This is a genomic window from Streptomyces roseus (assembly GCF_001044425.1).
Taxonomy (GTDB): domain Bacteria; phylum Actinomycetota; class Actinomycetes; order Streptomycetales; family Streptomycetaceae; genus Streptomyces; species Streptomyces roseus.
Genome location: NZ_LFML01000068.1, coordinates 53,756 through 111,426, shown reverse-complemented (window position 1 = coordinate 111,426; position 57,671 = coordinate 53,756). Strand labels below are relative to the sequence as shown.

At 72.5% G+C, this 57,671-nt stretch carries 41 protein-coding genes and 1 pseudogene; 8 read left to right on the top strand and 34 right to left on the bottom strand.

What is annotated here, in order from left to right:
• Window positions 1–120: 120 nt before the first annotated feature.
• The gene (locus tag ACS04_RS17615; protein ID WP_048477580.1) at window positions 121–1,131 is read right to left on the bottom strand and encodes a LacI family DNA-binding transcriptional regulator; all 1,011 of its coding nucleotides are present in this window, start codon (window positions 1,129–1,131) and stop codon (window positions 121–123) included.
• Between the two features lie 112 nt (window positions 1,132–1,243).
• Complete coding sequence (locus ACS04_RS17610) at window positions 1,244–5,548, bottom strand: galactose-binding domain-containing protein (protein ID WP_078864897.1); 4,305 nt, start codon at window positions 5,546–5,548, stop codon at window positions 1,244–1,246.
• Window positions 5,549–5,763: 215 nt separating this feature from the next.
• Between ACS04_RS17610 and ACS04_RS17605 the strand changes: the two genes are divergently transcribed.
• Both ACS04_RS17605 and ACS04_RS17600 read left to right on the top strand, forming a co-directional pair.
• Window positions 5,764–7,380 (top strand): sensor histidine kinase, encoded by a 1,617-nt coding sequence (locus ACS04_RS17605; protein WP_048477725.1) that lies wholly within the window; start codon window positions 5,764–5,766, stop codon window positions 7,378–7,380.
• The gene (locus ACS04_RS17600; protein WP_048477579.1) at window positions 7,377–8,102 is read left to right on the top strand and encodes a DUF7342 family protein; all 726 of its coding nucleotides are present in this window, start codon (window positions 7,377–7,379) and stop codon (window positions 8,100–8,102) included. Before ACS04_RS17605 ends, ACS04_RS17600 begins: the two co-directional genes overlap by 4 nt.
• Before the next feature lie 33 nt (window positions 8,103–8,135).
• Here the strand turns inward: ACS04_RS17600 and ACS04_RS17595 are convergent, their stop codons facing one another.
• The 3 genes from ACS04_RS17595 to ACS04_RS17585 form a co-directional block, all read right to left on the bottom strand.
• Window positions 8,136–9,728, bottom strand: coding sequence for a solute symporter family protein (locus ACS04_RS17595; protein WP_048477578.1), 1,593 nt, complete (start codon window positions 9,726–9,728; stop codon window positions 8,136–8,138).
• A complete protein-coding gene (locus ACS04_RS17590) occupies window positions 9,725–10,228 on the bottom strand; it encodes a DUF485 domain-containing protein (protein WP_048477577.1) in 504 nt (167 codons plus the stop codon). The genes ACS04_RS17595 and ACS04_RS17590 overlap by 4 nt, the downstream gene beginning before the upstream one ends.
• Window positions 10,229–10,378: 150 nt before the next feature.
• On the bottom strand, window positions 10,379–12,499 hold the full coding sequence (locus ACS04_RS17585; protein WP_048477576.1) for a DNA gyrase/topoisomerase IV subunit B: 2,121 nt from the start codon (window positions 12,497–12,499) through the stop codon (window positions 10,379–10,381).
• A 446-nt stretch (window positions 12,500–12,945) separates the two neighbouring features.
• Between ACS04_RS17585 and ACS04_RS17580 the strand changes: the two genes are divergently transcribed.
• The gene (locus tag ACS04_RS17580; protein ID WP_030154305.1) at window positions 12,946–13,179 is read left to right on the top strand and encodes a DUF7455 domain-containing protein; all 234 of its coding nucleotides are present in this window, start codon (window positions 12,946–12,948) and stop codon (window positions 13,177–13,179) included.
• Window positions 13,180–13,485: 306 nt separating this feature from the next.
• Here ACS04_RS17580 and ACS04_RS17575 read toward each other — a convergent pair.
• From ACS04_RS17575 to ACS04_RS17540, 8 genes and pseudogenes are all read right to left on the bottom strand, one after another.
• Window positions 13,486–14,310 (bottom strand): annotated as a pseudogene (locus ACS04_RS17575) (serine protease); the annotation flags it as partial.
• A 127-nt stretch (window positions 14,311–14,437) separates the two neighbouring features.
• Entirely contained in the window at window positions 14,438–16,012 is a 1,575-nt protein-coding gene (locus ACS04_RS17570; protein WP_048477575.1) for an RNA polymerase sigma factor, read from the bottom strand.
• 274 nt (window positions 16,013–16,286) lie between these two features.
• Entirely contained in the window at window positions 16,287–17,153 is an 867-nt protein-coding gene (locus ACS04_RS17565; protein WP_048477574.1) for a FadR/GntR family transcriptional regulator, read from the bottom strand.
• 226 nt (window positions 17,154–17,379) lie between these two features.
• Window positions 17,380–19,218, bottom strand: a complete 1,839-nt coding sequence (locus ACS04_RS17560) for an ATP-binding cassette domain-containing protein (RefSeq protein ID WP_048477573.1) — start codon at window positions 19,216–19,218, stop codon at window positions 17,380–17,382.
• A gap of 116 nt (window positions 19,219–19,334) precedes the next feature.
• Window positions 19,335–20,081, bottom strand: coding sequence for an NUDIX hydrolase (locus ACS04_RS17555; RefSeq protein ID WP_048477572.1), 747 nt, complete (start codon window positions 20,079–20,081; stop codon window positions 19,335–19,337).
• A gap of 69 nt (window positions 20,082–20,150) precedes the next feature.
• Window positions 20,151–22,118: a glycogen debranching N-terminal domain-containing protein gene (locus tag ACS04_RS17550; protein WP_048477571.1), complete on the bottom strand. Its 1,968-nt coding sequence runs from the start codon at window positions 22,116–22,118 to the stop codon at window positions 20,151–20,153.
• A 257-nt stretch (window positions 22,119–22,375) separates the two neighbouring features.
• Window positions 22,376–23,635: a DUF4192 domain-containing protein gene (locus ACS04_RS17545; protein ID WP_053080808.1), complete on the bottom strand. Its 1,260-nt coding sequence runs from the start codon at window positions 23,633–23,635 to the stop codon at window positions 22,376–22,378.
• Between the two features lie 163 nt (window positions 23,636–23,798).
• Window positions 23,799–25,958, bottom strand: a complete 2,160-nt coding sequence (locus ACS04_RS17540) for a RecQ family ATP-dependent DNA helicase (RefSeq protein ID WP_048477570.1) — start codon at window positions 25,956–25,958, stop codon at window positions 23,799–23,801.
• Window positions 25,959–26,326: 368 nt separating this feature from the next.
• On the opposite strand from ACS04_RS17540, the gene ACS04_RS17535 reads away from it, so the two are divergent.
• Window positions 26,327–26,959: a hypothetical protein gene (locus ACS04_RS17535; protein WP_048477569.1), complete on the top strand. Its 633-nt coding sequence runs from the start codon at window positions 26,327–26,329 to the stop codon at window positions 26,957–26,959.
• A 178-nt stretch (window positions 26,960–27,137) separates the two neighbouring features.
• On the opposite strand, the gene ACS04_RS17530 is transcribed toward ACS04_RS17535, so the two are convergent.
• The 10 genes from ACS04_RS17530 to nrdR form a co-directional block, all read right to left on the bottom strand.
• Entirely contained in the window at window positions 27,138–27,791 is a 654-nt protein-coding gene (locus tag ACS04_RS17530) for a hypothetical protein (RefSeq protein ID WP_048477722.1), read from the bottom strand.
• A 59-nt stretch (window positions 27,792–27,850) separates the two neighbouring features.
• The gene (locus tag ACS04_RS17525) at window positions 27,851–28,561 is read right to left on the bottom strand and encodes a ribonuclease HII (protein ID WP_048477568.1); all 711 of its coding nucleotides are present in this window, start codon (window positions 28,559–28,561) and stop codon (window positions 27,851–27,853) included.
• A 69-nt stretch (window positions 28,562–28,630) separates the two neighbouring features.
• Window positions 28,631–28,777 (bottom strand): hypothetical protein, encoded by a 147-nt coding sequence (locus tag ACS04_RS17520; RefSeq protein ID WP_158977316.1) that lies wholly within the window; start codon window positions 28,775–28,777, stop codon window positions 28,631–28,633.
• Window positions 28,778–29,159: 382 nt separating this feature from the next.
• Window positions 29,160–30,932, bottom strand: a complete 1,773-nt coding sequence (locus tag ACS04_RS17515) for a DUF4153 domain-containing protein (protein ID WP_048477567.1) — start codon at window positions 30,930–30,932, stop codon at window positions 29,160–29,162.
• Window positions 30,933–31,118: 186 nt separating this feature from the next.
• The gene (locus tag ACS04_RS17510; protein WP_048477566.1) at window positions 31,119–32,036 is read right to left on the bottom strand and encodes an ADP-ribosylglycohydrolase family protein; all 918 of its coding nucleotides are present in this window, start codon (window positions 32,034–32,036) and stop codon (window positions 31,119–31,121) included.
• 11 nt (window positions 32,037–32,047) lie between these two features.
• Entirely contained in the window at window positions 32,048–32,707 is a 660-nt protein-coding gene (locus ACS04_RS17505; RefSeq protein WP_048477565.1) for a histidine phosphatase family protein, read from the bottom strand.
• Between the two features lie 72 nt (window positions 32,708–32,779).
• On the bottom strand, window positions 32,780–33,385 hold the full coding sequence (locus ACS04_RS17500) for a YdbC family protein (protein ID WP_030859610.1): 606 nt from the start codon (window positions 33,383–33,385) through the stop codon (window positions 32,780–32,782).
• A gap of 32 nt (window positions 33,386–33,417) precedes the next feature.
• Complete coding sequence (locus ACS04_RS17495; RefSeq protein WP_048477563.1) at window positions 33,418–34,269, bottom strand: arylamine N-acetyltransferase family protein; 852 nt, start codon at window positions 34,267–34,269, stop codon at window positions 33,418–33,420.
• Between the two features lie 227 nt (window positions 34,270–34,496).
• Entirely contained in the window at window positions 34,497–37,385 is a 2,889-nt protein-coding gene (locus ACS04_RS17490; RefSeq protein ID WP_048477562.1) for a vitamin B12-dependent ribonucleotide reductase, read from the bottom strand.
• 132 nt (window positions 37,386–37,517) lie between these two features.
• The gene (gene nrdR / locus ACS04_RS17485; protein WP_048477561.1) at window positions 37,518–38,030 is read right to left on the bottom strand and encodes a transcriptional regulator NrdR; all 513 of its coding nucleotides are present in this window, start codon (window positions 38,028–38,030) and stop codon (window positions 37,518–37,520) included.
• Between the two features lie 473 nt (window positions 38,031–38,503).
• Between nrdR and lexA the strand changes: the two genes are divergently transcribed.
• Window positions 38,504–39,295: a transcriptional repressor LexA gene (gene lexA / locus ACS04_RS17480; RefSeq protein WP_048477560.1), complete on the top strand. Its 792-nt coding sequence runs from the start codon at window positions 38,504–38,506 to the stop codon at window positions 39,293–39,295.
• 99 nt (window positions 39,296–39,394) lie between these two features.
• Here the strand turns inward: lexA and ACS04_RS17475 are convergent, their stop codons facing one another.
• The 5 genes from ACS04_RS17475 to ACS04_RS17455 form a co-directional block, all read right to left on the bottom strand.
• The gene (locus ACS04_RS17475) at window positions 39,395–41,365 is read right to left on the bottom strand and encodes an ATP-dependent DNA helicase (RefSeq protein WP_048477559.1); all 1,971 of its coding nucleotides are present in this window, start codon (window positions 41,363–41,365) and stop codon (window positions 39,395–39,397) included.
• A 52-nt stretch (window positions 41,366–41,417) separates the two neighbouring features.
• On the bottom strand, window positions 41,418–43,298 hold the full coding sequence (locus ACS04_RS17470) for an IucA/IucC family protein (RefSeq protein ID WP_048477558.1): 1,881 nt from the start codon (window positions 43,296–43,298) through the stop codon (window positions 41,418–41,420).
• A gap of 81 nt (window positions 43,299–43,379) precedes the next feature.
• A complete protein-coding gene (locus ACS04_RS17465; protein WP_048477557.1) occupies window positions 43,380–44,081 on the bottom strand; it encodes a GNAT family N-acetyltransferase in 702 nt (233 codons plus the stop codon).
• A 6-nt stretch (window positions 44,082–44,087) separates the two neighbouring features.
• Window positions 44,088–45,965 (bottom strand): IucA/IucC family protein, encoded by a 1,878-nt coding sequence (locus tag ACS04_RS17460; protein ID WP_048477556.1) that lies wholly within the window; start codon window positions 45,963–45,965, stop codon window positions 44,088–44,090.
• 17 nt (window positions 45,966–45,982) lie between these two features.
• The gene (locus ACS04_RS17455; protein ID WP_398022921.1) at window positions 45,983–47,347 is read right to left on the bottom strand and encodes a diaminobutyrate--2-oxoglutarate transaminase family protein; all 1,365 of its coding nucleotides are present in this window, start codon (window positions 47,345–47,347) and stop codon (window positions 45,983–45,985) included.
• 373 nt (window positions 47,348–47,720) lie between these two features.
• Here ACS04_RS17455 and ACS04_RS17450 point away from each other — a divergent pair, with 373 nt between their 5' ends.
• Window positions 47,721–48,896, top strand: a complete 1,176-nt coding sequence (locus ACS04_RS17450) for a hypothetical protein (RefSeq protein WP_048477555.1) — start codon at window positions 47,721–47,723, stop codon at window positions 48,894–48,896.
• A gap of 72 nt (window positions 48,897–48,968) precedes the next feature.
• Here the strand turns inward: ACS04_RS17450 and hflX are convergent, their stop codons facing one another.
• The 6 genes from hflX to miaA form a co-directional block, all read right to left on the bottom strand.
• Window positions 48,969–50,474, bottom strand: coding sequence for a GTPase HflX (hflX, locus tag ACS04_RS17445; RefSeq protein WP_048477554.1), 1,506 nt, complete (start codon window positions 50,472–50,474; stop codon window positions 48,969–48,971).
• 169 nt (window positions 50,475–50,643) lie between these two features.
• On the bottom strand, window positions 50,644–52,089 hold the full coding sequence (locus ACS04_RS17440; protein ID WP_048477553.1) for a M1 family metallopeptidase: 1,446 nt from the start codon (window positions 52,087–52,089) through the stop codon (window positions 50,644–50,646).
• Between the two features lie 152 nt (window positions 52,090–52,241).
• Window positions 52,242–54,335 carry a RelA/SpoT family protein gene (locus ACS04_RS17435; protein WP_048477552.1) on the bottom strand — a complete coding sequence of 698 codons (2,094 nt, stop codon included), beginning with the start codon at window positions 54,333–54,335 and terminating at the stop codon, window positions 52,242–52,244.
• 140 nt (window positions 54,336–54,475) lie between these two features.
• Window positions 54,476–55,351, bottom strand: coding sequence for a diaminopimelate epimerase (gene dapF / locus ACS04_RS17430; protein ID WP_048477551.1), 876 nt, complete (start codon window positions 55,349–55,351; stop codon window positions 54,476–54,478).
• Window positions 55,352–55,417: 66 nt separating this feature from the next.
• Window positions 55,418–55,939, bottom strand: coding sequence for a hypothetical protein (locus ACS04_RS17425; RefSeq protein WP_048477550.1), 522 nt, complete (start codon window positions 55,937–55,939; stop codon window positions 55,418–55,420).
• Between the two features lie 125 nt (window positions 55,940–56,064).
• Complete coding sequence (miaA, locus tag ACS04_RS17420) at window positions 56,065–57,003, bottom strand: tRNA (adenosine(37)-N6)-dimethylallyltransferase MiaA (RefSeq protein ID WP_048477549.1); 939 nt, start codon at window positions 57,001–57,003, stop codon at window positions 56,065–56,067.
• Window positions 57,004–57,166: 163 nt separating this feature from the next.
• On the opposite strand from miaA, the gene ACS04_RS17415 reads away from it, so the two are divergent.
• Window positions 57,167–57,403, top strand: a complete 237-nt coding sequence (locus tag ACS04_RS17415) for a hypothetical protein (protein ID WP_048477719.1) — start codon at window positions 57,167–57,169, stop codon at window positions 57,401–57,403.
• Window positions 57,404–57,426: 23 nt separating this feature from the next.
• Window positions 57,427–57,671: antitoxin (locus tag ACS04_RS17410; RefSeq protein WP_048477548.1), on the top strand; the 245-nt coding region annotated here is incomplete at its 3' end.

Sequence of the window (57,671 nt, the reverse complement as noted above, 5' to 3'; positions counted from 1 at the left end):
TCTCGCGCAGATTTCGAAAGAGATTGACATTGCGTTGCCGGACCCGGAACGCGAAAAGGGCTCCGGAGCGTCCTGGTGACGTTCCGGAGCCCTGCCCCGTGCGTGCGGAGCCGGTACGGGCTACGCGCGCGGGGCCTGCGCGGTGGAGCCGCGGACCACCAGCTCGGGCTCGAAGAGCAGCTCTCCGGGCTGTACGGCCGCACCCTGGATCTGCGCGGTCAGCAGCTCGACGGCGGCCCGGCCCATGGCCTCGATGGGCTGGCGGACGGTGGTCAGCGGGGGCTCCGTGCAGTTCATGAACGCCGAGTCGTCGTAGCCGACCACGGAGACGTTCCCGGGCACGCCGAGCCCCCGGCGGCGGGCCGCCCGGACGGCTCCGAGGGCGAGCGGGTCGCTGGCGCAGATGATGCCGGTGACCCCGCGGTCGAGCAGCCGGGAGGCGGCCGCATGGCCCCCCTCCAGCGAGAACAGGGCCCGCTCCACGTGGGCCGGGGGCAGCTCGGCGCCGGCCGCGGCGGCGACCGCCTGGGCGGCCGTCAGCTTGCGCAGGGAGGGGATGTGGTCGGGCGGGCCCAGCACCAGCCCGATGCGCTCGTGCCCCAGGGAGGCCAGGTGGCGCCAGGCCTGCTCCACGGCGACGGCGTCGTCGCAGGCCACGCAGGGGAAGCCGAGGTCCTCTATGGAGGCGTTGATGAGCACCACGGGGACCTTGCGGTCGGACAGCAGCCGGTAGTGCCCGTGCGCGGCGTCGGCCTGGGCGAAGAGACCGCCTGCGAAGACGACGCCGGAGACCTGCTGCTGGAGGAGGAGTTCGACGTAGTCGGCCTCGGAGACCCCGCCGGTGGTCTGCGTGCAGAGCACCGGGGTCAGCCCCTGCTGCGCGAGCGCTCCGCCGATGACCTCGGCGAACGCGGGGAAGATCGGATTCTGCAGCTCCGGCAGCACCAGGCCGACCAGTCGGGCGCGCTCACCGCGCAGCTGCGTGGGCCGCTCGTACCCTAGGACGTCGAGGGCGGTGAGCACGGACTGGCGGGTGGCCTCCGAGACGCCCGGCTTGCCGTTGAGCACCCGGCTGACCGTTGCCTCGCTGACTCCCACCTTCTTCGCCACTTGAGCAAGTCGTCGCGTCATGCGCGCAAGACTAGCGCAAGAAATGCAAGTCGCTTGCGGAGCGGTGGGGCGGCCCCGAGGTCACCCCCGAGCCGCCCCACCACCCGCCATCACTCCTTCGCGCCCTCCGGGGCTACGGCTGTTGGTTGATCCTGAACGTCGAGGTCGTGTTCCGTACGTCCACGGCGTTGTCGCTCGTCTTCAGGTTGTGGATGGTGACCTCACCGACCGCCGGGCCCTGCCCGTCCTCGGGCATCTCGTTCGCCCAGAGTCCGAAACCGGACTTGGCGTCGAAGGCGTCGCCGCTCTTCTTCGCCCCGGTGATGGTGATGTCCTTCAGGATGGTGTCCTTGATCGGGTTGACCGGCCGGCCGCCGATGTACTGCGTCTGGAACATGATGCCGCTGTACGTGGGATCGACGATGTCGACGTTGTTGATCCTGATGCCCTGGAACACCTTCGAGGCCGAGAACAGCCAGATCCCGGGGAAGGTCTGCGCGCCCCAGAAATGGCCGCCGGAGCGGACGATCGAGACGTTCTCGAAGGTCGTCGGATCGGTGCCGAAGCCGTTCATCGGGTACCCGAAGTCCAGCGAGCTGACGGTGACGCCCGAGTAGACGAGGGTGTCGGCGATGTGGATGTTGCGGAAGGTGTTGTTGTAGCCGCCGTAGACGGCCACTCCGGCCGCGCGCCAGGTCAGGATCGTGGTCAGGTTCTCGTACAGGTTGTTCTTCATGTCCGCGCCGCCCGCGTCGATCGCGGAGAACAGGGCGAAGCTGTCGTCGCCCGTGGACCGTGCCTCGTTGTTGGACACGAGGTTGTCCGTGCTGCCGTTCGTCATGTTGATGCCGTCGGCGAACGTGTCGCGGATCCGGGTGTTCTTGATCGTGATGCGGTCGGTGTTGGCGCCCCAGTAGAGGCACACCGTGTGCTCGTTCCAGACGTTGTCGATGGTGATGTCGGTGACGTTGGAGAAGTCGAACACCTTGCCGGGGCCGTCGATGCGCGAGGTGTAGTTGCCGAAGGAGGCGAATCCCGCGAAGGACGAGCCCTTCGCGCTGGCTTCCGCACGCCAGCCGTTGTCGGTGTTGTCCTGTCCGGCCGGGGCGTGGAAGCGGGTGAACCAGGGTCCGGCGCCGAGTACCTGGACCGCCTTGCCGTACACCTGGAACTTGGCGGCCGTCTCGTAGTCGCCCGGCGGCAGGTAGACGCCGACCAGCTTGCCGGTGGTGTCCATGCGGACCTTGTCCAGGGCGTTCTGCACGTCCTGGTGGGTGAAGCCGGCGGGCACGGTGTACGTCGCCGGGTCCGGGTTCGGCGTGACGGCGGCCTGCTCCAGGCTGACGAAGTCGATCGCGTAGCTGGTGGTGTTGGCCGCGTCCTTCTGGAGGCGGATCCTGCTGCCCGCCGGGACGGTCTCGCCCAGCAGCAGGTTGGCCTCGTCGTAGATGTGCCGCGGGGCTCCGGAGCCCGGGGAGTTGCCCGGGGCGGCCTCGGCCCCGTACAGCCAGGCGTACTTCGAGGTCAGCGGCAGGGCCTTCTTGAAGGTGCCGTTGACGTAGACGTCGATGGTGGAGTCGATGCCGCCGCCGCCCGGGGCATCCGGGATGGAGAAGCGGGTGACCAGGGTGTTGGTGGCGGCCCGGGTGGTGAACTCGACGTACTCGCCCGTCGCGTCGAGACGGACGGCCTTGCGGCCGGAGGCCTCGCCCGCGATGTCGCCGATGGTGCGGTTGGGGCCGACGACGGTGGCTCCGCCGCCGACCGCGGCGTCCTCCGCCTCGTACATGTCGAAGGGCATGTTCGCCCCGCGGCCGACGAAGAGGGGTTTGGTGGAGGTGTTGTTCGCGCGCTTGAGCGGGAGTTCGTTGGCGTCGTCGGCGAGCACCGCCTTGAGCGTGTACTTGCCGTTGGCGGCCGGCCAGCTGCCGAGCGCGATCGGGGCGGTCGAGGCGCCGGGGGCCAGGGCCCCGCTGAAGGACCCCGTGAGCGTACGGACTGCTGAGCCCGACGCGTCCTGGAGGGTGAGGGTGATCGCGTGCGCGCCGGAGGCGGCCGCGATGGTGCCCTGGTTGCGGACGGTGACGGTGAAGGCGACGGGCTGACCCGCGGACGGGGCGCTCGGTGACCAGCTCACCGCGGAGGCCACCAGGTCGGAGCTGTCGACCGGGCGGACGACCAGGGGGGAGCCGGTGAAGGTGTTGTTGCTGTCGTTCTGCTCGATGACCGTGTTCGCCTCGTCGACGACCGCGCTCAGCGGGTAGGTGCCGGCGTCGCGCGCGCCGATGCCGGCGGTGACGGTGGCCGTGGCCCCGGCGGCGAGAGCGGGTACGTTCGCCGTGCCCACCGGGCTGCCGCCGAGCTTGAAGGTGACGGTGGTGGCGGCGGCCGGGGCCGGGCCGCTGTTGCGGACGGTGGCGGACAGCGTGACGGAGTCCGATTCGACCGGTGCCGCGGGGGCCGCGCTCAGGCCCGTGACCTGAAGGTCGGGGTTGGGCGCGGGGACGCCGATGACCTGGAACTCGGCGATCTGGCCGCCCGTGGCGCCGGTGTTGGCGGTGAAGCGGAGCTGCACGTCCGCGACGCGGGCGTGCAGCGGGACGGTGACGGTGTTGGCGCCGGACGCCGGGTCGAACACGTAGTCCTTGGCCGCGACCAGGTTCGTGGCGCCCGGGGCGCTCTGCTCCCGGCCGAGGACCTGGATGTTCTGGGTGCGTGCGCCCCAGCTGCTGTCCGGGTTGAGCTTGAGGACCAGGCGGTCGACGTCGGCGTTGGCGCCGAGCTTGACCGTGAGGGTGCTGGGGTAGGCCCCGGCCGCGCTCTCCCAGTAGGTGGAGGTGCTGTTGTCGTTGGCGTTCTCCGCGACGAAGGTGTGGATCACGGAGGACGCGGTGATCGGCTTGCCGACGGCCAGGTTGGACCCGCCGCCTCCGGTGCCGTTGCGGGTCACGGTGTTGCTGTCGCCGGAACGGTTGCCCGCCGCGTCCTTGGCCCGGACGAAGTAGCTGACGGTGGCGTCGGCCGGCTGGGTGTCGGTGTACGTGGTGGCGCTGCCGGCGACCGTCGTGCGCAGCACGTTGTTCGCGTACACCTCGTAGCCGGTGACGCCGACGTTGTCGGTGGAGGCCTGCCAGGCCAGCTTGACCTGGTCGGCGGCCGGCTGGGTGAGGGTCAGGGCGGCGGGGGCGGTGGGTGCCTGGGTGTCCCCGGTGTCCGCGGCCCGGGTCACGCTGTTGCTGTCGGGCGACTGGTTGCCGGCGGCGTCCCTGGCCCGGACCCGGTAGGTGACGCTCGTACCGGTGGGCTGGGTGTCGGTGTAGGTGGTGACGTCGCCGGCCACGCTGGTGCGCAGCTGGTTGTTCGCGTACACGTCGTAGCCGGTGACGGCGGTGTCGTCGGTGGCGGCCTTCCAGGTGAGCCTGATCTGGCCGGTGGCGGGCTCGGTGTAGGCGAGTTCGGCGGGGGCCGTCGGGGGCTGGGTGTCGCCCGTGCGCGGGCCGTAGATCTCCAGCTCGGATATCTGTCCGCCGGGCTGTACGGAGTTGGCCGAGATGAGGACCCGCAGGTGGCGGGTGGTGGTGGCGTCGAAGGGGATGGTCACCGTGTTGGCGCTCGCCGGGTCGAAGGCGTACGCCTTGGAGGCGGTCAGGTCGGTGAAATCGGTGCCGTTGGCGCTGCCCTGGAGCTTCAGGGTCTGGGTGCGGGCTCCCCAGCCGCCGGGCAGGCGCAGCACCACGCGGTCCACGCGGACGGAGGCGCCGAGGTCGGCCTGGAGCCATTGGGGCAGGGCGTTGTTGGCGCTCTCCCAGTAGCTGGCCGGGCTGCCGTCGTTGGCGTTGGGCGGGAGGTAGGTCTGGGTGCTGCTGCTGGCGGTCAGGGTCTTGCCGAGGGCCAGGTTGGCCGAAGACTCACCGGCGGCGCGCACCTCCAGCTCGGAGAGCTGGGCGGCCTGCCAGCCGGTGTTCGCCGTGACCTCGATCCGGACGTACCGGGTCTGGGAGGCCGGGAAGGTGATGGTGACGGTGTTCCCGCTGCCCTGGCCGAAGGTGTACGTCGCCGAGCTCACCAGGGTGGTGAAGGCGGTGCCGTCGGCGCTGCCCTGGACGGACAGGGTCTCATTGCGGCTCTCCCAGGCCGCGGGCAGCTTGAGCACCACTTGGTCGACGCGGGTGGTGACGCCGAGATCGGTCTGCACCCATTGCGGGACGGCGCCTCCGGCGCCCTCCCAGGCCATGCTCTCCCAATACGTGGACTGGTCGCCGTCGGTGGCGTTGGCGGCCGTGTAGGCGCCGCTGCTGCTGCTCGCCGCGGCGGGGCGACCCGCGGCGATGGCCGGGCCGCCGGCGGCTTCGGCGGTCAGGGCCGGCCATCCCAGTGTCAGCAGGGCCGTGGCGGTCAGGGCGGCCAGCGCCCGTCCTCTCCAGTGGAGCCTTCTCATATGTCCTCGTTCCTCGGCATGATTTTTCTGAACCAGGTGAGACAGGAATTTGCGTCGTGCTGTGCGAGAGTTGCAGAGCTTTGCCGAGTCGTCCACCGCTCTGACCGCACTTTTATGCCGTCATCACTTGCGCAAGCTGGACGCAAATCACGCAAGCCATTTGCGTGCACATGGGAAATTCCGCTTCGGCCGGAGGCGACCTACCGTTGCTGGTCATGCGGTTCCTCCACATGAGCGCTCGGCGCCTCGGGCTGCCCAGACGGGCCGTCTCGCAGATCCTGCTCACCCAGCTGGCCATCGCCGCCGGGGTCGTCGTGCTGGCCACCGGGCTCTTCCTGGCCCCGCTCGGCGCGCAGCTCGACGACCAGGCCATGCGGCGCGCCTTGGCCATCGCCCAGAGCGCGGCGGCGGACCCGTCCCTGGCCGCCGACCTCCTCGATTCCGGGCCGAGCGCCGACAGCCCGGTCCAGGTCGCGGCCGAGCGGATCCGCCGCGCCACGGGCGCCGAGTACGTGGTGGTCATGGACCTGGACGGCATCCGGCGCTCGCACCCCGGCGCCGACCGGATCGGACTGCACGTCTCCACCGACCCGAGCGACGTCCTGGCGGGCCGCGAGGTGATGGAGATCGACGAGGGCACATTGGGCCGCTCCGCCCGCGGCAAGGTCCCGCTCATCGCCGCCGACGGGGAGATCGTCGGCGCCGTCTCCGTCGGCATCGCCTACGACAGCGTCCACGACCGGCTGCTCAGCGCCATCCCGGGTCTGCTCGCCTACGCGGGCGGAGCCCTCGCGGCCGGCGCGCTCGCCGCCTACCTGCTCTCCCGCCGTATCCAGCGCCAGACACGCGATCTGGCCTTCTCCGACATCGCCGGGCTCCTCGCCGAGCGCGAGGCGATGCTGCACTCCATCCGCGAGGGCGTGATCGCCCTCGACGGCGACGGCCGGGTCCGGCTGGTCAACGACGAGGCCGCCCGGCTGCTGGGCCTCGCCCCCGACGCGGCCGCCACCGTCGCCGGGCGCCCGCTGGACGACGTACTGGGCGCAGGCCGCACCACGGACGTACTCGCCGGCCGCGTCACCGGCCGCGACCTGCTGACCGTCCAGGGCCCCCGGGTACTGGTCGCCAACCGGATGCCCACCGAGGACGGCGGCGCCGTCGCCACCCTGCGCGACCGCACCGAGCTGGAACACCTCGGCCGCGAACTCGACTCCACCAAGGGCCTGATCGACGCCCTGCGCGCGCAGGACCACGAACACGCCAACCGCCTCCACACCCTCCTCGGCCTGCTGGAGCTGGGCCTGCACGAGGAGGCGATGGAGTTCGTCACCGAGGTCGTCGGAGTGCAGCGCAGCACCGCCGAACAGGTCACCGAGAAGGTCCACGATCCGCTGCTGGCCGCCCTCCTGGTGGGCAAGGCGACCGTCGCGGCCGAACGCGGCGTCCCGCTGCGGCTCGCCGACGCCACCTTCCTGCCCGACGGCCTCGTCGACCCGGGCGGGCTGGTCACCATCACGGGCAACCTGGTGGACAACGCCCTGGACGCGGCGGCCGGCTCCGCGGCACCCCTGGTCGAGGTCGAGCTGCACGCCGAAGGCCGTACGGCGATCCTGCGGGTGCGCGACAGCGGCCCCGGCATCCCTGCCGCCCGCCGCGAGGAGATCTTCACCGAGGGCTGGTCCACCAAGCAGCCCAAGGCCCACCGCGAGCGCGGGCTCGGTCTCGCGCTCGTACGCCGCCTCGCGGAGCGCCAGGGCGGCACGGCCCGGGCCGGCGAGACAGCGGACGGAGGGGCGGAGTTCTCCGTCGTGCTCCCGGAGGCCCTGCGATGACCGGAACCCCGAACCACGGAATCCGTGACAGCCACGACATGCACGTATTGGTCGTCGACGACGACATGCGTGTTACCCGGATCAACGCGGCGTACGTGGCCAAGGTTCCCGGCTTCCGCGTCGTCGCCCAGGCCCATTCGGCGGCCGAGGCGCTGGCCCGTCTCGACGCCCACCCCGTGGACCTGATCCTCCTCGACCACTACCTCCCGGACGAGAACGGCCTGGACCTCGTCCGCCGGTTGCGCCAGCTCGGCCACCGCACCGACGTGATCATGGTCACGGCCGCCCGCGACCTGGCCACCGTCCAGAACGCCATGCGCCTCGGCGCCCTCCAGTACCTGGTCAAGCCGTTCACCTTCGCGGGCCTGCGCACCCGCCTGGAGGCGTACGGGGCCCTGCGACGCACCCTGGAGACGGGCGGCGAGGCCGAACAGGACGAGGTGGACCGGATCTTCGGCGCGCTCGCCGCCGCCGGCTCCCCGAACGAGCTGCCCAAGGGCCACTCCGCCACCACAGCCGAGTTGGTCCGCCAGGTCCTGCGCTCCGCCGAGGGCCCGCTCTCCACCCAGCGGATCGCCGAGCGCGCCGGCATCAGCCGCCAGACCGCCCAGCGTTACCTCAAACTCCTGGAGCGCACCGGCCGGGTCAGCCTGGCCCTCCGCTACGGCGAGACGGGCCGGCCGGAACACCGCTACTCCTGGCTCCCGTCCGAGGGCGCGTGATCGCGTCATGCGGCGCCGGAACGGGAGCCGTGCTCAGACCGCCCCTGCTCCGGTCAGCGAACGGACCTCCGTCTCCGCGTACTTCGCCTCGCCCGGCTCCTCGGCCGAGGTCACGGTGCCCAGCCAGCCCGCCAGGAAGCCCAGCGGGATCGAGACCAGACCGGGGTTCTGCAGCGGGAAGAACTGGAAGCTCACACCCGGGAAGAGGGATTCCGGGCTGCCGGAGACCACCGGCGACAGGACGACCAGCACGACCGCCGGAACGAGCCCGCCGTACACCGACCAGACCGCGCCCCGCGTCGTGAAACCCCTCCAGAACAGCGAGTACAGCAGCACCGGCAGGTTGGCCGAGGCCGCCACCGCGAAGGCCAGCCCCACCAGGAACGCCACGTTCAGGTCCTGGGCGAGCAGCCCCAGGGCGATCGCCACCGCCCCGATGCCGACGGCCGCGACCCTGGCCACGGCGACCTCGCTGCGCTGGCGCGCATGGCGGCGCTTGAGCGAGGCGTACAGGTCGTGCGCCACCGAGGCCGAGGAGGCCAGCGTGATCCCGGCGACCACGGCCAGGATCGTGGCGAAGGCGATCGCCGCGACGAACGCGAACAGCACCGCTCCCCCGGTCGTCCCGGCCCCGCCGCCCAGGAAGGCCGCGAGCAGCGGAACCGCCGTGTTCCCCGAGGCGTTGGAGGCCCGCACCTCGTCCGGTCCCACCAGAGCGGCCGCCCCGAACCCCAGCACGATGGTCATCAGGTAGAAGCCGCCGATCAGCGCGATCGCCCAGACCACCGACCTGCGGGCCGCCCGCGCCGTGGGGACCGTGTAGAAGCGCGACAGGATGTGCGGCAGCCCGGCCGTCCCGAGGACCAGGGCCAGACCGAGGCTCATGAAGTCGAAGCGAGAGGTCCAGTCGGCCCCGTACTTGAGCCCCGGGCTCAGGAACCGGCGCCCGTGCCCGCTGCGCTCGGCGGCGCTGGTGAGCAGCTGGTCGAAGTCCCCGTGGAAGCGCAGCAGGACGAGCACGGTGAGGGTGACGGCCCCGCCCATGAGCAGCACGGCCTTCACGATCTGGATCCAGGTGGTGGCCCGCATGCCGCCGAAGGACACGTAGACCACCATGAGCGCGCCGACCCCGATCACGGTCAGCGTGCGGGCGGCGGTGCCCGAATCGCCGAGCAGCAGGCCGACGAGGCTGCCCGCGCCCACCATCTGCGCGACGAGGTACAGCACCGAGACGGTGACGGAGGAGGCGCCGGCGGCGATCCGTACCGGCCGCTCGCTCATCCGGGCCGCGACCACGTCGGCGAGGGTGAAGCGCCCGCAGTTGCGGACCAGTTCGGCGACGAGGAAGAGCACGACGAGCCAGGCGACGAGGAAGCCCACCGAGTACAGCAGCCCGTCGTAGCCGAAGAGGGCGATCAGGCCGGAGATGCCGAGGAAGGAGGCGGCGGACATGTAGTCGCCGGCGATGGCGAATCCGTTCTCCATGGGGGAGAAAAGCCTCCCGCCGACGTAGAACTCCTCGGCCGAGCCGTGCCGGTTGCGGCTGACCCAGGTGGTGATGCCCAGGGTGACCGCGATGAAGAGGCTGAACAGGATCAGGGCGAGCGTCTGGTGTTCTGTGGTCACCGGCCGGTCCCCCGGCTCTGGTTCCGGTTCCGGTTCCGCTCCTGGTCGCGTTCCTGCTCGAAGACCGTCCAGCGCAGGTCGAGCGCGGCCCGGTCCCGGCGCAGCCGCGCGTGCCGGGAGTACGCCCAGGTCAGCAGGAAGGTGCTGAGGAACTGGCCGAGGCCGGCCAGCAGGGCCACGTTGACGGCTCCGAACACGGGCCGGGCCATGATGCCGGGGGCCGTGGTCGCGGCGACCACATAGGCGACGTACCAGAGGAGGAATCCGGCGGTCGCGGGGACGACGAATCCGCGGTAGCGGCTGCGGACCTCCTGGAAGGCGGCGCTGCGCTGCACTTCGAGGTAGATGTCGGACGCCCCGGGCGCGGCCCGGCCACCGGCGGCCGGTCGCGGGGGCGGCGGCTCCCCGCCCTCGCCCTCCCCCCAGCCGACGGCGAGCGCGTCGTACCAGGGGTCGTCGAGCCGGATCGTTCCGGCATCGGGACCTTCGTGCTTGTCCACCGAACTCTCCTTGTCCGCTGCCGCATTGGCCGCGTGCTCACAAGGATGTGCGGTATGGACGTTTTCCGGACTGGTGTCCCGGTGCTCTTCACTCCAACAGGTGATGGAGTGAAGAGCACCGGTGTGCGGTGACGCCGGTGTGCGCTCCGGTCAGGCGTCGATGCGCGAGCGGTCCAAGGTGGCCGCGGAGCTCGTGATGAACTCCTTGCGCGGCGCCACCTCGTTGCCCATGAGCAGGTCGAAGACCTGCTCGGCGGAGTCCAGGTCGCCGATGTTGATGCGGCGCAGCGTGCGGAAGCGGGGGTCCATGGTCGTTTCCGCCAGCTGGTCCGCGTCCATCTCGCCGAGACCCTTGTAGCGCTGGATCGAATCCTTGTACCGGACGTTCTTGCGCTGGAATTCGAGCAGGGTCTGGCGCAGCTCGTTGTCCGAATACGTGTAGACGTACTTGTCCTGGCCCTTCTTGGGCTGGACGAGCTCGATCCGGTGCAGGGGCGGCACCGCGGCGAACACCCGGCCCGCCTCGACCATCGGGCGCATGTACCGCTGGAAGAGCGTGAGCAGCAGGCAGCGGATGTGCGCGCCGTCGACATCGGCGTCGACGAGCAGGACGATCTTGCCGTACCGCGCGGCGTCGATGTCGAAGGTCCGCCCCGAGCCCGCCCCTATGACCTGGATGATCGCGCCGCACTCGGCGTTCTTGAGCATGTCCGAGACCGAGGACTTCTGGACGTTCAAGATCTTGCCGCGGATCGGCAGGAGCGCCTGGAATTCCGAGTTCCGCGCCAGCTTGGCCGTACCGAGGGCGGAGTCGCCCTCGACGATGAAGAGCTCGCTGCGCTCCACGTCGTCGCTGCGGCAGTCGGCCAGCTTGGCCGGCAGCGAGGAGGTCTCCAGCGCGGTCTTGCGGCGCTGTGCCTCCTTGTGCTGGCGGGCCGCGATCCGGGTCCGGGCCGCCGCGACGATCTTCTCCATCACGGCGCGCGCCTGCTGCTTGTCGTCACGCTTCGTGCTGGTCAGGAAGGCCTTGAGCTCCTTGGCGACCACGGCCGCGACGATCCGGGCGGCCGCCGAGGTGCCGAGCACCTCCTTGGTCTGGCCCTCGAACTGCGGCTCGGCCAGCCGGACGGTGACGACCGCCGTCATGCCCTCCATCGCGTCGTCCTTGACCACGTCGTCCTCGGCGACGCGCAGCAGCTTCGCCGAGCGGAGCACCTCGTTCACCGTCTTGGCGACCGAGCGCTCGAAGCCGGTGATGTGGGTGCCGCCCTTGGGCGTGGCGATGATGTTGACGAAGGACTTGACCTGCGTCTCGTACCCGGTGCCCCAGCGCAGGGCGATGTCCACGCCGAGTTCGCGGGTGACCTCGGTGGGGGTCATGTGGCCGCGCTCGTCAAGGACGGGGACGGTCTCCTTGAAGGTGCCCTGGCCGCTCAGGCGCAGCACGTCGCAGACGGCCTTGTCCTGCGCGAGGTAGTCGCAGAACTCGCTGATGCCCCCGTCGAAGCGGAAGGTCTCCTCCGTCTTGCCGGCCCCGTCGATGGCGCGCTCGTCGCGGACGACGAGGGTCAGGCCGGGGACGAGGAAGGCGGTCTGGCGGGCGCGCTGGTAGAGCGTCTCCAGCGAGAGCTTGGCGTCCTTCAGGAAGATCTGCCGGTCGGCCCAGTAGCGGATCCGGGTGCCGGTCTTGCCCTTGGCGACGCGCTTGGCCTTGCGCAGGCCGTTGGCGGGGTCGAACGGGCTGTCGGGGCCCTGCTCGGTGAACATGCCCGGGACGCCGCGGCGGAAGCTGATCGCGTGGGTGGAGCTGTTGCGGTCCACCTCCACGTCGAGCCGGGCGGAGAGGGCGTTGACCACGGAGGCGCCGACGCCGTGCAGGCCGCCGGAGGCCGCGTACGAGCCGCCGCCGAACTTGCCGCCCGCGTGCAGCTTGGTCATGACGACCTCGACACCGGACAGCCCGGTCTTGGGCTCGACGTCGACGGGGATGCCGCGGCCGTTGTCGCGGACCTCGACCGAGGAGTCCTCGTGGAGGATCACCTCGATGTGGTCGCAGTAGCCCCCCAGGGCCTCGTCGACGGCGTTGTCGATGATCTCCCAGAGGCAGTGCATGAGGCCTCGGGAGTCGGTGGAACCGATATACATGCCGGGGCGCTTGCGGACGGCCTCGAGGCCTTCGAGGACGAGCAGGTGCCGCGCGGTGTAGTTGGAGCCGTCCCGGTCTGCTCCGGACAGCAGCGCGCTGGAAGGCACGGACGTGTCGGCGGTCACGCAGTTCGCTCCTCGCTGAATTTCTTTTTCTGGCCCTGTCGGGCGCAGGGTGGCTCGGTTGCCCGTCGAAGGGTACCGAGGCCTGGTAGAGCCGATGCAACGCCACCCTCGCGCCTTCATCAGCCTAGTGCAGGACCGCACGGGTGTTCGATCCCCCGGGCGGGTGAAGCAAACATCACGTTCCCTTCCAGGCATGAACCATTTAGTGTTCGGGCACGTCCTCATGAACAACCCGGCACTCAGCCGGGGAGGACGGAACTGCAACAAGCGAACGACTGACAACGCGAAACCGTAAAGCAACGCAATACGGCTCCTTCGCCGCCAACCGGCAGCAGCCGGCCAGCTTCGGAAGGAAGTTTCGAGGAAAAGCCGCGAGCGGGAACGTTTTCGGCCTGGTTGGATGTTGACCCTGGTACGACAGCTCGTCGAGCTAGAGAAGAGGCGACGTGACTACTGTTCTGACACCCGCGACCCCGCTGACGGCCGCTGACCGATGCGACCGTTGCGGCGCCCAGGCATATCTGCGCGTCGTCCTGCTGAGCGGCGGTGAACTGCTGTTCTGCGCCCACCACGGGCGTAAGTTCGAGCCGGAACTCAAGAAGATCGCCGCGGACATACAGGATGAGACCGAGCGGCTCACGTCCGCTCCGACGGCGAATGCCGACACCGAGGACCGCTGACACAAGGCCTGTACCTCGCATCCGACGAGCCAGGACCGGCCAGGCCGGTCGACGGGCGGCACCCCTGAGACCCAGGGGATGCCGCCCGTCCTCATGTCCGGCTACCTCCGGTTACGTGTGGCTACGCTCGGTGCGACCGGCCCGGAGCGGCTGGCGGCCTCCGGTCCGCCGCTCTCCGGCCGGAGGGCCCGCGGCACCCCGGAGCTCTCCGGCCACATACCCCTGTACGGGCCGTGCGGCCGGTCCGGAGCCCCTCTGGCCACCCCACGCTACGTCTTGGCCGTCGCCTCGCCGCGGAGCCGCCTGGGCGGCCGCCACGAAGCCGGTGAGCGGCGCGATCTTCGTGTACACCCCCGGGCTGTCGGGGCGCCCGCAGCCCCGCCCCCATGACACCAGCCCGATGAGCTTGCCCTGGGCGCCCAGCGGCCCGCCGCTGTCCCCCTGGCAGGCGTCCCGGCCCCCGTCGCGGTGGCCCGCGCACACCATGGATTCGGGCCGGTACTGCCCCTCGGCGTCCCCCGGGTAGGCACGTCGGCAGACGTCGTCGGCCAGCACCGTCACGCGTGCGGCGCGCAGCGCGTACGCGTAGTCGCCGAAGCCGCTCGTATCGCCCCAGCCGTACACGACCGCCTCGCCGCCCGCCGCGTAGCCGGGATGCCCCGCGCCGGCCAGGGGGAGCACGTAGCCGGCGGGCACGGCCTCGGCCAGCTCCAGTACTGCCAGGTCCCCGGCATTGCTGCGGACGTCGTACGCAGGGTTCACCCGGGCCGAGCTGACCGGGATCTCACGGCCCTCGGCCGCGCGCAGCTCCGTGCGCCCGGTGATCACCCGGAAGTCGCGGACGGACTCGATCGAGCCGCCCAGCACCTGTCGGCCCAGGCAGTGGGCCGCGGTCAGCACCTTGGTCGGGCCCACGATGACGCCCCCGCAGAACTGGCCGCCCCGCGTACCCCCGAACCGGTCACGGCTGGCGAGGGCCACCACCCACGGGCTGTCGGCCGCCCTCACCGGCCTCCCGCCGATCACCACGCTGTCCGCGGCTGCGTGCGGCGCTTGGGCCAGCGGCGCCGCGGCCGCTCCCGCCACCAGGGTCAGCGCGCCCGCCAGAGCACGGGAAAAGGGACGACGCATGAGGCCTCCTGACTCTGAGTGTGCATGACTCCACCCAGAGTGGGACGCCAAGTGGCCGTGCGCACCCGCGCACGGCCACCTCCACCGAGCCCTCGGCCCGCGGTCCCCGGTCCGGCCGGTGCGGCTGTCAGTCCAGGTAGTCGCGCAGGACCTGGGAGCGGGAGGGGTGGCGCAGCTTCGACATCGTCTTGGATTCGATCTGGCGGATCCGCTCGCGCGTGACGCCGTAGACCTTGCCGATCTCGTCGAGGGTCTTCGGCTGGCCGTCGGTGAGGCCGAAGCGCATCGAGACCACGCCCGCCTCGCGCTCGCTGAGGGTGTCGAGCACCGAGTGCAGCTGCTCCTGGAGCAGCGTGAAGCTCACGGCGTCGGCCGGGACGACCGCCTCGGAGTCCTCGATGAGGTCGCCGAACTCGCTGTCGCCGTCCTCGCCGAGCGGGGTGTGCAGGGAGATCGGCTCGCGGCCGTACTTCTGGACCTCGATGACCTTCTCGGGGGTCATGTCGAGTTCCTTGGCCAGCTCCTCCGGGGTGGGCTCGCGGCCCAGGTCCTGGAGCATCTGGCGCTGCACGCGCGCCAGCTTGTTGATGACCTCGACCATGTGCACCGGGATGCGGATGGTGCGGGCCTGGTCGGCCATGGCGCGCGTGATGGCCTGCCGGATCCACCAGGTCGCGTACGTGGAGAACTTGTAGCCCTTGGTGTAGTCGAACTTCTCGACCGCACGGATCAGGCCCAGGTTGCCCTCCTGGATCAGGTCCAGGAAGAGCATGCCGCGGCCGGTGTAGCGCTTGGCCAGGGAGACCACGAGGCGGAGGTTGGCCTCCAGCAGGTGGTTCTTGGCGCGGCGGCCGTCCTCGGCGATGATCTCCAGCTCGCGCTTGAGCTTGGGCGCCAGCTTGTCGGAATTGGCCAGCTTGTCCTCGGCGAAGAGGCCCGCCTCGATGCGCTTGGCGAGCTCGACCTCCTGCTCGGCGTTGAGGAGGGGGACCTTGCCGATCTGCTTGAGGTAGTCCTTGACCGGGTCGGCGGTGGCGCCGGCGACGGCGACCTGCTGGGCGGGGGCGTCATCCTCGTCGTCCGAGATGACGAAGCCCTTGCTCTCGCCGCCGTCCTCTTCCTCTTCGCCCTCCGCTTTGACCGCGCCGGGGCCCTCCTCGGAGGACTCCTCCTCGCCGGCCTCGTCGGCGTCCTTCTTGCCGGCGGTCTTCTTCGCCGCCGTCTTCTTCGCCGCGGTCTTCTTGGCGGGGGCGGCCTTCTTGGCCGCCGTCTTCTTCGCCGCGGTCTTCTTCGCGGCGGGCTCGGTTCCGGGCTCCTCCGCGGGAGCGTCCACGGCCTCCGGATCCATCGTCTCGGCCTCGGGTGCCGCGGCGGCGACGGGTTGCGCGGCCGTCGTCTTCGCCGCGACGGTCTTCGTGGCCGTCCGCTTGGCCGGGGTCTTCGCTGCGACGCTCTTACGGGTGGTGCGCTTGGGCGACTCCGCGGCACTGACCATCAGCGTCACACCCTCTTCCTCGAGGATCTGGTTGAGGCTGCGCAGAACATTCTTCCACTGGGTCGCAGGAATCTGGTCAGCCTCGAAGGCCCGACGCACGTCATCGCCGGCGATCTGCCCCTCGGCCTTGCCCCGCTCGATGAGCGCCATCACAGACTCGGAATCGGCGATCTCCGGCGGGAGCGTACGGGATGTGCTGGCCGACACGAACAACCTCTCGGAACGATGGAAACGGCTTCCGACCCCGGCCGGATGGTGCTGGACCGGAGCCGACGACCACCGACTGGGGATGGGCCGGGGGCGCGGGCAGGGGCCGGGGAGCTGCACAGCACCCGCAAGGGCTGCTGTCTTCCCTCCGTCGGCCATCACCTCTCTAGGTCATCGTTCGACCTCGCGGAGTGTTACGCCCCAATCTTCGTGGCCCGAGTCACACCCCGGCCGCCCGACCGCCCCGGCGCCCGCCCCGCCGCCCGTCCTCGCCTCAGTGCTCGCGCGGGGCGGGGACCACGCGCTCGACCTCCGGGTGGACCATCAGCAGCTGGCGCATGGCGGTCTCGGCGCCCGTCGCGTCGCCGGCGGCGAGGGCCTCGACGATGCGGGCGTGGTGCGCGACGCAGGTCTCGCTCGGACGGTCGCAGGCGATGATGGGGCTGCCGGAGACCTGGAGCGCGGAGGAGACGATGCCGGAGAGGTGCTCCAGCATGCGGTTGCCCGCGACCTGGATGAGCAGCGCGTGGAACTCGTTGTCGGCGCGCGTGAAGGTGATCGCGTCGCCCTGACCGAGGGCGTGGCCCATGATCTCGACCATGTCGGCGAGGCGCTGCTGGAGGTCCGGGCGGCCGTGGCCGGCGGCGAGGCGGGCCGCGAGGGGCTCGATGGTCCAGCGGAGCTCGCCCAGCTCGCGGCGCTGGTCGTCGCGCTGGGGGCCGAAGGCCCGCCACTCGATGATGTCGGGGTCGAGCAGGTTCCAGTCGGCGACCGGCCGGACGCGGGTACCGACGTTGGGGCGTGCGCTGACGAGGCCCTTGGCCTCCAGCACGCGCAGCGACTCACGGACCACCGTGCGGGAGACCTCGAAGCGCTGGCCGATCTCCTCGGGGACCAGGGGCCGGTCTGCGCCGAGGTCTCCGGAGACGATCATCTGGCCGAGCTGCTGGACGAGTTGGCCGTGCAGTCCGCGGCCGCGGCTGCCTGCCGCGCGGCGGCCGACCCGACTCAACTCGACGTCGGCGCCGTCCCAGTGGGGCGCTGCGACGCGGTCGGTCCCGGAGGCCTCCGCGTAGGGGTAGCGGTCGAGTTCGCCCGGGCCGGCGAGGCCGGAGTCGGCGTGGCGGGCGGCGGTCATCATGGTCTGCGCAAGGGTACTCACGAATCCTTTGTCGGCCGTGCCCGGATGAGCCTTGAGGTCTTTGGTGAAAAGCACACGAAAGGGTGATCGGTGCCACCTACGCAATTGACGACTTATCGTAAAGAACCGGGCTCTTTGCGGGGAGTTGTGGTCCGGTTCATGTGATGTGGACGCGATCGGTCGCCTTCGGACTTTCTCCGGTACGGCGGCGATCACCATCGGTCCTTTACCAACGGACGCGACTGCGCAGTCCTGTGAACCCATAGGCGCACAACAGGACCATCAGCGACAACAGCAGGGCCGTCCCGACGGGTTGGGCCAGCACCCGCAGGGCGCCCAGGACCAGGCGGTCGGCCTCGGGGGGCCACTGCGCCCAGGCCAGACCGCGCAGCCGGGCCGCGAGCCCGCTCGCCGCGTAGGCGGACGGCCCGTCCAGCGCCTTGCGGACGAGCGGGACTACGAGGACTGGTACGGCGAGCACGGCGGCCAGGCCCGCGACCGCGGACCGGAAGACGCCGGAGGCCAGGACGCCGGCCCAGGCGCAGCCGATGAGCAGCCCGGCCCAACTCACGGCGGGAGCAGCCCATTGCGCGGGCGCGCGCAGCGGGCCGCGGTCGAAGACGAGCTTCAGGGCGGCGGCGTCGGCGGTGACCGCGAGGGCGCCGAAGACCAGGGCGAGGGCGGCGCCGACCGCCAGCTTGGCGGCGAGCAGGCCCATGCGGCGCGGCACGGTGCCCCGGTCGGCGGCGAGAGCGGGGTAGCGGTACTCCTCGCCGAAGGCCAGGGCGCCGAGCAGCCCGGCGCCGAGGGCGGCGGGGGGCAGGGGCAGCTGCTTCGGCCAGGCGGCGAGCAACCGGTTCTGCGGGGTCCCGCCGACCCGGGCCAGTACCAGGGCGGTGACCACGGAGACGGCGACGACGGCGGCCGCCGTGAGCAGCGGCGTGGCGGTGCCGAAGACGCGGCGCAGCTCGTAGCGCAGTGGCCGCAACGGTCCGCCCACCCGACGCACCGCGGAGGCCGGCCGCATGCTGCGCGCGGCGGCGGCCGCATGCGCCTGGGTGGCGGCGGTCGCGTGCGCCTGGGTGGCGGCGGCCGCATGCGCCTGAGCGGCGGCGGTCGCGTGCGCCTGAGCGGCGGCGCCATCCGGCTCGGTGCGCGCTTGGGGCACCGGCGGTACGGGCGGGCAGGGCGCGCCGGCGTCCCCGGTTTCGTCGGCGAGCTGGTGGACCAGCACGCCGTGCCGGAACGCCGCCTCCCCCACCTCAGCACAGCTGCTGCCGTACACCGACAGGCGGCTGCCGCTCTCCTCGACGATCTCCACCGCGCGCTGGGCGGCCCGCGCCTCCCGGCCGAGTACGTCGGCCAGCCGGGCGGCGTGGGGGCTACGTACGGCAACCCGCGGTCGCAGCCGGGTCCGGGCGAATTCGGCCGCGTCCTGGTCGGCGATGAGCCGGCCCGCCCTGATGCTGACGACCCGGTCGGCGTTGCCGGCGGCTTCCTTGGCGTCGTCGGTCGTGAAGAGCACCGCGCCGCCGAGGGAGGCGTGCCCGCGCAGCAGCCCGTGGAGCCAGCCGCGTTCGCGGGGGGAGAGTCCGACGGCGGGCTCGTCGAGGAGCAGGGTGCACGGGTCGGCGAGCAGGGCGGCGGCCAGTGCGACCCGGCGTTCCATGCCGAGCGAGAGGGAGCCGAGCCGCTGGTCGCGCAGGCCCGCGATGCCGATGACCTCCAGCATGGTGTCGGCCCGGGAGGCCGGCACCCCGGCAGCGGCGCACAGCATCCGCAGCTGGCTCAGGACGGTCCGCGAGGGGTTGCCGGGCACGTCCCCGAGCAGCACGCCGACCTCACGGCCGGGATGCGGGATCCGGTGCAGCGGGCGGCCGCGGAAGTAGGTGACACCGCGGCCCGGTTCGAGTTCGAGCATGAGCCGCAGTGCGGTGGTCTTGCCCGAGCCCGGTTCGCCGAGGAGCGCGGTCACGGTTCCCGGGCGGGCCTCTAGGGTGAGGTCGTCCACCAGGGGTGGGAGGTCTCGGCGGGGTGTGCTGGTGAGTCCGATGGCCTGGAGCATCGCTTCTCTCGCGGGGGGTGAGACCGCTCTGCGGCAATGTGAGTACCGCAAGCAAGATAACGCGATATGTCCGATTTTCGGGGTAGCTGGGACGCGGTCGCGTCCGTGTCGACGCGTCAGACTTCGGGGCGCAGCATCGGCGGGTTGAGCAGGTTCGCTCCGCCGGCCCGGAACAGCTGGGCGGGCCTGCCGCCCTGACGGGTCGTCGTCCCCCCGGCCGGCACCAGGAACCCGGGGGTCCCGGTGACCTTGCGGTGGAAGTTGCGGGGGTCGAGGGCCACGCCCCACACGGCCTCGTAGACCCGGCGCAGCTCGCCGACGGTGAACGCGGGCGGGCAGAAGGCCGTGGCCAGCGAGGAGTACTCGATCTTGGAGCGGGCCCGCTCCACGCCGTCGGCGAGGATCCGGGCGTGGTCGAAGGCGAGCCCCGCGGCCTCCTGGTCCGAGGCGGCCAGGAGTTCGTCGACGGGGGCCCAGCGGGCGCTGTTGGCGTCGCCGCCGGCCCGGGGCGCGGGCAGGTCCGGAGCCAGGACCAGGTGCGCGACGCTGACGACGCGCATGCGCGGATCGCGCTTCGGATCGCCGTAGGTGGCCAGCTGTTCGAGGTGGGCGCCGTTGTCCGCGCCCGGCTCGGCCGGGTCGTGGGCGCACAGGCCGGTTTCCTCGGCGAGCTCGCGGGCCGCGGCCGCGGCCAGGTCCTCGTCGCCGCGGACGAAGCCGCCGGGCAGGGCCCAGCGTCCCTGGAACGGCTGCTCACCCCGCCGGACGACGAGCGCACAGAGCGCGTGGCGCCGCACGGTGAGCACGACCAGGTCGACAGTGACAGCGAAGGGCGGATAGGCCGACGGGTCGTAGGGCGACATGCCGCGATCATAGTCGTCTGCCTGACGATAAACAGAGCTTTGGTGACCACGGCAGCCACGACTGCCCGGCTACCCGCCGAGTTGGAGCGCATCGGCCGCCTCCTCCACCATGCCGAGGCCGAGCCGGCTGATCCGGACGGCGAACGGTTCCCCCGCGACCCGCAGGTCACAGAAGCGCAGGGCGCCGAGCGGAGCCCCGGGCAGCGGCACGACGGCGACCGTGCCCGCGGGAGCGTCGGGACGCAGTCCGGCGAGCGCGGTCAGCGCATGCACTCCGGCGGCCGCGGCCACCGCGGCGGGGCGGCAGGCCGCCGGATGCGGAAGCGGCGCGCTGCCCGCGGTGCGCTGCTCGGCGGCGTACATCTCCGGCAGCCGGTACCCGAAGCTGTCCGCCGCGTCCAGCAGGCCCCTCAGCAGCCCGGCGGCTTCGTTCTCGAAGCCCGCCTGGGCGAGGCCGGCGACCGCGACGGCGCTCTCGTGTGCCCGCACCGCTCCGGAGCGGTGGCCGAAGGGGTTGTGACCCGGCTCCCGGTTCGCCATGCTCCGCAGCCCCCAGCCGGAGTCCATGGCGGGGGCGCCGAGCAGGCGGGCGAGCTGCTCGGCGCGGACCCTGCCCAGCAGCCCGGGGGCGAGCCGGCCGCCGCCGAGCAGTCCGGTGTCCAGAAGGTGGGCGGCGGCCCCCGTCAGCCGGGGCAGCGGCCGCCCGTCGGGGTGCAGGGCCGCGGCGGGCCGCCCGCCGTCCGGACCGTCGATCCAGAACCCGTCCCCGAACCGCTTGCGCAGTGCTGCCGCCCACTCCCGCCACTCCTCGGCGCCGGGCCGTCCGCACCCGTCGAGCAGGTCCGCTCCGAGCAGCGCGGCCCGGTGGGCGTGGGCCTGGGTCTCCAAGCGCCGGGGCCCGGGATCGGGATCGGCCAGGAGGCCGTCCGGCCCCAGGGCGCCGCGCAGCCATTGCAGGCACCGCTCGGCCGCGGGGAGGAGCCGGGCCACCTCCTCCTCGGGCATCCCCCAGCGCCGGGCCTCGGCGAGCACTGCCGGGAAGGCGAGGGTCGCCTCGGTGCCCGTGCACCCGGGCGGCAGCTGCGGCCCCGCCCCGCGCAGGGGACCGGGGATCTTCCCGGCGTCGGGCCCCCGACCGCGGGTCTGAGTCCGCCCGAGGGTGCGCAGCGTGGCCGCGGCGAGGCCGGTCCCGAGCGGCAGCGCCATCCGGGCCGCCCAGAGGGATTCCGCCGGAGCCAGCCCGAGCCGCCACGGCACTCCGGCGGCGACGAAGGCGTCGGCGGGCTCCTGCGGATCCCGCATCAGCAGGGCTCCGAGGTCCTCGACGCTGCGGCGGAACCAGGCCTCGACCCGCGGGTCGTCCCCTTCGGCCCGGGCTGCGGCCAGCGGATTGGCCACCTGCCCGGCCGGGGCCCGGGACACGCGGTCCTGCACGGTCCGCAGCTCGATGGTGCGGGACTCGCCCGGCCCGAGTTCCAGCTGCCAGCGCAGCAGTCCCGCCGAGGCCAGAGCGTCGTCGGGCGCCGGCTCGGCGGCGGTGACGGCCTGGGCCTCCCCGCTGCTCCAGCGCAGCCCTGCGGCGTGCACCCCGGCAGGCAGTTCGGGCCCGGCCCGGCCGGCGGCCACGGCGGCCAGCTCCGCCAAGTCGGTGCCGAGGAGCAGCTCCACGGGCAGCCGCAGCGGCCTGGTCGTGAAGCTGCGCACGGTGATCCGCTCGGTGCCGTCCGCGTGCCGCACCCGCTCCACGCCGATGTCGGGGTCGGGCCCCGGCTCCGCCCCGGTACGGACGGTCGCGGTGAAGGCGGCCCGATCGGAGCCGAGGCTGCGCCCCTGGACGGCGACCGGATCCCGACCCCCGACCCGGAGCACGCACCGCGAGAGCAGTCGGCGCCCGGAGCGGTAGATCCCGTCGATCCCCCGCCCGGTCAGCTGGCCGTGCTCCGGCGAGATGACCAGGCAGGGCGCGGCGACGCAGATGACGGCGCCGTGCGCGGGCGGCAACTCGGTCCTGGGGGCGGGCGGTACGGAGGGAGCCATGGGTCGCCTTGTCTGGGCTGTCTGCGCTCCGGCCTGTGTCGCTGGGTGGCGGCGCGGCCGGGCCCCCGCCACCCTCCAGCTGAACGCCCCCGCCCCCGCCCGGGTCACGGGCCCCGGTGGCGGCTGCGCCCGTACTGGGCCGTGCCGGTGACGCCGCCTCAGCCGCAGGGCACTCGCGGCGGCGCCCCGGAACCACCCCGAGCACCTCCCGGCGCCCCGGCCCGTGCCGGGGCCGCGGTCGCGCTCGCGGTCCCGGCTCACTGGTCGCTCCCCGCGGTGGGCCGGGGCTCCCGGCGGGGCTGGGTGCGGCGGCCCGGCGGACGGGTCGTGGCGGCGGCACGCCGTCGACGGGGTTCCCGCCGCCGGCGTTCCTCCCTGAGGCAGGCCCGCAGCCCCTCTGGGTCGATGCCCTCGTTGCAGGCGTGGTGGAGCAGCTGCGCGAAGCGGTAGTCGGCGTCGGCGCGCAGGGCAAGCCCGAGGGCGATCCGGGCCGTCGGCTCGTCCCCGGTGGACCACGACACCCAGCCCGCGAGCGTGAGCGGGGCCGCCGCGTGCTCGCCGTAGGCCCCGACGCAGCGACGGGCCAGCGCCCGCCACAGCCGCAGGGCGGGGGCCGCGTCCTCGCCCTCCATCCACTCGGCGGCGACATCCCGGATCTCCCGGTCCTGGAGGCCGAGGATCACGGTGGCGGCCTCGTCGTGCCCGAGCAGCGCGTCGTCCCAGTCGTCGGCTCCCGGCCCGCCCTCGACGGGCGGGGCGAGGGTCATCCGCCGCATCAGGGCCCGGGCCAGCGTGACCGTCTCCGCGCCCACCTCCTCGCGGGTGGCCCCGTCGAGGATCTTCGGCACGAGGGTGGCGGCCCCCCGGTCCAGGGCCCGCTCCATCTCGGCCGCCGCTCCCCCGCGCAGTGGCGTCATGCGACCCTCGATCTCCCGGAGCGAGCCCCTGACCTGGAGTCCGGCGAAGGTGGCCGTCGCCGCCATCACCGAGGTGCCGGTCGCGGCCAGCGGGCTGCCCTCGGCGGGGCAGCACCGCTCGTCGGGGCAGCAGTAGGACCAGTACCGGCCGCCGGAAATGCACAGTGCCTCCATCACGGGCACGTCGAGCGCGCCGCATGCCAGCCGGACGCGCTGGGCCAGCGGTCGCAGCCGGGTCATCACCCGCTGCGCGCTCTCGCCGTCCGCCGGGTCCTGGCAGAGGAAGACGACGATGCCGTCCGGTTTGGCTTCGCGCCGCTCGCTGCCCCGAACCAGGCATTCGGCGACCTGCCGGGCGGTGTCCTCCCATTCCGCCGGGGCTGACGGGATGCCGACGCGGAGCCGGCCGCCGAAGCGGCCGCCCTCTCCGTGCACGGTGACCATGACGAGTGAGTCGGTCGGGTGGAAGCCGAGCATGTACGGCAGCGCGTCGGCGAGTTCGGCCGGGCTGCGCAGGGTGATCCGGGGGGCATGGGCGGGTCCGGACGCGCTGGTGGCGGGCCGGTCGGACGGGATGCGTGGTTCGCGGTCGTTCGTCATGCCCCGACGGTCCCGCGGACGGTCGGATCCCGAAAGCCCTGTGGATAACTCTTGAACCTTCAACATCCACAGGCCCGGGGCGCCCCTTGACGGGACGCCGCAGCCACCGGGTTCCATGGGTCCATGACCACAGAACCCGTCTCGTTCGTACCCGCTGGTGAGGTCAGCCGGCCGTCGCCAGGATCAGTGGAAGGACCGGTCCGCCCCCCGCCTGGCGGATCAGGCGGGCGGCGACCGCCAGGGTCCAGCCGGAGTCGGAGAAGTCGTCCACGAGGAGGACGGGCCCGGGCGACTGCGCCAGAGCCGCGGTCAGCTCCCCGGAGACGGCGAAGGCACCGGCCAGGGCCCGCAGGCGCTGGGCCGAGTTGCTGCGCCGCGCCGCGTGCGCGCCGTCCGCCCCGGTGTACGTCAGGGTGCCCAGGTACGGGAGGCGGCCGATGCGCGCGATCCCCTGCGCCAGGGAACCCACGAGCTGCGGCCGGGTGAGGGAGGGCACGGCGACGACGCCCACCGGCCGGGCGGAGGCGTCCGCCACCCCGGGGGCCCAGCCGCCCGCCGAGCGGGCCCAGTCGGCGAGGACGGCCACGGCGGCGTTCAGCACGTCGTCGGGGACCGGCCCGTCGGGGGCGTTCTCGGCGAGCAGCGGGCGCAGCCGGTTGCCCCAGCCGATGTCGGAGAGCCTGCCGAGGGCCCGCCCGGTGGAGCACTGCTCCCCGGCCGGGATGCGTCCCTTGAGGCTGACACCGAGCGCGGCCATGCCGGTGGGCCACATCCGGCGCGGCTCCACCTCCACCCCCGGGCGCTCCAGTTCCTTCGTCGCGCCGGTCAGGGTCTCGGCCGACACGGAGGAGTCGGCCCAGGCGCCCGCGCAGTTGTCGCACCGGCCGCACGCGGCCGCGCCCTCGTCGTCCAGCTGGCGGCGCAGGAACTCCATCCGGCACCCGGAGGTGCTCACGTAGTCGCGCATGGCCTGCTGCTCGGCGGCGCGCTGGCGGGCGACCCAGGCGTACCGCTCGGAGTCGTACGTCCACTCCCGGCCGGTGGAACTCCACCCGCCCTTGACCCGCTTGACGGCCCCGTCGACGTCGAGCACCTTGAGCATCGTCTCCAGCCGCGTGCGCCGCAGCTCCACCGCCGCCTCCAGCGCGGGGACGGACAGCGGCCGCCCGGCGTCGGCGAGGGCCGCCAGGGTCTGGCGTACCTGGGCCTCCGGCGGGAAGGCGGTGTCGGCGAAGTAGCGCCAGATGGCCTCGTCCTCCTTGCCCGGCAGCAGCAGGACCTCGGCGTGCTCGACCCCGCGCCCGGCGCGGCCGACCTGCTGGTAGTAGGCGATCGGGGAGGACGGGGAGCCGAGGTGGATCACGAAGCCGAGATCGGGCTTGTCGAAGCCCATGCCCAGCGCCGAGGTCGCGACGAGCGCCTTGACCCGGTTCGCCTGGAGGTCGTCCTCGGCCTGCAACCGGTCGGCGTTCTCCGTCTTGCCCGTGTACGAGGCCACCGGGAATCCGCGCTGGCGCAGGAACGTGGCGGCTTCCTCGGCCGCGGCCACGGTCAGCGTGTAGATGATCCCCGAGCCGGGCAGCTCGTCCAGGTGCTCGGCGAGCCAGGCCAGCCGGTGCGCCGCGTCCGGCAGCTCGACCACGCCCAGGCGCAGGCTCTCCCGGTCGAGCGGGCCGCGCAGCACCAGGGCCTCGCCGGCCCCCGTGCCCAGCTGCTCCGCCACGTCCGCGGTGACGCGGGCGTTGGCGGTCGCGGTGGTGGCCAGGACCGGGACGCCGGGGGCGAGCTCGGCGAGCATGGCCCGCAGCCGGCGGTAGTCGGGGCGGAAGTCGTGGCCCCAGTCGGAGATGCAGTGGGCCTCGTCGACCACGAGCAGACCGGTCGTCGCCGCCAGCTTGGGCAGCACCTGCTCGCGGAAGTCCACGGAATTGAGGCGTTCGGGGCTGACGAGGAGCACGTCGGTCTCGCCGCGCTCGACCTCCCCGTAGATCGCGTCCCACTCCTCCGGGTTGGCCGAGTTGATGGTGCGCGCCCGGATCCCCGCCCGCGCCGCCGCCTCGACCTGGTTGCGCATCAGTGCCAGCAGCGGCGAGATGATCACCGTGGGGCCGGATCCGCGCCTGCGCAGCAGCGCGGTGGCGACGAAGTACACCGCCGACTTGCCCCAGCCGGTGCGCTGCACCACCAGGGCCCGCCGACGCTCCTGCACCAGGGCGGCCACGGCCTGCCACTGGTCCTCCCGCAGCCTCGCCCCGCTCCCGGGGGCGCCGACGAGCTCAGCGAGGATGGCATCGGCTTCGGTGCGGAGCTCCAGGTTGTCCATGCCCCCATGCAACCGGATGGCACGGACAATCGGCCAATTCACCCACCGTGAGAAGGTCGTCGCGGACCGTCCACGGGTCGGACACCCGCTCCACCCGGCCTCGACCTCATGTCCGAAGGGGTGTTTCCGCTGGTGCCGGCGCTTCGGCCGGAGTCGGATGCGTCATCTTCGGCTCGACGGGGCAAGGATATGAACGGCATACCGGCGAATTCCGGTCGGCGGCGCCAATTGCTCGTTGCCGCATGCTCGCGGGCCACGCGAGAATTGGGCTGCCCCCGCTCGGCTCGACGGCGCTCTTCCGGGCCTCGCAGCGGCGCGCCCGCTCGACAGCTGTGCCCGTCCGCGGGCGTGTACCCGAAGGGAGGACCGTGACCTTCGGATTCGCCCCGCCTTCGACGTCGTCACTGACCACGGCGGCCGGCATCGCCAGCCGGCACGGCAGACGGCTGGAACCCGCCGAGTGGACGGCGGCCGGCGTCCCCTTGCTGCGCGACCCGCGCGAGGTCGTCAGCGGGCTGCACTCCCGGCACGCTCCGGTGCCCTCGACGGCGGTGATCGCCGTGCTCGGCCCCGAGGAGCGACTCGTCGCGAGCGCCTCCTTCGCGCAGGGATCGTCCTCGGCCGACGGCTGGGAGTACCGCAACGCCCTGCTCGCCGCCCTGCGCCGGGTCATCCCGCACGACCTGCGGCGCCGGAGCCCGGTGCGGACCGCCGTGCTGCTGTACTGCCGCGAGGGTGACGAGCGGTGGACCGAGGAGGACGGCGCCTGGATGTGGGGGCTGCGGGACGCCTGCACCCTGCACGGGCTGCGCTGCGGCGCGTACATCACGCTGACCCGCGGCGGCTGGCAGGTGCTGGGCGAGGGCCGGGGCGGCCGGCATCCCGGCTCCCACTCGCGACCCGAGCGCCTCGGCGACGCGGTGGCCGACTTCCCCGCGGTGAGCCTGCGCACCGGCGGCGGCGCCGGCGAGGTCATCCGGCGCCGTACCGCCGCGCGCTGAGGGCTCCTCGTACGCCGGCTCCCCTCCGGTGCGCCGGAGCCCGCCCGCGCATAGTTCCCGTACGCGGGAAGCCCTCACGGCCGTACACCCTGGATCGGGCGTACGGCTGGTCAGGCATCGGGCTTCAGCGGGGCCGGTCCGGCCGGCCCCGCCCCTCGCCCGCGCCGGACACGGGGCGTCAGACGCCCGTGCCCAGAACGGAGTTGACCTGCTGCGGGTCGCCGCACACGATCAGCAGCGTGCCGGCCCGCGCGAGCGCGGTCGGCAGGGCGGCGGCGGTGGCGCCCGCCGGTCCGCCGTTGACCGCGAAGACCACGACGGGACGGCCCGCGGCACGCCCGGCCTGCGCCGCGTCCGCGTAGAAGACGTCGTCCCCGGCGTCGTGCAGGGCCCAGTACGCGGCCTCGCCGAAGGACAGCTCGTGCGCGGCCCACGGGTGCGGGTCGCCGGTGGTGAGCACCAGGACGTCACCCGGCGCGCGCCCGGTGTCGAGCAGCAGGTCGACGGCCTCTTCGGCCGCGTCCAGCGCACCCTCGGCGGAGGCCGGGATCAGCTGGACCTGGGGCACGGCCGCGGAGACGGACGGTGCGGTGGGGGCTGCGGGTCCGGGGGTGGCCTGCGGCGCTCGCTGCGCGGGCGGTGCGGGCCGGGGAGCCCCGCCCGTACGGCTCGCCGCCGCGGGGGAGGGACCGGGGCGCCCGGGCCGCGGAACGGCGGCGGGACGCGGACCAGGTACGGGGCGAGGGGTCTGCGCGGTGCGGCTCGCGGCCGGCGTGACGCGGGGACCCTGGGCACTCTCGTGAATCTGAGGCTCCTCGGGGGTGAGAGGCAGGAGTTGATGTCTATCAAACACCGGTACGAAACGTACCGGCCGGTGGCACGTGGGTGCGATCAGAAATCGAAGCCGAGTTGGCCTCCGTTTTCCAGCTCCGTCGCTTCCTCGCTGCGCCGCACCTTCTTGAGGTGCCGCCACCGGGGCAGCCCGTCGAGGTACGACCACGAGAGCCGGTGGTACGGGGTGGGTCCCAGCTCTTCCAGTGCGGCCCGGTGCACCGGCGAGGGGTATCCGGCGTTGTCCCCGAAGGCGAACTCCGCGCATCCACCGCCCTGTCGGCCGAGCTCGGCCATCATCCGGTCGCGCCTGACCTTGGCGATCACCGAGGCCGCGGCGACGGCGACGCAGGACTGGTCACCCTTGATCACCGTACGGACCCGCCAGGGCACGCCGAGATAGTCGTGCTTGCCGTCGAGGATCACCGCGTCGGGCCGCACGGGCAGCGCCTCCAGGGCGCGCTCCGCGGCGAGCCGCAGGGCGGCCGTCATCCCGAGCGCGTCGATCTCCTCCGGGGAGGCGTGCCCGAGGGCGTAGGCGGTGACCCAGTCCTCCAGGACGCCGAGGAGCGCGTCGCGTCGTTTCTGGGTGAGCAGTTTGGAGTCGGTGAGACCGGCGGGCGGCCGGCGCAGACCGGTGATCGCCGCGCACACGGTGACGGGACCGGCCCAGGCCCCTCGTCCGACTTCGTCTACCCCGGCGATGACCTTGGCGCCGGTGGTTGCACGGAGGGAGCGTTCGACGGTGTGGGTGGGTGCTTCGTACGGCATGGCGCCAGCAAGGGTACGCCGCCCCGCGCCGCCTGCACACCCCGCCCCGGGTGGAGTCCGTACGGCGCCTCACGCCGTGAGCAGCGGCACCGTCACCTGATCGGTCAGTTCCGTGATGCCCCTATCCGCCCATTCGCTTCCGCACACCTTCGCGCGGTACATCATCACGGCCACAATGGCGTCGGTAACGAGCGGATCCTCCATGTCGGCGCGCACGCCCCACCCCTCTGTCACAAGCCGGAAAAGTTCCGTGATGAAGCAGGGGGTGGGCTCGTGCAGCCCGGCCCGGACCACGTCGCGAAACCGGCCCGCGCGCCCGTGGTCGCATTCGTGAATGACACAACCGGAGGAGATAGTCCCGGACCGATCCGCAGTCTGCGATCTCTCCGATCGGGGGTGAGCGCAGTTCCAGCCGCCGGTGCTCCGCTGTTCCAACGGCTCATCGAGGACGGGCCGTTCGAGTCCCGGGCCGCGCCCGCGGCCGAAGGGCGACCGGGCGCGGCCCTGATGGTCAGCGCCGCCTCCCCCACCGGCATCGCTGGCCTGGCCGATCTTCGTCCGCACCGACAGCTCGAACGTCTCGGGCGTCCCGCGGCCGCTACTCGATGCGGCTGTGGAAGGTGCCCAGGCTCCGGCACACCTCATAGGGGGCCGTCACCGGGCGCTCGCGCAGGATCTGCCGGGCCCGGTATTCGCCCAGGCTGACCGCGTACCAGGGGACCGGGCCGCGCCTCGACAGGTCGTCGTTGATCCCGCGCAGGGCGCAGGAGCGGCGGGGTTCGGGCAGCCGGTCCAGCGCGGGCACGGCGTCCGCCGACAGGTCCTGGAAATAGGCCAGGTCCAGCTTGCCGGACTGCTCGAAGCGGGCCACGTTCGTCTCGGCGACCATTCCGTCCGGGGACAGCAGCCCGAAGGCGAGAACGGCGGCGGCCATGCTCGCCGCGACCGCGCGCGGCAGCAGACGGGCACCGAAGGCCCCTGCGGCCATGATCAGTACGATGACCAGCCCGAGCCAGAGCTCCATCGCGGCCACCGACACGCGCAGCCGCGTCAGCCCGTACGCGTCCACGTACAAGTCCATACGGCGCAGCGCGGAGGCGACCACGACCAGGGTCAGCGCGCACAGCGTGCCGAGGACCACGCGGACGAACCGGCGGTCGCCGGCCCCGGCGCGCGGGGCCCAGCGCAGGGCGAGCGCGATCACGGCGAGGGTGAGCAGGGTGGCCCAGAGCAGTTGCCAGAAGCCCTGGCGGGCGTACTCGGCGTAGGTGAGCCCGGTGCTCTCCAGGACCTTGTCGTAGCCGCCGAACAGGACCGCGAGCTGGACGGCGTTGAAGCCGGCGAAGAGCAGGTCGAGCACGATGAGCGGAAGCGCCCATTCGATGCGGGAGCGCGGTTTTCCGGACGCGATCCGGACCCGGTCCCAGCGCGAGGGCGCGGCGGCGGCGCGGGCGGCGGCGAGCGCGAGGACGACTCCGAGCAGGAACAGCAGGACGCGCACGGGGCCGTCGCCGAGGGAGATCTCGGGGGTGAGCCCGTCCAGCAGGTCGGCGAAGGCGGCGTCGGCGGAGGCGAACAGGGTGCCGAAGAGCACCAGCAGGACGAGGGCCACGGCAGTGGCCTTGACCACCGGCAGCCAGCGGGCGCGGTCGACCCCGCTCCCGCGCGAGCGCAGTCCGCTCCAGGCCCAGCGGATCCCGAGCACGCCGGAGTCGACGAAGCCGAACGGGCTGAGCAGGACACCGGGCCAGGTGCGGCTGCCGTGCAGGGCCAGCGCGCCGAGCAGGACGGCGGCGAGCAGCGCGAGGGCGGAGGGCCAGTCGGCGTCGCGCAGCGCGGGTATCCCGAGGAGTGCGACGCACCCCAGGGCCCAGGTCACGCTCCAGGCCCGCGCGCGGCGCCGGGCCGTGCGGGCGGCGAGGTAGGCGCCGATGACGGCGGGCACGGCGGCCATCAGCAGTCCGAGTCCCAGCCCGTCGCCGAGGAACAGGCCCGAGGCGAGGCCGGCTGCCATGGCGGCGAGGAGCACGGCGGTGGACACGGGCGCGGCCGGAGCCGGCCGGACGGCCTCGACCCAGGCGGGCGGCAGGACGGACCAGGCACCGGAGGCGGCCCGCTGCCGGCGCACCTGGTAGGCCTGCCAGGCCTTGGGATCCCAGCCGTCCGGCGCTCCGCCGCGGACCGCACCCGCCGCCTGCGCCGGGGCGAGGCCGGACGTCGGCGCCCCGGCCCGCCCCGCCAGGTGCGCTCCGCCGGCCCCTTCTCCGGTCCCGGCCGCGCCCGGTTCCGTGCGCGGCGGAGCCGGCGGTGCGGGATCGGCGGGTGAGCCCCCGCTCACGCTGTCGGGCTCGCCTTCGGTGTGGTCCGGCATCGGGTTCCCCTCCCCTGTCGGCCGCCCGCGTCGTCACGACGGCGGCGGCGGAGCGGACAGGTTAGGCCCGTGACATGCGAGTTCAGCCCACGGGGAAGGCCCCTGTGGCAGGACCGTGACAATCGCAACGGCCCCTGCCTCGCGGAGCCGGGGCGACACGGGGCAGGCTGAACGCTGCGGACACCCCTAGTGCGCGGCCGTCTCCGGCAGCCAGGCCGGCAGGGCCTCCGTACGGGACAGCCAGGCGGCCGGCAGCGCCGCGTCGCCCCGTGCCCCCAGTACCCCGCCCACGATGGCGCAGGTCGTGTCCACGTCCCCGCCCACCTGCGCGGTAGTCCAGAACGCCCGCTCGTAGTCGTCCAGCGACCGCGCCGCCGACCACAGGGCGAAGGGCACCGTGTCGTGCGCGCTCGTCCGCCGCCCGCAGCCCAGCACCGCCGCGACGGTGGTCGCATCGCCGTAGTCCAGCATGTCGCGCGCCCGCCGCAGCCCCGCCCCCACCGCGCTGCGCGGCACCAGCGCGATCACCCCGTCCAGCAGTTCGCCGGCCTTCGGCGGACCCGCCGGATCCGCCGCCAGCGCGGCCGCCGCCGCCACGGCCATCGCCCCGCAGACCGCCTCGCGGTGCTGGTGCGTGGTGTAGGCGGAGATCTCCGCCTGGTGCGTGGCCTGCTCCGGATCATCGGCGTACCAGGCGCCCAGCGGAGCGATCCGCATCGCCGCGCCGTTGCCCCACGAGCCCTGCCCGTTGAACAGCTCGGCGGCCAGCGTGCGCCAGTCCTCGCCCTCCCGGATGAGGCGGAGCATCCGGTTGACGGCGGGCCCGTAGCCGCGGTCGAAGTCGTGGTGGTGGGCGAAGGAGCTCGCCAGGGCGTCCTGGTCGATGCGCCCGTGCGCGGCGAGGACGGCCACCACCGAGCAGGCCATCTCGGTGTCGTCGGTCCACTGCCAGGTGCCGGTGCCGGCGGGCAGCTCGCGGCGCTTGAGGAGGGGGTAGTTCACGGGGACGAAGTACTGGGAGCCCAGGGCGTCACCCAGGGCCAGCCCGCGTAGGCTGGCCAGGGCGCGTGCGTAGCGCCGTTCGGAAGCGGAGTCAGCGGTCATCCCGCGCCACTTTAGCCGTCCAGGTCATAAGGCTCCGGTGTGGTCCACCTCTCAAACGGGCGGTCCATACGGTAGCGCCCGTCCGGCCCCGGCAGGAGCACCCGGTATTCACCGTTCCCGGGGTTGGACAGCGCCTCGAACTCGGCCACCGACCAGTGGAACCACCGCATGCAGAACAGCCGCATGGTCAGCCCGTGCGTCACCAGCAGCACGTTCGGCGGGTGGTCCGGCGCCTCGAAACTGCGGTACAGGCTCTCCAGGAACGATCCGACCCGGTCGTAGACGTCCGCACCGGACTCGCCCTGCGCGAAGCGGTAGAAGAAGTGCCCGTACGCGTCGCGGTAGGCCTTCTGCAGGCGTACGTCGTCCCGGTCCTGCCAGTTCCCCCAGTCCTGCTCCCGCAGCCTCGGCTCCTCGCGCATCCGCACCCGCGCCGGGTCCAGCCGCAGCTCCCGGAAGGTCTGGAGGGTCCGGCGGTACGGGGAGACGTACGCACTGATGGCCTCGTCCCCGAACAGCTCGCGCAGCCGTACTCCGGCCTCCGCGGCCTGCTCGCGGCCCCGGGCGGTCAGCCGAAGGGCGTGGTCGGGCTCCCGTTCGTACACCGTGTCGTCGGCATTGCCCTCCGATTCCCCGTGCCGGACAAGGACGATGCGCCGTGGTCGTGCCATCCCCCGACCCTATGCGGCGGCCGGCGGGCCGGGCACCCGGGCTCGCCGGTGGGCCCGCCGATCGTCGTACGGTCATACCGTCCAGGAGGGTTCGAGGTCGACGACGTCTCCGGTGAGGGCCTCCACGTCGGCCTCGGTCTGGGCGCGCAGCGAGAGCCGCTCGACCCGCTCCTGGCGGTACTTGCCGTGCTCGGCGGCGGCATGCCACATCGACAGGACCAGGAACTCCCGGCCCGGCGCCTCCCCGAACAGGCCCCGAATCATTCCGGGTGAGCCGGCCATGGCCGGATTCCACACCTTCTCCTGCATGAGGGCGAAGTGGTCCACCCGCCCCTCCCGCACCCGGGTGTGGGCGACCCGCACGACGTCCGCGTCGGTGAAGCGCGGCTCGAAGCCGGTCTTCACGTCGAAGCGGTGGTCGAAGAGCGTGACCCGCGCGTTCGTGTAGGTCCCGGTCTGGGACGCGGCCAGCCGGTCGTGCGAGCGGGCCATGAACGAGTCGTAGAACGAACGGCTCTCCCAGAACGCGAAGACATGCGCGACCCCCTGCCGCCCCCGGCTCCATCCGCCGCCCTGTCCCCGGAATCCCGGCTCGCCAGGCAGCCCCGCCCATTTGCGCTGCCCACGCTCGAACCCGCGTCGGTCCGTCACCGTGCAGCGAATCCACTTGACCAGCACCGCGCCATCGTACGGGCCCGGCGCGGCCCCGGTCAGTCCCCAGCGCGGTTGATCCGCACCAGTTCCTCCGCATCCCGCCCGGACAGCCGAAGCCCGAACTCCCGGTCGAGCAGCGCGAGGAGCTCACCGGGGTCGGCGGAGCGCCGCTCGACCCGCCCGTCGGCGTGGAGACGGGTGAGCTCCCGCCCCACGAGCGCCCGGCGGACGGGGTGGCGGACGGAGTCGCCCGGGTGCTGGACGATCACCCGCCCGACGAAGACGGAGCGGGGGTGGGTGGAGCTGTAGTGGTTCAGCAGGACGTAGTCGACGGGGTGGTAGCGCTGCGGGGAGAACGCGTACAGGTCCCGCCAGGCGCCCTCGCGCAGGATGGACAGCGCGAGGATGCCCTCTTCCTCCTCGCGGACGGCGTACGTCCACTCCCCCTGCATCACTTCGGCACCGGGCCGCGCCAGCGGGACGGGCTCGCGCGGCCCCTGGTGCCCGAACCCGGCGTCGCACAGCCAGGGTTCACCCTCGACGGTGACGACGAGGACGGCGTGCGTCACCGCGAGCAGGGTGTCCCCCCGGGTGCGGTTGCGGGCGCCGCGCCCGGAGACCTCGAAGCCGATCCGCTCCAGAGCAGCGGCCAGCAGCGAGTTCTGCTCGTAGCAGTAGCCGCCGCGGCGGCCGTGCACGAGCTTCTCCTCCAGAGCCTTGACGTCCAGCTCGACGGGGCGGCCGAGCAGCACGTCCAGGTTCTCGAAGGCGATGGCACCGGTGTGGGCCCGGTGCACTGCGTACAACGTCGCGAGGTCCGGCCGGAGTTCCCCGTCCTCCCCGACCGGTCCGTCGTATCCGATCCGCGCCAGATAGGCGTCCAGATCCAGCAGTTCACCGCTCCACATGTCTCCCCCGTCTCCCGTCCGCCCCAGGCGCCGTCCCGGCTCCCGGCACATCCCCGGCGGCGCTCGTCCGCCCGCACCATGATCTCCTCGACCACCCCGCGCACCAACCCCGCCCCGGCCAGGACCGGCCGGCGTCGTCGCTCCCGTCGGGATACGCCGAAGCGGGGACCGGCACGACGTGCCCGTCCCCGCTTCGTCAGCCGCTCAGCGAGCGGTGCTCAGCCGTGTCAGCTGCAGCCGCTGGTGGAGCCGCAGCCCTCGCAGATGTAGCAGGAGCCGGCGCGCTGCATCTTCGTACCGCAGGAGAAGCAGAGCGGGGCGTCGGCGGAGACGCCGAGCTGCATCTCGACCAGTTCGGCGCTGGAGTGCGCCGTCTTCGGGGCCTGGACCCCGGCGACCGCGACCGGCTTGGGGGGCGCCGGGACGGCGGCCAGCGGGGCCGACTGGGCGAGGGACTCCGTGTCGAGGTCCTCCTCCAGCGGCTCGTACGAACCGGTGTCCAGGTGACGCTGGCGCTCCTCGGCGGTGTGGATGCCGAGGGCCGAGCGGGTCTCGAAGGGCAGGAAGTCCAGCGCCAGGCGGCGGAAGATGTAGTCGACGATCGACTGCGCCATCCGCACGTCCGGGTCGTCCGTCATGCCGGCCGGCTCGAAGCGCATGTTCGTGAACTTCGAGACGTACGTCTCCAGCGGGACGCCGTACTGCAGACCGACCGAGACGGCGATCGAGAAGGCGTCCATCATGCCCGCGAGGGTCGAGCCCTGCTTGGACATCTTCAGGAAGACCTCGCCCAGGCCGTCGTCCGGGTAGGAGTTGGCGGTCATGTAGCCCTCGGCGCCGCCCACCGTGAAGGAGGTGGTGATGCCCGGGCGGCCCTTGGGGAGGCGCTTGCGGACGGGGCGGTACTCGATGACCTTCTCGACGGCCGCGCGGATGGTGTCCTCCGCCTTGGCGGTGACCTCCTCCTTCTCCTCTTCCTTCTTCTTCGCGGAGAGGGGCTGGCCGACCTTGCAGTTGTCGCGGTAGATCGCGAGCGCCTTGACGCCCATCTTCCACGCCTCGAAGTAGATCTCCTCGATCTCCTCGACGGTCGCCGTCTCCGGCATGTTGACCGTCTTCGAGATCGCGCCGGAGATCCAGGGCTGGATCGCGGCCATCATGCGGACGTGGCCCATCGCGGAGATGGAGCGCTCGCCCATCGCGCAGTCGAAGACCTCGTAGTGCTCGGTCTTCAGACCGGGGGCGTCGACGACCACGCCGTGCTCGGCGATGTGGGCGACGATCGCCTCGATCTGCTCCTCCTGGTAGCCCAGGCGGCGCAGGGCCTGCGGGACGGTGCCGTTGACGATCTGCATCGAGCCGCCGCCGACGAGCTTCTTGAACTTGACCAGGGCCAGGTCCGGCTCGACACCGGTGGTGTCGCAGGACATCGCGAGACCGATGGTGCCGGTCGGCGCGAGGACGGACGCCTGGGAGTTGCGGAAGCCGTTCTTCTCGCCGAGGCGCAGGACGTCCTGCCAGGCCTCGGTGGCCGCGGCCCAGATCGAGTTGTCCAGGTCCTCGGTGCGCGGCGCGACGGCGTTGGCGTCGGCGTGCTGCTTCATGACGCGCTTGTGCGCCTCGGCGTTGCGGGCGTAGCCGTCGTACGGGCCGACGATGGCGGCCAGCTCGGCGGAGCGCTTGTACGCGGTGCCGGTCATCAGCGAGGTGATCGACGCGGCGAGGGTGCGGCCGCCGTCCGAGTCGTACGCGTGGCCGGTCGCCATCAGCAGGGCACCCAGGTTGGCGTAGCCGATGCCGAGCTGGCGGAAGGCGCGGGTGTTCTCGCCGATCTTCTGCGTCGGGAAGTCCGCGAAGCAGATCGAGATGTCCATCGCGGTGATGACGAGCTCGACGACCTTGGCGAAGCGCTCGGCGTCGAAGGACTGGTTGCCCTTGCCGTCGTCGTTGAGGAACTTCATCAGGTTCAGCGAGGCGAGGTTGCAGGACGTGTTGTCCAGGTGCATGTACTCGCTGCACGGGTTGGACGCGGTGATGCGGCCGGACTCGGGGCAGGTGTGCCAGTTGTTGATCACACCGTCGTACTGGATGCCCGGGTCGGCGCAGGCCCACGCGGCCTCGGCCAGCTTGCGGAAGAGGGCCTTGGCGTCGACCTTCTCGATGACCTCGCCGGTCATGCGGGCGCGCAGGCCGAACTCGGTGCCGTTCTCGACGGCCGTCATGAACTCGTCGTTCACACGGACGGAGTTGTTGGCGTTCTGGTACTGGACGGACGTGATGTCGTCACCGCCCAGGTCCATGTCGAAGCCCGCGTCGCGCAGGGCGCGGATCTTCTCCTCTTCCTTCACCTTGGTGGCGATGAAGTCCTCGACGTCCGGGTGGTCCACGTCCAGGACGACCATCTTGGCCGCGCGGCGGGTGGCGCCGCCCGACTTGATCGTTCCGGCGGACGCGTCGGCGCCGCGCATGAAGGAGACCGGACCGGAGGCGTTGCCGCCGGAGGAGAGGAGCTCCTTGGAGGAGCGGATGCGGGAGAGGTTCAGGCCGGCGCCGGAGCCGCCCTTGAAGATCATGCCCTCTTCCTTGTACCAGTCGAGGATCGACTCCATGGAGTCGTCGACGGCAAGGATGAAACAGGCGGAGACCTGCTGCGGCTGGGGCGTGCCGACGTTGAACCACACCGGGGAGTTGAAGCTGAAGATCTGGTGCAGGAGGGCGTAGGTCAGCTCGTGCTCGAAGATCTCCGCGTCGGCCGGGGACGCGAAGTAGTCGTACTCCTCGCCGGCCTTCGTGTAGGTCTTCACGATGCGGTCGATGAGCTGCTTGAGACCGGTCTCGCGCTGCGGGGTGCCCACCGCACCGCGGAAGTACTTGCTGGTGACGATGTTGACCGCGTTGACCGACCAGAAGTCGGGGAACTCGACGCCGCGCTGCTCGAAGTTCACCGAGCCGTCGCGCCAGTTCGTCATGACGACGTCACGGCGCTCCCAGCTCACCTCGTCGTACGGGTGCACGCCGGGGGTGGTGTGGATGCGCTCGATCCGCAGGCCGCTCTTGGCGGTCTTGGTCCCCTTGTTCCGGGAACCTCGTGCCGAGCCGCTCGCCGTCTCTGTCATGCCGCTTCCTCCCATATGCGGGCAAAAACGCCCTAAAGTGCCAGCGTTATTCCGCGGCACTGCCTGTCTTGTATCTACGTTTCCTCGCCTGACCGTCCCGGGCCGCGGCCGCACCGCGCTGCGGCCGCCCGGTCAGTCGGCGGCGGAGGCGGGCACGGGGACCGCGGGGGTCCGACCGGGCTCGCACTCTTGGGGGTGAGGCCGCGGCACGCGGAGTTCCGCGATGGCGGTCTCGAAGTCTTCGAGGGTGTCGAACGCCTTGTAAACGGACGCGAACCGCAGGTACGCGACCAGATCGAGCTCCTGCAACGGGCCGAGTATGGCCAGACCCACGTCGTGGGTGGTCAGCTCGGCGCTCCCGGTGGCGCGCAGCGCCTCCTCGACCCGCTGGCCGAGCTTGGCGAGGGCGTCCTCGGTGACCGGCCGTCCCTGGCACGCCTTGCGCACGCCGGAGATGACCTTGGTACGGCTGAAGGGTTCGGTCACCCCGCTGCGCTTGATCACCATCAGCGAGGCCGTCTCCACCGTCGTGAAGCGACGGGAGCAGTCGGGGCACTGACGGCGCCGGCGGATCGACGTGCCGTCGTCCGTGGTGCGGCTGTCGACTACGCGGCTGTCGGGGTGCCTGCAGAAGGGGCAGTGCATGGTTCCCTCACCCTCCCTCTTGGCACGACTGGATCACCTCGCGGCGCCCCTGAACGACCGGAACGGGTCCAGGTCGGGGGCTCGTGAAGCAGCCACCAGCATATGCGATCCCACGGACCCCGGAGGACCCGGGGACCACAACTTCTGGGCGGCAGCGCTCATCCAACCACTAGATCTTGGGTTGTGGTGGATTTACTTCGCTCCGCGTGTCGCCCCGCGCGGTGCCCCGACGAGGCCGTTTCCGGTGCCACACTGGGCGCGGGACCGGAAGGCGGCGATCCGATCGGGAAGGGTACCGTAATCACCGGACGCCGGACCGAACCCGCGTTCGCCGGACCGATCGTCTATACACCCCTTGATATGCCCAGCACGGACGATCCGCGATTTTTCACTCGAACGTGTGTTTGGCGCAACCTTTCGAAAGCAACTACCGTTGTCCAGCTAGGGAGAACATTTCGAGAGGGGCCGCCGACGTGACCACCACCGCAGACAGTGCCACCATCACTGCCCAGAACCGCTCCCAGAGCCGACTCGAGCCGGTGCATGCCATGAACGACGCAAGTCTGAACCCGGAGACGGAGCCCGCGCGCCCCGCGCGCTCGCTGCCAGGGCGACCTCCGGGCATCCGCGCCGACAGCTCCGGACTCACGGACCGGCAGCGCCGGGTCATCGAGGTCATCCGCGACTCGGTGCAGCGGCGCGGCTACCCGCCGTCGATGCGGGAGATCGGCCAGGCGGTCGGCCTGTCCAGCACGTCGTCGGTGGCCCACCAGCTGATGGCCCTGGAGCGCAAGGGCTTCCTGCGCCGCGACCCGCACCGCCCCCGGGCGTACGAGGTCCGGGGCTCGGACCAGCCCAGCTCGCAGCCGACGGACACCACCGGCAAGCCCGCCGCCTCGTACGTGCCGCTGGTCGGTCGGATCGCGGCCGGCGGCCCGATCCTCGCCGAGGAGTCGGTGGAGGACGTGTTCCCGCTCCCCCGCCAGCTCGTCGGCGACGGTGAGCTCTTCGTGCTGAAGGTCGTCGGCGACTCGATGATCGAGGCCGCCATCTGTGACGGCGACTGGGTCACGGTCCGCCGCCAGCCGGTCGCCGAGAACGGCGACATCGTGGCCGCGATGCTCGAAGGCGAGGCCACCGTCAAGCGCTTCAAGCGCGAGGACGGCCACGTCTGGCTGCTCCCGCACAACGCCGCCTACCAGCCCATCCCCGGCGACGAGGCGACCATCCTCGGCAAGGTCGTCGCGGTACTGCGCCGCGTCTGACCCCGCGCCCCTTCCTAGCCAACCCCCGGGACCCACTGCGCCGGTCCCGGGGGTTGTTTTGTTCTGCGCGCAGCCGGCCGCAGCGAGCGGCCGACGCAACTACTTGCCGTCCGCCTGAGCGGCGGCGTCGATGGCGGCCAGCGACCGGCGGACCTGATTGCGGTCCGTGGTGTACCAGAAGTCCGGCAGCGTGGCCCGCAGGAAACTCCCGTACCGGGCCGTGGCCAGCCGGGGGTCCAGGACCGCGACGACGCCCCGGTCGCCGGAGGCCCGTACGAGCCGGCCGGCACCCTGGGCCATCAGCAGCGCCGCGTGCGTGGCCGCGACGGCCATGAAGCCGTTGCCGCCGTGCTCCTCGACCGACTTCTGCCGGGCGCTCATCAGCGGATCGTCCGGGCGCGGGAACGGGATGCGGTCCATGATCACGAGCTGGCAGCTGGGGCCGGGCACATCCACGCCCTGCCAGAGCGACAGCGTCCCGAACAGGCAGGTCTTCGGGTCCGCCGCGAACGCCTTGATCAGCTCGCCCAGCGTCTCCTCGCCCTGGAGCAGGATCGGGTGGTCGAGGCGGCCGCGCAGCTCCTCGGCTGCCGCCTTCGCACCCCGCATGGAGGAGAACAGGCCGAGCGTGCGCCCGCCGGCCGCCTCGATCAGCTCGGCGAGCTCGTCCATCATGTCGCCGCGGGTGCCCTCCCGACCGGGCGTGGCCAGGTGCTTCGCGACGTAGAGGATGCCCTGCTTCGGATAGTCGAACGGCGAGCCGACGTCCAGGCCCTTCCAGACCGGGGCGTCCTCCCCCTCGACCCCCTCCGCGGACAGGCCCAGCGAGGCCGCGACCCCGTTGAAATCCCCGCCCAGCTTGAGGGTCGCCGAGGTCAGGACCACCGAGCGGTCCTCGAACAGCTTCTCGCGCAGGAGGCCGGACACCGACAGCGGGGCAACGCGCAGGGTGGCTCCGAAGCGGTCGTGCCGCTCGTACCAGAGCACGTCGTACTCGGAGCCGAGCAGGATCCGCTCGGCCACGCCGTGGACGCTCTCCACCGCGGCCAGGGCCTGCTTGCGGACGGCGTCCTCGTCGTGGACGGACTTGTCGCGGGTCGCGCCCATCGCCGAGATGACATTGCGCGCGGCGTCCCGCAGGGCCGCCAGCGCGTACCCGAGGTCCTCGGGGAGCTGCTCCAGCCGGCCTGGCAGGGCCAGCTCCATGACCCGCTCGAACGACTCGGATGCGGTCTGGAGCGAGTCCGCGGTCTTCTCGTCGACCAGCTTGGCCGCGCGCTTCACGGCGCGGTTGACCTGGCCTGGGGTGAGCTCGCCGGTGGCGACGCCGGTCACCCGGGAGACCAGCTCGTGCGCCTCGTCCACGATCAGCACCTCGTGCTGCGGAAGCACCGGGGCGCCCTCGATGGCGTCGATGGCCAGCAGGGCGTGGTTGGTGACGACCACGTCGGCCAGCTTGGCCCGCTCGCGGGCGGCCTCTGCGAAGCACTCGGCTCCGTATGCGCACTTCGTCGCCCCGAGGCACTCCCGGGAGGAGACGGAGATCTGCGCCCAGGCCTTGTCGGAGACGCCGGGGGTCAGATCGTCCCGGTCACCCGTCTCCGTCTCGTCTGACCAGTCGCGCAGTCGCAGCAGGTCCTGGCCGAGCTTGCTGGTGGGAGCGGCCGCCTCGAACTGGTCGAAGAGGCCCTCCTCCTCGTCCTGCGGCGCGCCCTCGTGCAGCCGGTGCAGGCACAGGTAGTTGGAGCGGCCCTTGAGCATGGCGAACTGCGGGCGGCGGCGGAGCTGCGGATGCAGCGCGTCCACGGTCCGGGGCAGATCGCGCTCGACCAGCTGCCGCTGGAGGGCGAGGGTGGCGGTGGCCACGACCACGCGCTCGCCGTGCGCGAGGGCCGGCACCAGGTAGCCGAGGGACTTTCCGGTGCCGGTACCGGCCTGGATCAGCCGGTGCGTGTTGTCGTCGATCGCTTCGGCGACGGCTTCGGCCATGGCCACCTGGCCGGGCCGCTCCGTACCGCCGACGGCGGAGACGGCGGCGTGCAGCAGGTCGGGGAGGGAGGGCTTCGTCATAGCAATGACAACCCTACGGGGCGCCACCGACAGTGACCGCCACGACCGTGATTCATGGCCGATACAAGGGGTTGGGCACGGTGCCGTACTCCACCGCCTTCGGGCGGTCGGGGCGGTCGCGGTAACCGTCCTGGTACAGCCGGTTGCGGTTGAGGCAGAGCCGCCCGATGCGCTCGGCGAGCAGGTCGAAGAGCGTGTGGCGCTCCTCGAGCTCGGGGAAGCGTGCGTGGTGGCGCAGGATCTCCGCCCGTACGAGCGACCAGAACTCCTCCTCGGGGACGCCGAGGCGGTCCTCGCACAGGACGGAGAGGTAGCGGAAGACCCCGACGAAGAGACCGGAGTGGATGTACTGGGGCAGGAAGGCCGCGGGTTTGTCCCGCAGTGCGGCGCGCACCTCTGCGGGTACGCCGGAGAGCTCCGGCAGCAGCTCTCGGCAGATGTTGACCTCGCCCACGAAGTCCTTGAGGGCGAGCCGGACCGGCACCTCGTACTCGTCGAAGATCACGGTGGTGTTCTCGCCGTGCGGGGAAAACACGGTGCCGTAGCGGTAGAGGAAGTGCAGCAGGGGCGGCAGCAGGGCGGCGAAAAGCCGCTGGAGCCATCGGCCCGGGGTGAGCCCGGACCGGGCGACGAGCTCGGCGGTGAAGGAGCGTCCGCGCGGGTCCACGTGGAGGAGGGAGGCGAGCGTACGGGCCCGCTCGCCCGGGGCGAGCCGGCTGGTGAGCGGCTCGCGCCAGATCGCTCCGAGGAGCTCCTTGTACTGGTACGGGGCCTCGGGGAGCTCGTCGTAGACGGGGTGGCGCACGGTGACCGACGCGACCTCGCCGAGGAGGACCACGCCGCATTCGTCGCGGAGGAACGGGTCGGCGTCGTGGAGCGAGCGGATCCAGGCGGTGACGGCGGGGGCGGCGACTGACTGGTCGGAGGGCAGGCCGCGCCAGACGAGGGTGTTGAAGACGGAGAGCGGCAGTTTGACGCTGTGCCGGTCGGGGCGGGTGAGGTTGAGGAAGGTACGGACGGACTGCTGCGGGACGCGCATGTCGGGGTCGGCGGGGAGCGGCACCAGAGCGCCCGAGGCCAGGGCCGGGGCGAAGAGGGGCAGCACTATCTCGTCCCACTGCCAGGGGTGGACCGGGAGGTAGAGGTAGCCGAGCGGGTCGAGGCCGCGGGCGCGCAGGATCCGGTCGAAGCCATCCCGGGTGACGGGGTCGAGCTCCCGGGCGTAGAGGCGGGCCGGGTCTTCCAGGCCGGCCGTGCCGCGGTAGGCGGCGAGGGAGGTGTGGGCGGCGAGCCAGGGCAGCCGCTGGCGGGTGCGGGCCTCGGGGGCCCAGGCGGCGGTGTCGGCGGCGGACAGTCCCATGCGGCCTTTGTTGAGGACGAGCCAGGGGTGGCCGGTCTGGTGGCCTTCCAGCTCCGCGTGGTCGAGATCGGCGAGGACGTCGGCGGTGAGCGCGGTGTGCTCGATGCGGGCGTCGGCGGCGAGCGTGGCGCTGAGCTCGCGGACGAGGTGGCCGAGGGTGGAGCCGTCGAGGCCGAGGAGGGTGCGGGCGCGCATGAGGAAGGCGTACGGGTCCCCGAAGGCGGTCGGGGGCTCCGCGGACGGGGGCGGCGGGGTCAGCGTGATGGTGTCGGGGGCGATGTGCCAGCTGCCGTACGCGCGGCGGCGGGCCCGGAAGCCGAGGCTGCTGCCGTCATCGAGGGTCAGCTGCCAGACGTCTCCGGCGGCGGTGGCCCCGGCGGGGGTCCGCCGGGGTCTGACGATCTCCTCGTAGGCGAATTCGGCCAGCATTTTGGCCAGGAGCCGGCGTGCGACGCGATCCCAGGTCGCCGTGGTGAGTTCGGGTGGCGTACAGGGGTGTTGGGGGGACTGCGGAACAACGGCTTCCGCGAAGTGGCGGCCGGCGGAGTCGGAGGCGGCGGGAAAATTCGACACGGGACTCCTCGGGATCGGGAACTTTGCTGCGCGACGCAGAGTTTTCCAAAGGTGAGGCGTGAACGGGGAGGGCCGGATGGATCAGATGAGGTTGCGCAGGGCTCGCTCGCGGATCATCAACGCCGCCCGCTTCTCGGGGAGGTCGATCTCCGCGGAGCAGCGGAATCCGGAGTTGAGGAAGGCTGATACGGAGGGGGTGTTGCGGATGTCCGGTTCGGCGACGACGCGGGTGCAGCGGGGGCGGTTGTCGAGCACCAGGTTGGCGACGGCCCTCAGCAGGGCGGTGCCCAGACCGCGGCCGCGGTTCGTGCCGTCTCCGATGAGCAGGTGGATACCCGTGTCGTGGGGGCGCGCCGGGTAGTGGTGGGAGAGCGGGTCGAGGTCGGCCCGGTAGATCTCCCAGTAGCTCATCGGAGTGCCGTCGAGGACGCCGAGGCAGGGGATGCTGTGGCCGTTGCCGTCGAGCTGGGAGCGTACGTGGGCGGCGGTGACGGCGGCGCGGCCGGCGAGTTCCCAGTACGCGGCCACCGCGGGGTCGTTCATCCAGCCGGTCAGCAGCTCCAGGTCGCGGCCCAGACGTACGGGTTCGAGGCGGAAGGGCCCGACGGGGGTGGCGGCGGTACCCCAGCCGGCCGGGGAGTCGAGCAGTTCGGCCTCGGCGAGCAGGGGCAGCAGCCGGGCGGTGAGCCGGCGCCCCGGGATCCGGATGCCCGCGGTGGCGGGGTCGACGGCAGCGGTGGCAGTGGCGGTGGGCGCGTAGGGGGAGGTGTCGGTGGAGGGCATCGGCACTCAATCGTGAAGGGGGTTGGCGATGGTGACGTACACGGACTGGGACTCCACGGGGCCGACGAGCTCGTCGAGGCCGCCGAGCCGGGTGAGCAGGTTCGCCTTGCAGCGCAGGGTGGGTGAGTCGAGCAGCCGGGCGGGGAGCGGCCCGAGTCCGGAGGCCTTGCCGAGGAAGCGGCGGAAGGCGGCGAGCAGGACGCGTTCGTCGGCGAGTTGCTGGGATCCGAAGGCGCCGATGAGGCCGAGGACGTTGTTGATACCGAGGTAGTAGGCGAAGCGTTCGTCGGTGACGGCGTCGGCGACGAAGGTGTCGCTGGCGCTGCCGATGCCGGGGAGCCGGCGCTCCAGTTCCGTGCGGCGGGAGGCGCGGAAGTAGTAGCCCTGGTTGTCGCGGTAGCGGCCGCCGACCGGCCAGCCGGCCGGGTCGAGGAGGACCAGCGTGTTCTGCTGGTGCGCTTCGAGGGCGATGCCGGCGAGCGCGTCGAAGGCCAGGACCGGCAGGACGACGTGGTCGAGGTAGCGCAGGAACCACTCGGCGGCGACGGCGGCGGTCGGGCGCCCGGTGGCGGCGGCCAGCCGGGAGACGGTCTCGGCCAGCCGGGAGCGCATGGTGGTCCGGCCCGGCCAAGGGCGGGGCGAGGTGAGTGCGGCGATGCAGACGGCGTCGTCGTGGGAGCGGAAGGGGTTGTGTCGCAGGACGGCGTCGAGTCCGGGTACGGGGGTGCCGTCCGGGGCGTCGACGGCGATCCAGGCAGGGTCGCGCACGATGTCGAAGCCGGGGTGGGCCGCCTGCCACTGTTCCGTGAGGCCGGTGCGGAGCAGCCGGTGCACCTCGACGCCGCGGTGGAGTTCCTTGCGGAGGTTCTCACGGCGGGAGTTGGTGATGCGCAGGCCCAGAGAGAGCTTGATCATCACGGGGGCGCCGGGGCGGTGGACGGTGCGGACGGAAGAGGTCGGATACCAGGGCTCGCCGAACGGGCCCAGGTCGTGGAGAAGTCCCGCGTCGCGGAGGGGGGCGACGGCGGGGCGCTGGAGCAGGTCTCGGGCCTGCCAGGGGTGCAGGGGAAGGGGGGTCGTGTCCGCGGGCAGCGGGAGCCCGGGGGCGAGCCGGCCGAGGAGCCGGGCGGCGGAGACGGGGCGCCCGCGCTCGGTCCAGGCGGAGTCGGTCGCGAGGGCGCTGGGGGCGACGGCGAGCCAGTGCAGGGGGAAGGAGCCGTGGAGTTCGGGTGAGTAGCGGCGGATCTCGGCCTCGGAGAGTCCTTCACGGCTCTTCGGGTCCGGCTGGAGGGGGTGGCCGAGGAGGAGGGACTGTTCGGCGGTGAGGAAGAGGTCACCGGCGATGGGTTCGGGCGGGGTGGGGCGTTCGCGCCGGTCGGCGATGAACTCGGCGGTGCGGCGGACCGAGTCGCAGACCCGGCCGACGAGGTCGGCGCCGCCGCGCCCGTCGGAGCTGCCCTCGCGGGCGAGCAGTGAGGCGAGGGTGGCGGCGTCCACTGCGGGGGCGTGGGCGGGCGTGCCTTCGAGCCGGGCGGGGCCGAAGCGGTGCCAGCCGGTGGCGGACCAGTGGCGGACGGCCGCGAGCAGGGCGGTGCCGGAGGCGGGGAGGGGGATGCGCAGCACGCCCGCGCCCGGACGCCCGAGCCCGTTCTCCCGGACCCAGCACCGCAGCAGGTTCTCCACGGAGGCGGCCTCCGCGGCGACGCCCGGATCGGGATGGTCCAGCGGGTCGGCCGTCCGGTCCGGAGCGCCGGTGCCGGTCCGGTGCCACGGCGGGCCGCTTCCCTGGCGCGGCACGGTGCCCGTCTCGGGTCCGGCGGTCCCGGCGCTTCCGCCCGGTCCGGCGGGCGCGCTGCTCGGCGTGGAGAGGGGGGCTTCGGGCATGGCAGGGATCCTCGAGGTCAGTGGCGTCGTCGGGAGGCGGCCGCCGGGATGGCGTCCGACAGGCGGTCCAGGACCGCCGCGGCCTGGTCGTCGGTGAGGGTCAGCGGGGGCAGCAGGCGGACCACGGCGGCGTCGCGGCCGCCGAGCTCGACGATCAGGCCGCGGTCCAGGCACTCCTGGCGCACCGCCGCGGCGAGGAGTGGCGCCGTGGCCCCGGTCTCCGGGTCGACGAGTTCCAGGCCGATCATCAGGCCGCGGCCCCGGACTTCCCCGATGCAGGGGTGCTCGGAGGCCAGGCCGCGCAGGGCGGTCAGCATCCGCTCCCCCAGGGCCCCCGCGCGCTCGGCGAGACGGTTCTCCCGTACGTACGCCAGGGTGGCCGTCCCGGCAGCCATCGCCAGCTGGTTGCCCCGGAACGTGCCGGCGTGAGCCCCCGGGGCCCAGACGTCCAGGCCCGACCGGTACACGATCACCGCCAGCGGGAGGCTGCCGCCGATCGCCTTGGACAGGACCATCACGTCCGGCACCACCCCGGCGTGGTCGACGCCCCAGAAGGCGCCGGTGCGGCCCACGCCCGTCTGCACCTCATCGGCGATCAGCGGGATCCCCCGGGCCTCGGTGATCTCGCGCATCCGGCGCAGCCACGCGTCCGGGGCCGGGAGCACCCCGCCCTCGCCCTGCACCGGTTCGACGATCATCGCCGCGGGCGTCGCCACCCCGCCCTTGGGGTCGTCGAGCAGGCTCTCGGTCCAACGGGCCCCGAGCCGCGCCCCCTCGGTACCGCCGACCCCGAACGGGCAGCGGAGGTCCTGGGGGAACGGCAGCCGGGTCACCCGTACGTCCGGCGCCCCGCCCGAGGCGCCCAACGCGCCGGCGGTCATCCCGTGGTACGCCCCCGTGAAGGCCAGCAGCCCCGAGCGGCCGGTGGCGGTGCGGACCAGCTTGAGCGCGGCCTCCACCGCGTCCGTCCCGGCGGGACCGCAGAACTGGACGCGGGCGTCGGCGGCCAGCTCCGGCGGGAGGCAGGCGAACAGCTCCGTGGTGAAGGCGTCCTTGACCGGGGTGGCGAGGTCCAGGACGTGCAGCGGGGCTCCGGAGTCGAGGACGTCCCGTACGGCTTCGAGCACCACGGGATGGTTGTGTCCGAGGGCGAGGGTGCCGGCCCCGGAGAGGCAGTCCAGGTAGCGCCGCCCGTCCGCGCCCTCGATGGTCAGCCCCCGGGCGCGCACCGGGACGATGGGCAGCGAGCGCGCGTACGTCCGCGCGGCGGACTCCCGCATGGCCTGGCGCCGCAGGATGCCCTCCACCCCGCCGGGTCCCACCGCCCGGGTCCCCTGTGCCGGCACCTGCGCGGCGGCCTCGCCCTGCTCGGTCAAAGCCACCACTGTCGGACCTCCCGCACGGACTGCTCCATCGGATCGCGCCTCGAACATGGGCGCCGCTCCCCATCCCCCGTACGTACCAACGACGGTGACGGCGACGGATCACGGGTGGCCCCAAGATCCTTGTCCCGCCGGGACTTGGCCCCGCATGCGCGCGGAGTTCGCGGCGCCCCTCCGCGGGGCCCCTCCGCAGCGTCATTCCGCGGTGTCGTTCCGCAGCGTCCCGCGGCCGCGGAACCGCGGCCCCGGCCTGTGCCGTCCCCAACGGCAGCGGCATAGTGGGGTGCTGTACCCGGCGGCACGCACCTCGCGTGCCCCACGCACCTCAATTGCACCGCGTCTGACACCCAGAATCACCAGGGGGATTCACGACATGCGACCGAACCGACCGGTCACCGCGATCCTGTGCGCGGCGGCACTCGCCCTGACCGCCGCGGCCTGCGGACCCGGCGACGGGGAGGCCGGCGGCGACGCCAAGCCGACCGTGGCGGCGAGCCTCCCGTCCGGAGCCGACGGGATCAAGATCCCGGACCAGCTCAAGGAGAAGCTCAAGGAACACGGCATAGACCTGGAGAAGTGGAAGGGGGGTGCGTGGAAGAACTGGAAGCAGGAGGACTGGCTGCGCGAGGCGGGCGACTACGTCAACCCGATCATCGAGGACCTCTGGAACCCGGACCGGATGCGTGAGGCCGACAAGACCCCGCAGCCCCCGGCCGTCGACCCCGACGCCGGCAAGGACCAGGGCGTCACCGACCCCACCCCCGCGCCGGTGCAGGCCAAGGCCGTCACCGCGCCGTACCACGCCAGCGTTCCCGTGTCCGGGAAGGTGTTCTTCGACGGCCCCGAGGGCTCCATGGTCTGCTCGGCGACCGTGGTGAAGGACCCGGCCCACCCCGGCAAGTCCAACATGGTCTGGACGGCCGGCCACTGCGTGCACGCGGGCAAGTCCGGCGGCTGGTACCGCAACATCGCCTTCGTGCCCTCCTACAACAACGCGGGCAAGCCCGCCGCGCAGCTCAAGGGCGCCCCGCGCGAGCAGGTGGCCCCGTACGGCGTGTGGTGGAGCGACTGGGCCCAGACCTCGGACCAGTGGATCGCGAACGGCGGTCCGACCGGTGGCGCGGGCGCCCCGTACGACTTCGCGGTGCTGCACGTGACCCCGGAGAAGAGCACCGGGAAGTCCCTGGAGGAGACGGTCGGCGCGGCGCTCCCGGTGGAGTTCAACGCCCCGGCGGTGACGAAGGTCGCGGGCATCACGGCGACGGGCTACCCGGCCGCGGCCCCGTTCGACGGCCAGAAGGCCTTCCAGTGCGCCGACAAGCCGGGCCGGCTGACGCTGGCCGCGGGCACCCCCGTGATGTACCGCATCGGCTGCACGATGACCGGCGGCTCCTCCGGCGGCGGCTGGGTGGCCCCGGGCAGCGACGGCAAGCCGGCGCTGGTGTCGAACACCTCGATCGGCCCCGCCAAGGCGGGCTGGCTCGCCGGACCCCGGCTCGGCCCCGAGGCCAAGGGGATCTTCGACGCGGTGAGCGCCAAGTTCAAGTAGCTCCGGCCGCTGACACGACGGAGGAGGGCCCCCTGCACCGCAGGGGGCCCTCCTCGTGTGTCCGCCGGTCCGTTACCGCTTCGCCGGTACGAACGGCGCCAGGTCCGAGGCGAGTTCCTGGTGGACCCGCACCTTCAGCAGGGTGCCCTCCGGGGTGTGCTCCTCGGAGATCACCTCACCCTCGGCGTGCGCCCGGGCGACCAGCGAGCCGCGCGTGTACGGCACGAGCGCCTCGACCTCGACCTCGGGCCGCGGCAGCTCGGAGTCGATGAGCGCGAGGAGCTCCGCGATGCCCTGCCCCGTGCGCGCCGAGACGGCGATGGAGTGCCGCTCGATGCGCAGCAGGCGCTGCAGGACGAACGGGTCCGCGGCGTCGGCCTTGTTGATCACCACGATCTCGGGCACGTTGACCGCGCCGACCTCGCGGATGACCTCGCGCACCGCCGCGAGCTGCTCCTCCGGGGCCGGGTGCGAGCCGTCCACGATGTGCAGGATGAGGTCGGAGTCGCCGACCTCCTCCATCGTGGAGCGGAACGCCTCGACCAGGTGGTGGGGCAGGTGCCGGACGAAGCCGACCGTGTCGGCCAGGGTGTAGATCCGGCCGGAGGGGGTCTCGGCCCGGCGCACGGTCGGGTCGAGGGTGGCGAACAGTGCGTTCTCCACCAGTACGCCCGCGCCCGTGAGGCGGTTGAGCAGCGAGGACTTGCCCGCGTTGGTGTAACCGGCGATGGCGACCGAGGGCACCTTGTTGCGGCGGCGTTCCTGCCGCTTGATGTCGCGGCCGGTCTTCATCTCCGCGATCTCCCGGCGCATCTTCGCCATCTTCTCGCGGATCCGGCGCCGGTCGGTCTCGATCTTGGTCTCACCGGGGCCTCGGGTGGCCATGCCGCCACCGCCGCCGCCACCCATCTGCCGGGACAGCGAGGCGCCCCAGCCGCGCAGGCGCGGCAGCATGTACTGCATCTGCGCGAGGGCGACCTGTGCCTTGCCCTCTCGGGATTTGGCGTGCTGGGCGAAGATGTCGAGGATCAGGGCGGTCCGGTCGACCACCTTGACCTTGACGACGTCTTCGAGGGCGATGAGCTGGCCGGGGCTGAGCTCGCCGTCGCAGACGACGGTGTCCGCCCCGCTCTCCATCACGATGTCGCGCAGTTCGCGGGCCTTGCCCGAGCCGATGAAGGTGGCCGGGTCCGGCTTGTCACGGCGCTGGATCACACCGTCGAGCACGAGGGCGCCGGCCGTCTCGGCGAGGGCCGCGAGCTCCGCGAGGGAGTTCTCGGCGTCCTGCACCGTTCCGGAGGTCCAGACGCCGACCAGCACGACGCGCTCCAGGCGCAGCTGGCGGTACTCGACCTCGGTGACGTCTTCGAGCTCGGTGGAGAGCCCGGCCACGCGGCGCAGCGCCGCGCGCTCGGAGCGCTCGAACTGCTCGCCGTCCCGGTCTCCGTCGACCTCGTGGCTCCAGGCGACGTCCTCTTCCATCAGGGCGTCGGCCCGAAGGCTCTCGGTGAAGCTCTGCGGGTCCGGCACGTCCCGTGCGTCCCGCGCGTCCTGGGAAGGGGAAGAAGAGGAGGTCATTGGATCCTTACGTCGATGTCGTGTGCGGCCGTGTCACGCATGGTCGCGGCCGGGTGTGAGCGTGGCTCCCACTCTGTCACGTCCAACGTGTCGCATAGCCGGGAGATTCCCCCGGCGTGCGGCTCCGTCGTGCGGCCCTGTCGATGGTGACATGCCCGTTCCCCGCGGGTCACACGCTTTTCGGGCCGCCCCACTCCGGGTGCCCGGGCATCGCCGGGGTGGTCTTCGCGTACAGCCACGGCTTGAGGAAGGGCGCCAGGTCACGTCCGGCCACCTCCGAGGCCAGGCGTACGAAGTCCTCCGTGCCGGCCGTGCCGTCCTCGTTCTCGGCCACCCATCGCCGCTCGACCCGGTCGAAGGCCTTCTCGCCGATCTCCTGCCGCAGCGCGTAGAGGATCAGCGCGGCCCCGTCGTAGACGGCCGGCCGGAAGAGCCCGATCTTCTCCCCGGGGGCGGCGGCCTTCGGGGCGGCCGGGGGTCCGCCGGCGGCCCGCCACTGGTCGGAGCGCTGGTACGCCTCGCGCATGCGCCGCTCCATGGAGTACTTGCCGAGGCCGTCCGCGTAGAGGGCCTCGTACCAGGTGGCGTGTCCCTCGTTGAGCCAGAGGTCGGACCAGGTGCGCGGGGTGACGCTGTCGCCGAACCACTGGTGGGCGAGCTCGTGGACCATGACGGCCTCGACGTACCAGGCGGGGTAGCCCGTCCCCGAGAACAGGCCGTTCTCGAAAAGCGAGAGGGTCTGCGTCTCCAGCTCGAAGCCGGTCTTGGCCTTGGCGATCAGCACCCCGTAGTTCTCGAAGGGGTAGGCCCCGACGCGCGCCTCCATCCACCGGACGTGCTCCGCGGTCTTCTGCAGCCAGGGCTCCAGCCGCTTGCGGTCGGCGGCCGGGACCACGCTGCGCAGCGGCAGTCCGTGCGGACCGGTGGCCTCCACGACCGCCGAGTCGCCGATCGAGACCTGCGCGAGCTCGGTGGCCATCGGGTGCAGGGTGCGGTACGTCCAGGTGGTCGCGCCCGCCGCCCGGGGGGCGGGGAGGGCTGCGGGCATTCCGTTGGCGACGGCGGTCAGGCCGGCCGGGGCGGTGATCCGGAAGGTGAAGTAGGCCTTGTCGGAGGGGTGGTCGTTGCACGGGAAGACCCGGTGGGCGGCGTCGGCCTGGTTGGCCATGGCCAGGCCGTCGTCGGTGGGCACCCAGCCGCCGTCGGCGATGCCGCGCGGATCGCTGGTGTGCCGGATCTCGATGTGGAGCGGCACGTTCGGCGCGACCGGGCTCGCCGGGGTGAGCACGAGGTCCTCGCCGGCGCTCTCGAAGCGTGCCGGTTCGCCGTTGACCCGGGCGGCGGCGACCGTGCCGTGGGTGAAGTCGAGGTTGATGCGCTCCAGCGGCTCCAGCGCGCGGGCGTCGATGACGGTGATCGCGTCGAGCGGGCTCTTGTTGTCCTTGTACGTGAAGGACAGGTCGTACGAGAGGACGTCGTACCCGGGGTTCCCGAGCTGCGGGAACAGCGTGTCGCCGATGCCCAGCGGCTCCGGCGGGGGCAGCACGGCGGCGACGAGGGTGAGGGAGGCCGCGGCGAGCAGGGCGGCGCGCAGGCGCGGGGAGGAGAGCTGCATCCCCCACCGCTTACCAGCGCCCGCCGCCCCACCGCGTACGGCGCGCGACGGTTCCACCCGAACGGGACCTTCCGGGGCCGTGCGCCCGGACCTGGCGCCGCGCGGGCGCCGCCGGCTGGTGCCCCGGCCCGGCTCCCCGGGGGTGGCGCCGATCAGGCCCGGCGCACGTCGTAGACCCCCGGCACGTCGCGCATGGCCCGCATCAGGGAGGGCAGCCCGGTCGCGTCGGGAAGTTGCAGGGTGTAGGTGTGGCGGACCCGCTGTTCGACGGGCGGTTCCACGGTCGCGGAGACCACCTCGACCCCTTCGCGGGCGATGGCCTCGGTCAGATCGGCCAGCAGGTGCGGGCGGCCGAACGATTCGGCGAGCAGCGTGACCCGGCAGTCCGCCGTGGCCCGCCAGTGCACGGCGACGGAGGTCCGCCCCAGCGCGCGCATCTGGGCCACCGCCGCGCAGTGGATCCGGTGGACGGTGACGGCCCCGCCCCGTACGACGAACCCGGCGACGGCGTCCGGCGGTACGGGGGTGCAGCAGCCGGCCAGCCGCACGGTGGCGTCCGGGAGGTCGGCCACGGCGTTGCCGCCGCCGCCCCGGGCCCCCACCACCGACAGCGGCGCCCTGGCGGGGGTGGCGGCGGGCTTCGCGGTGTCGGGGTGGGCCTGGAGCCAGCTGCTGATGGCGATGCGGGCGGCCGGGGTCTTCGCGTGCTCCAGCCAGTCGGCGGCGGGCCCCGAGGAGGCGTCCTGGGCGAGCAGCAGCTGAACGGTGTCCCCGTCGGAGAGCGGGGAGGCGAGGGAGGTGAGGCGCCCGTTGACCCGGGCGCCGATACAGCCGTGCGCCGCCTCGCCGTACTGGGCGTAGGCGGCGTCGATACAGCTGGCTCCGGCGGGCAGGCTGAGGGTGCCGGAGGCCCGGCCGTCCTCGCGGAACACCGTGATCTCGCGGTCCTGCGCCAGCTCGGCGCGCAGCACGCTCCAGAAGGTGTCGGGGTCGGGCGCGGACTGCTGCCAGTCGAGGAGCCGCGAGAGCCAGCCGGGCCGGGTCGGGTCGGCCCGCTCCTCGTCGCAGTCGGCGGGGGACTCCGCGGCCGGGGCGGTGGCGTAGGGGTTGCCGAGGGCGACGACGCCGGCCTCGGCGACCCGGTGCATCTGGCGGGTGCGGACGATGACTTCGGCCACGTGCCCCTCGGGGGTGGCGACGGCGGTGTGCAGCGACTGGTAGAGGTTGAACTTCGGGGCGGCGACGAAGTCCTTGAACTCCGAGACGACCGGGGTGAAGCAGGTGTGCAGCTCGCCCAGCACGGCGTAGCAGTCGGCGTTCTCGCCGACGAGGACGAGGATGCGGCCGAAGTCGGAGCCGCGCAGTTCGCCGCGCCCCCGGGCGATGCGGTGGACGGAGACGAAGTGGCGGGGCCGTACGACCACCTCGGCGGCGATGCCGGCCTCCCGCAGCACGCCGCGTACGGAGTCGGCGATGGCGGGCAGCGGGTCGCGCTCCCCGGCGTGGGCCGCGATCAGCGCGCGGGTGTGCTCGTACTCCTCGGGGTGCAGGATCGCGAAGACGAGGTCTTCCAGCTCGGTCTTGAGGGCCTGCACGCCGAGCCGTTCGGCGAGCGGGATGAGGACGTCGCGGGTGACCTTGGCGATGCGCTCCTGCTTCTCGGGGCGCATCACGCCGAGGGTGCGCATGTTGTGGAGGCGGTCGGCGAGTTTGATGGACATGACGCGGACGTCGTTGCCGGTGGCGACGAGCATCTTGCGGAAGGTCTCGGGCTCGGCGGCGGCACCGTAGTCGATCTTCTCGACCTTGGTGACCCCGTCGACGATGAAGCAGACCTCGTCGCCGAATTCGGCGCGGACCTGATCGAGGGTCACTTCGGTGTCCTCGACGGTGTCGTGGAGCAGAGAGGCCGTCAAGGTCGTGGTCTCGGCGCCGAGTTCGGCGAGGATCAGGGTGACGGCGAGCGGATGTGTGATGTACGGCTCACCGCTCTTGCGGGTCTGCCCGCGGTGCGAGGACTCCGCGAGCACGTACGCGCGGCGCAGGAGGGAGAGGTCCGCGTCCGGGTGGTGGGCGCGGTGCGCTTCGGCCACGTGGCCGATGGCATCGGGGAGCCGGTCTCGGGACGTGGGTCCGAGAAGGGCGGCACGTCCGAGTCGTCGCAGGTCAAGGCGGGTTCGGCCCCGTCTGCGGAGTTCGGGGCGCGCTTCGGGACGTGCTTCGGGGTTCGTGGCCTCTGCACTCATGGGCACCTCCGGCGGCTTCGACCGGCGGTGGCGGGCATGGGGTGAGCCCTCAGGGCCGGTGCCTGATGCTACCGACCCCACCACGTGGCGCAGTCCGCCTCTCGCTCAGCGTGAAACGGATCACCCATTAGAGGGAAGACTCAGCCGAAAACCGTTTCGGTGAGCCAGGCCGTGTCGAACTCGCCCGCGGCGACGATGACGGCCGGTCCCGTCATCTCGATCTGCCCGTCGGGGTGTTCGGTGATGACGAGCGTCCCGCCGGGGAGGTCGACGGTGTACGTGACGGCCTGACCGGTGACGGCGGGGTCGGCGCCGTCGCGGCGGATGGCGGCCACGGCGACGGCGCAGGCGCCGGTGCCGCAGGAGCGGGTCTCGCCGGAGCCGCGCTCGTGGACGCGCATGGCGACGTGCCGCGGGCCGCGGTCGACGACGAACTCCACGTTGACACCCGTCGGGTAGACGCCGGCCGGGCTGAACGGGGGCGGGTCGAGCAGCTTTCCGGCGTGGTCCAGGCTGTCGACGAACGCGACGGCGTGCGGGTTCCCCATGTTGACGTTGCGGGCGGGCCAGGACCGCTCGCCGACGCTCACGGTGACCTGTTCCTCGGGGAGGACGGCGCGGCCCATGGAGACCGTAACGTCGCCGCTCTTGTCGAGGTGCACCCGCTTGACGCCGCCGCGGGTGGCGACGGCGAGGTCGCCGGGCTCGACGTGGCCGGCGTAGTGGAGGTAGCGGGCGAAGACGCGGACGCCGTTGCCGCACATCTCGGCGATGGAGCCGTCGCTGTTGCGGTAGTCCATGAACCACTCGGCCTCGTCGGCCAGGTGCGCGGCCTCGGGGTGCGCGGCGGACCGGACCACGTGCAGCACCCCGTCCGCGCCGATGCCGGCGCGCCGGTCGCACAGCTTCGCGACGGCGGCCGCGGGCAGCTCGACGGCGTTGTCCGGGTCCGGGACGATCACGAAGTCGTTCTCGGTGCCGTGGCCCTTGAGGAAGGAGAGGCTGGTCTGCGTCACCCGCCCATGGTACCGAGCGGGGCGTTCGGGCAGGTCGGCGGCGCCGTCACCGGCCGCGGCCCGTTCCTAGCGCAGCCGCGCGACCCGGTACACGGCCAGCGCCACGACGGCCAGCGCGATCAGGGCGTACAGGCCTGCCATCCGCCAGTCGGGGCGGCGGCCGCTGCCCCGGGCCGGCAGACCGGGCCAGGTGTATCCGACGCGGCGGGCGGCCATCATGCCCCAGCCGCCCGCGCAGCAGCAGATGAGGAAGCCGAGCATGGCGACCACGGCTCCGCCGTCGCCGAACTCGAAGGCGAGCGGGAAGGCGAACATCAGGGAGCCGGCGGCGGCCAGCAGCACGATCGGGGCGATCTGCCAGATGCGCATCCGGCGCTGCGGGCGCAGCTCGACCTCGAATTCGGGACCCGCGGCGGCCTCCGCCTCCGCGGTGTCCGGTGCGTCCGGGCCGTCGGGGGTCAGCCGTGCGGGATCGGCGGGCAGGCCGAGGGCGTCCGGCTCGGCGACCACGGGATCGCCGTCCCAGAGGTCGGCGTCCCGCCTCGTGTCGTCCTGCCCGGTGTCGCGAGGGCCGGCCTCCATCGCCACGCGCCCTCCCCACTCGGACCTCGTACGCCGCTGTTCACCGCCGGTGACCGCACCCGCGGAATTTGATGATGGCACGGCTCGGGGCTCCGAACGGGCGCCAGGGGCGTCCCGATGCCATCACGTGATCAGGCTGTGACCGCTCGTTCGACCAACGACTGCGCGAGTCCGACGAGTTCTCCCCGGTCGGCCACCGCCCCGCTGAGCCAGTGCACACGGGGGTCCCTGCGGAACCAGGAGTCCTGGCGGCGGGCGAAGCGTTTGGTGGCCCGTACGGTCTCCGCCCGGGCCTCGTCCTCGGTGCACTCGCCGGCCAGGGCGGCCAGCACCTGCTGGTAGCCGAGCGCCCTGGAAGCGGTGACTCCGTCGCGCAGGCCCCGGGCTTCCAGGGCGCGGACCTCCTCGACCAGCCCGGCCTCCCACATCCGGTCCACGCGCAGCGCGATCCGCTCGTCGAGCTCCGGCCTGCCGACGTCCACGCCGATCTGCACGGTCTCGTACACCGACTCGTGGCCGGGCAGGTTCGCCGTGAAGGGCTTCCCGGTGATCTCGATGACCTCCAGGGCGCGGACGATGCGCCGGCCGTTGCTGGGCAGGATCGCCTGGGCGGCGGCGGGGTCGGCGGCGGCGAGGCGGGCGTGCAGGGCGCCGGGGCCGCGCAGCGTGACCTCCGCCTCCAGCCGGGCCCGGACCTCGGGGTCGGTGCCGGGGAACTCCATGGCGTCGAGGGCGCCGCGCACGTACAGGCCCGATCCTCCGACGAGGACGGGCGTACGGCCCTGGGCGAGCAGCTTGTCGATCTCGGCGCGGGCCAGGCGCTGGTATTCGGCGACGCTGGCGGTCTCGGTCACGTCCCAGATGTCGAGGAGGTGGTGCGGGACCCCGCCGCGCTCCTCGGTCGTCAGCTTCGCGGTGCCGATGTCCATCCCCCGGTACAGCTGCATGGAGTCGGCGTTGACGACTTCCCCGTCGAAACGACGGGCCAGGGCTACGCCCAGATCTGACTTTCCGGCCGCGGTGGGACCGACGACGGCGATGACCCGCGGAGCGGGGGCTGCGTTGCTCACCGCCCCAGTCTCGCAAACACCGCGGCATGTACCCGATCGAGTTACGTGACGGGGCGGTGGCGGGGTCGTTGCCCTGGCGAGGTTCGCCCGGGCGCACGCCCGGCGGAGGCCGGGCCGTTCACGGCGGAACTTCACCCGCACGAGTAACGTTATGGGAGTAGACATGGGCGTTTTTAGTCGGTTTCGCCGCAAGGCCGCGGAAGCGGGAACGGACGAGGCCGCGGCCGCGACCCTGACGACGGAGCCCGGGGAAGCGGTCGCCGACGACACGGCGCAGACCGCGGTCGAGGCCGCGCCGACCGAGTCGGAGGGAGCCGCGCCGGAAGGCGTGGACATCCCGAAGCAGCAGTCGGTGGAGCAGGCCGCGGACAGCGAGACCGGCGAGGGCGCCCGTACGTAGCTACCGCCACTGGAAGGTGACCCATGGGCCTGCTGGACACGCTGAAGGCCAAGCTCGCGCCGGCGAGGGAGAAGGTCGAAGACCTCGCGCAGCAGCACGAGGGGAAGATCGGCCAGAGCCTCGACAAGGTGGCCAAGGCCGTGGACTCCAAGACCAACGGCAAGTACCACGGTCACATCGAGACCGGTGCGAGCAAGGCGAAGGACGCCCTGGGCAAGATCGCGCACAAGGACGCCCCCGGCGGGCCGACACCGCCGCCGGCGTCTTC

Bases quoted from the DNA above. Each gene is read 5' to 3' on its own strand.
- ACS04_RS17615 (WP_048477580.1), bottom strand. From the start codon at position 1,131: ATGACGCGACGACTTGCTCAAGTGGCGAAGAAGGTGGGAGTCAGCGAG.
- ACS04_RS17610 (WP_078864897.1), bottom strand. From the start codon at position 5,548: ATGAGAAGGCTCCACTGGAGAGGACGGGCGCTGGCCGCCCTGACCGCC.
- ACS04_RS17605 (WP_048477725.1), top strand. From the start codon at position 5,764: ATGCGGTTCCTCCACATGAGCGCTCGGCGCCTCGGGCTGCCCAGACGG.
- ACS04_RS17600 (WP_048477579.1), top strand. From the start codon at position 7,377: ATGACCGGAACCCCGAACCACGGAATCCGTGACAGCCACGACATGCAC.
- ACS04_RS17565 (WP_048477574.1), bottom strand. From the start codon at position 17,153: ATGATGACCGCCGCCCGCCACGCCGACTCCGGCCTCGCCGGCCCGGGC.
- ACS04_RS17560 (WP_048477573.1), bottom strand. From the start codon at position 19,218: ATGCTCCAGGCCATCGGACTCACCAGCACACCCCGCCGAGACCTCCCA.
- ACS04_RS17555 (WP_048477572.1), bottom strand. From the start codon at position 20,081: ATGTCGCCCTACGACCCGTCGGCCTATCCGCCCTTCGCTGTCACTGTC.
- ACS04_RS17550 (WP_048477571.1), bottom strand. From the start codon at position 22,118: ATGGCTCCCTCCGTACCGCCCGCCCCCAGGACCGAGTTGCCGCCCGCG.
- ACS04_RS17545 (WP_053080808.1), bottom strand. From the start codon at position 23,635: ATGACGAACGACCGCGAACCACGCATCCCGTCCGACCGGCCCGCCACC.
- ACS04_RS17540 (WP_048477570.1), bottom strand. From the start codon at position 25,958: ATGGACAACCTGGAGCTCCGCACCGAAGCCGATGCCATCCTCGCTGAG.
- ACS04_RS17525 (WP_048477568.1), bottom strand. From the start codon at position 28,561: ATGCCGTACGAAGCACCCACCCACACCGTCGAACGCTCCCTCCGTGCA.
- ACS04_RS17515 (WP_048477567.1), bottom strand. From the start codon at position 30,932: ATGCCGGACCACACCGAAGGCGAGCCCGACAGCGTGAGCGGGGGCTCA.
- ACS04_RS17510 (WP_048477566.1), bottom strand. From the start codon at position 32,036: ATGACCGCTGACTCCGCTTCCGAACGGCGCTACGCACGCGCCCTGGCC.
- ACS04_RS17505 (WP_048477565.1), bottom strand. From the start codon at position 32,707: ATGGCACGACCACGGCGCATCGTCCTTGTCCGGCACGGGGAATCGGAG.
- ACS04_RS17495 (WP_048477563.1), bottom strand. From the start codon at position 34,269: ATGTGGAGCGGTGAACTGCTGGATCTGGACGCCTATCTGGCGCGGATC.
- ACS04_RS17490 (WP_048477562.1), bottom strand. From the start codon at position 37,385: ATGACAGAGACGGCGAGCGGCTCGGCACGAGGTTCCCGGAACAAGGGG.
- nrdR (WP_048477561.1), bottom strand. From the start codon at position 38,030: ATGCACTGCCCCTTCTGCAGGCACCCCGACAGCCGCGTAGTCGACAGC.
- ACS04_RS17475 (WP_048477559.1), bottom strand. From the start codon at position 41,365: ATGACGAAGCCCTCCCTCCCCGACCTGCTGCACGCCGCCGTCTCCGCC.
- ACS04_RS17465 (WP_048477557.1), bottom strand. From the start codon at position 44,081: ATGCCCTCCACCGACACCTCCCCCTACGCGCCCACCGCCACTGCCACC.
- ACS04_RS17460 (WP_048477556.1), bottom strand. From the start codon at position 45,965: ATGCCCGAAGCCCCCCTCTCCACGCCGAGCAGCGCGCCCGCCGGACCG.
- ACS04_RS17450 (WP_048477555.1), top strand. From the start codon at position 47,721: ATGCGACCGAACCGACCGGTCACCGCGATCCTGTGCGCGGCGGCACTC.
- hflX (WP_048477554.1), bottom strand. From the start codon at position 50,474: ATGACCTCCTCTTCTTCCCCTTCCCAGGACGCGCGGGACGCACGGGAC.
- ACS04_RS17440 (WP_048477553.1), bottom strand. From the start codon at position 52,089: ATGCAGCTCTCCTCCCCGCGCCTGCGCGCCGCCCTGCTCGCCGCGGCC.
- ACS04_RS17435 (WP_048477552.1), bottom strand. From the start codon at position 54,335: ATGAGTGCAGAGGCCACGAACCCCGAAGCACGTCCCGAAGCGCGCCCC.
- ACS04_RS17415 (WP_048477719.1), top strand. From the start codon at position 57,167: ATGGGCGTTTTTAGTCGGTTTCGCCGCAAGGCCGCGGAAGCGGGAACG.